Annotated in this window: 54 protein-coding genes and 3 pseudogenes (2 of these 57 cut by a window edge); 25 read left to right on the forward strand and 32 right to left on the reverse strand. The window is 69.8% G+C overall.

The window, feature by feature from the left end:
- From JN350_RS20330 to JN350_RS17030, 4 genes are all read left to right on the forward strand, one after another.
- Positions 1–488 carry the 3' portion of a glycoside hydrolase family protein gene (locus JN350_RS20330; RefSeq protein ID WP_275898047.1) on the forward strand. The gene continues 325 nt to the left of window position 1, outside the view, so the window shows 488 of its 813 coding nt (coding positions 326–813); the start codon falls outside the window, past its left edge; its stop codon occupies positions 486–488.
- Positions 488–1,795 (forward strand): ABC transporter substrate-binding protein, encoded by a 1,308-nt coding sequence (locus tag JN350_RS20335; RefSeq protein WP_205462930.1) that lies wholly within the window; start codon positions 488–490, stop codon positions 1,793–1,795. The genes JN350_RS20330 and JN350_RS20335 overlap by 1 nt, the downstream gene beginning before the upstream one ends.
- Before the next feature lie 70 nt (positions 1,796–1,865).
- The gene (locus tag JN350_RS17025; RefSeq protein ID WP_111086264.1) at positions 1,866–2,834 is read left to right on the forward strand and encodes a carbohydrate ABC transporter permease; all 969 of its coding nucleotides are present in this window, start codon (positions 1,866–1,868) and stop codon (positions 2,832–2,834) included.
- 3 nt (positions 2,835–2,837) lie between these two features.
- Positions 2,838–3,791 (forward strand): carbohydrate ABC transporter permease, encoded by a 954-nt coding sequence (locus JN350_RS17030; RefSeq protein ID WP_205462931.1) that lies wholly within the window; start codon positions 2,838–2,840, stop codon positions 3,789–3,791.
- 124 nt (positions 3,792–3,915) lie between these two features.
- On the opposite strand, the gene JN350_RS17035 is transcribed toward JN350_RS17030, so the two are convergent.
- Complete coding sequence (locus JN350_RS17035; protein WP_240347753.1) at positions 3,916–4,728, reverse strand: substrate-binding domain-containing protein; 813 nt, start codon at positions 4,726–4,728, stop codon at positions 3,916–3,918.
- Between the two features lie 59 nt (positions 4,729–4,787).
- Positions 4,788–4,964 (reverse strand): annotated as a pseudogene (locus JN350_RS20340) (LacI family DNA-binding transcriptional regulator); the annotation flags it as partial.
- Between the two features lie 181 nt (positions 4,965–5,145).
- Here JN350_RS20340 and chvE point away from each other — a divergent pair.
- From chvE to mmsB, 3 genes and pseudogenes are all read left to right on the forward strand, one after another.
- Entirely contained in the window at positions 5,146–6,276 is a 1,131-nt protein-coding gene (gene chvE, locus JN350_RS17045; protein WP_123672475.1) for a multiple monosaccharide ABC transporter substrate-binding protein, read from the forward strand.
- A gap of 102 nt (positions 6,277–6,378) precedes the next feature.
- Positions 6,379–7,930, forward strand: a pseudogene (gene mmsA, locus JN350_RS17050) (multiple monosaccharide ABC transporter ATP-binding protein).
- Positions 7,917–9,098, forward strand: coding sequence for a multiple monosaccharide ABC transporter permease (gene mmsB, locus JN350_RS17055; RefSeq protein WP_205462932.1), 1,182 nt, complete (start codon positions 7,917–7,919; stop codon positions 9,096–9,098). The pseudogene mmsA and the gene mmsB overlap by 14 nt, the downstream one beginning before the upstream one ends.
- A gap of 89 nt (positions 9,099–9,187) precedes the next feature.
- Here mmsB and JN350_RS19885 read toward each other — a convergent pair whose 3' ends face one another.
- Complete coding sequence (locus JN350_RS19885; protein WP_240347392.1) at positions 9,188–9,595, reverse strand: DUF3459 domain-containing protein; 408 nt, start codon at positions 9,593–9,595, stop codon at positions 9,188–9,190.
- Entirely contained in the window at positions 9,529–10,413 is an 885-nt protein-coding gene (locus tag JN350_RS17060; RefSeq protein WP_240347393.1) for an alpha-amylase family glycosyl hydrolase, read from the reverse strand. Before JN350_RS17060 ends, JN350_RS19885 begins: the two co-directional genes overlap by 67 nt.
- 338 nt (positions 10,414–10,751) lie before the next feature.
- Between JN350_RS17060 and JN350_RS19890 the strand changes: the two genes are divergently transcribed.
- Positions 10,752–11,003 carry a DUF3253 domain-containing protein gene (locus JN350_RS19890; protein WP_240347394.1) on the forward strand — a complete coding sequence of 84 codons (252 nt, stop codon included), beginning with the start codon at positions 10,752–10,754 and terminating at the stop codon, positions 11,001–11,003.
- A gap of 11 nt (positions 11,004–11,014) precedes the next feature.
- On the opposite strand, the gene JN350_RS17070 is transcribed toward JN350_RS19890, so the two are convergent.
- Complete coding sequence (locus JN350_RS17070) at positions 11,015–11,413, reverse strand: hypothetical protein (RefSeq protein ID WP_205462934.1); 399 nt, start codon at positions 11,411–11,413, stop codon at positions 11,015–11,017.
- Complete coding sequence (locus JN350_RS17075; RefSeq protein ID WP_205462935.1) at positions 11,413–11,922, reverse strand: nucleotidyltransferase domain-containing protein; 510 nt, start codon at positions 11,920–11,922, stop codon at positions 11,413–11,415. The genes JN350_RS17070 and JN350_RS17075 overlap by 1 nt, the downstream gene beginning before the upstream one ends.
- 203 nt (positions 11,923–12,125) lie before the next feature.
- On the opposite strand from JN350_RS17075, the gene JN350_RS17080 reads away from it, so the two are divergent.
- A complete protein-coding gene (locus JN350_RS17080; RefSeq protein ID WP_205462936.1) occupies positions 12,126–13,226 on the forward strand; it encodes an SDR family oxidoreductase in 1,101 nt (366 codons plus the stop codon).
- Positions 13,227–13,248: 22 nt separating this feature from the next.
- On the opposite strand, the gene JN350_RS17085 is transcribed toward JN350_RS17080, so the two are convergent.
- Positions 13,249–13,596, reverse strand: coding sequence for a DoxX family protein (locus JN350_RS17085; RefSeq protein ID WP_205462937.1), 348 nt, complete (start codon positions 13,594–13,596; stop codon positions 13,249–13,251).
- Positions 13,597–13,688: 92 nt separating this feature from the next.
- Here JN350_RS17085 and JN350_RS17090 point away from each other — a divergent pair, with 92 nt between their 5' ends.
- Positions 13,689–14,345 carry a TetR/AcrR family transcriptional regulator gene (locus tag JN350_RS17090; protein WP_205462938.1) on the forward strand — a complete coding sequence of 219 codons (657 nt, stop codon included), beginning with the start codon at positions 13,689–13,691 and terminating at the stop codon, positions 14,343–14,345.
- On the opposite strand, the gene JN350_RS17095 is transcribed toward JN350_RS17090, so the two are convergent.
- Positions 14,333–15,406, reverse strand: a complete 1,074-nt coding sequence (locus JN350_RS17095) for a spore photoproduct lyase family protein (RefSeq protein ID WP_205462939.1) — start codon at positions 15,404–15,406, stop codon at positions 14,333–14,335. The genes JN350_RS17090 and JN350_RS17095 overlap by 13 nt on opposite strands.
- 44 nt (positions 15,407–15,450) lie before the next feature.
- On the opposite strand from JN350_RS17095, the gene JN350_RS17100 reads away from it, so the two are divergent.
- The gene (locus tag JN350_RS17100) at positions 15,451–15,756 is read left to right on the forward strand and encodes a biopolymer transporter Tol (protein ID WP_205462940.1); all 306 of its coding nucleotides are present in this window, start codon (positions 15,451–15,453) and stop codon (positions 15,754–15,756) included.
- 100 nt (positions 15,757–15,856) lie between these two features.
- Here the strand turns inward: JN350_RS17100 and JN350_RS17105 are convergent, their stop codons facing one another.
- From JN350_RS17105 to JN350_RS17120, 4 genes are all read right to left on the reverse strand, one after another.
- Entirely contained in the window at positions 15,857–17,683 is a 1,827-nt protein-coding gene (locus JN350_RS17105; RefSeq protein ID WP_205462941.1) for a glycoside hydrolase family 35 protein, read from the reverse strand.
- Positions 17,684–17,753: 70 nt separating this feature from the next.
- The gene (locus tag JN350_RS17110) at positions 17,754–19,088 is read right to left on the reverse strand and encodes an ABC transporter substrate-binding protein (RefSeq protein ID WP_205462942.1); all 1,335 of its coding nucleotides are present in this window, start codon (positions 19,086–19,088) and stop codon (positions 17,754–17,756) included.
- A 99-nt stretch (positions 19,089–19,187) separates the two neighbouring features.
- The gene (locus JN350_RS17115) at positions 19,188–20,189 is read right to left on the reverse strand and encodes a carbohydrate ABC transporter permease (protein WP_200849170.1); all 1,002 of its coding nucleotides are present in this window, start codon (positions 20,187–20,189) and stop codon (positions 19,188–19,190) included.
- The gene (locus JN350_RS17120; RefSeq protein ID WP_240347395.1) at positions 20,186–21,010 is read right to left on the reverse strand and encodes a carbohydrate ABC transporter permease; all 825 of its coding nucleotides are present in this window, start codon (positions 21,008–21,010) and stop codon (positions 20,186–20,188) included. Before JN350_RS17120 ends, JN350_RS17115 begins: the two co-directional genes overlap by 4 nt.
- A gap of 352 nt (positions 21,011–21,362) precedes the next feature.
- On the opposite strand from JN350_RS17120, the gene JN350_RS17125 reads away from it, so the two are divergent.
- Positions 21,363–22,358: a LacI family DNA-binding transcriptional regulator gene (locus tag JN350_RS17125; protein ID WP_205462943.1), complete on the forward strand. Its 996-nt coding sequence runs from the start codon at positions 21,363–21,365 to the stop codon at positions 22,356–22,358.
- Positions 22,359–22,808: 450 nt separating this feature from the next.
- Here the strand turns inward: JN350_RS17125 and arfA are convergent, their stop codons facing one another.
- Complete coding sequence (arfA, locus tag JN350_RS17130) at positions 22,809–24,314, reverse strand: arabinosylfuranosidase ArfA (protein WP_111086246.1); 1,506 nt, start codon at positions 24,312–24,314, stop codon at positions 22,809–22,811.
- 486 nt (positions 24,315–24,800) lie between these two features.
- Between arfA and JN350_RS17135 the strand changes: the two genes are divergently transcribed.
- The 3 genes from JN350_RS17135 (at position 24,801) to JN350_RS17145 (ending at position 28,173) form a co-directional block, all read left to right on the forward strand.
- A complete protein-coding gene (locus tag JN350_RS17135) occupies positions 24,801–25,979 on the forward strand; it encodes an extracellular solute-binding protein (protein WP_240347396.1) in 1,179 nt (392 codons plus the stop codon).
- A gap of 75 nt (positions 25,980–26,054) precedes the next feature.
- Complete coding sequence (locus tag JN350_RS17140; RefSeq protein WP_111086244.1) at positions 26,055–27,026, forward strand: carbohydrate ABC transporter permease; 972 nt, start codon at positions 26,055–26,057, stop codon at positions 27,024–27,026.
- Between the two features lies 1 nt (position 27,027).
- Complete coding sequence (locus JN350_RS17145; protein ID WP_240347397.1) at positions 27,028–28,173, forward strand: carbohydrate ABC transporter permease; 1,146 nt, start codon at positions 27,028–27,030, stop codon at positions 28,171–28,173.
- Here the strand turns inward: JN350_RS17145 and JN350_RS17150 are convergent.
- Complete coding sequence (locus tag JN350_RS17150) at positions 28,121–28,960, reverse strand: siderophore-interacting protein (RefSeq protein WP_205462944.1); 840 nt, start codon at positions 28,958–28,960, stop codon at positions 28,121–28,123. The genes JN350_RS17145 and JN350_RS17150 overlap by 53 nt on opposite strands.
- Before the next feature lie 132 nt (positions 28,961–29,092).
- On the opposite strand from JN350_RS17150, the gene JN350_RS17155 reads away from it, so the two are divergent.
- From JN350_RS17155 to JN350_RS17170, 4 genes are all read left to right on the forward strand, one after another.
- Positions 29,093–30,067 carry an iron ABC transporter permease gene (locus JN350_RS17155; protein WP_240347398.1) on the forward strand — a complete coding sequence of 325 codons (975 nt, stop codon included), beginning with the start codon at positions 29,093–29,095 and terminating at the stop codon, positions 30,065–30,067.
- A gap of 29 nt (positions 30,068–30,096) precedes the next feature.
- The gene (locus JN350_RS17160) at positions 30,097–31,173 is read left to right on the forward strand and encodes an iron ABC transporter permease (protein ID WP_240347399.1); all 1,077 of its coding nucleotides are present in this window, start codon (positions 30,097–30,099) and stop codon (positions 31,171–31,173) included.
- Positions 31,174–31,288: 115 nt separating this feature from the next.
- Positions 31,289–32,101 (forward strand): ABC transporter ATP-binding protein, encoded by an 813-nt coding sequence (locus tag JN350_RS17165; protein ID WP_240347400.1) that lies wholly within the window; start codon positions 31,289–31,291, stop codon positions 32,099–32,101.
- Between the two features lie 11 nt (positions 32,102–32,112).
- A complete protein-coding gene (locus JN350_RS17170; RefSeq protein WP_205462945.1) occupies positions 32,113–33,123 on the forward strand; it encodes an ABC transporter substrate-binding protein in 1,011 nt (336 codons plus the stop codon).
- Between the two features lie 98 nt (positions 33,124–33,221).
- Here the strand turns inward: JN350_RS17170 and JN350_RS17175 are convergent, their stop codons facing one another.
- The 4 genes from JN350_RS17175 to JN350_RS17190 form a co-directional block, all read right to left on the reverse strand.
- Complete coding sequence (locus JN350_RS17175) at positions 33,222–35,237, reverse strand: transglycosylase domain-containing protein (protein ID WP_205462946.1); 2,016 nt, start codon at positions 35,235–35,237, stop codon at positions 33,222–33,224.
- An 807-nt stretch (positions 35,238–36,044) separates the two neighbouring features.
- Positions 36,045–36,245 (reverse strand): hypothetical protein, encoded by a 201-nt coding sequence (locus JN350_RS17180; RefSeq protein WP_205462947.1) that lies wholly within the window; start codon positions 36,243–36,245, stop codon positions 36,045–36,047.
- Between the two features lie 68 nt (positions 36,246–36,313).
- Positions 36,314–38,719, reverse strand: coding sequence for an autotransporter outer membrane beta-barrel domain-containing protein (locus JN350_RS17185; protein WP_205462948.1), 2,406 nt, complete (start codon positions 38,717–38,719; stop codon positions 36,314–36,316).
- A 244-nt stretch (positions 38,720–38,963) separates the two neighbouring features.
- Positions 38,964–40,424 (reverse strand): phosphotransferase, encoded by a 1,461-nt coding sequence (locus JN350_RS17190; protein WP_205462949.1) that lies wholly within the window; start codon positions 40,422–40,424, stop codon positions 38,964–38,966.
- A gap of 62 nt (positions 40,425–40,486) precedes the next feature.
- On the opposite strand from JN350_RS17190, the gene JN350_RS17195 reads away from it, so the two are divergent.
- Positions 40,487–40,726 carry a hypothetical protein gene (locus JN350_RS17195; protein ID WP_205462950.1) on the forward strand — a complete coding sequence of 80 codons (240 nt, stop codon included), beginning with the start codon at positions 40,487–40,489 and terminating at the stop codon, positions 40,724–40,726.
- A 4-nt stretch (positions 40,727–40,730) separates the two neighbouring features.
- On the opposite strand, the gene JN350_RS17200 is transcribed toward JN350_RS17195, so the two are convergent.
- Positions 40,731–40,979, reverse strand: coding sequence for a hypothetical protein (locus JN350_RS17200; RefSeq protein WP_205462951.1), 249 nt, complete (start codon positions 40,977–40,979; stop codon positions 40,731–40,733).
- On the reverse strand, positions 40,976–41,482 hold the full coding sequence (locus JN350_RS17205) for a MarR family winged helix-turn-helix transcriptional regulator (protein WP_205462952.1): 507 nt from the start codon (positions 41,480–41,482) through the stop codon (positions 40,976–40,978). The genes JN350_RS17200 and JN350_RS17205 overlap by 4 nt, the downstream gene beginning before the upstream one ends.
- Before the next feature lie 92 nt (positions 41,483–41,574).
- On the opposite strand from JN350_RS17205, the gene JN350_RS17210 reads away from it, so the two are divergent.
- Positions 41,575–42,504, forward strand: coding sequence for an NADP-dependent oxidoreductase (locus JN350_RS17210; RefSeq protein WP_205462953.1), 930 nt, complete (start codon positions 41,575–41,577; stop codon positions 42,502–42,504).
- Positions 42,505–42,510: 6 nt separating this feature from the next.
- Here JN350_RS17210 and JN350_RS17215 read toward each other — a convergent pair whose 3' ends face one another.
- From JN350_RS17215 to JN350_RS17240, 7 genes are read right to left on the reverse strand one after another with little or no spacing between them, the layout of a single operon-like run.
- Complete coding sequence (locus tag JN350_RS17215; RefSeq protein WP_205462954.1) at positions 42,511–43,137, reverse strand: pentapeptide repeat-containing protein; 627 nt, start codon at positions 43,135–43,137, stop codon at positions 42,511–42,513.
- Positions 43,138–43,195: 58 nt separating this feature from the next.
- A complete protein-coding gene (locus tag JN350_RS17220; RefSeq protein WP_205462955.1) occupies positions 43,196–44,401 on the reverse strand; it encodes an acyl-CoA dehydrogenase family protein in 1,206 nt (401 codons plus the stop codon).
- The gene (locus tag JN350_RS19895; RefSeq protein ID WP_240347754.1) at positions 44,398–45,051 is read right to left on the reverse strand and encodes an ATP-binding cassette domain-containing protein; all 654 of its coding nucleotides are present in this window, start codon (positions 45,049–45,051) and stop codon (positions 44,398–44,400) included. Before JN350_RS19895 ends, JN350_RS17220 begins: the two co-directional genes overlap by 4 nt.
- Positions 45,036–46,115 carry an ABC transporter ATP-binding protein gene (locus JN350_RS19900; RefSeq protein WP_240347401.1) on the reverse strand — a complete coding sequence of 360 codons (1,080 nt, stop codon included), beginning with the start codon at positions 46,113–46,115 and terminating at the stop codon, positions 45,036–45,038. The genes JN350_RS19895 and JN350_RS19900 overlap by 16 nt, the downstream gene beginning before the upstream one ends.
- Positions 46,112–47,020, reverse strand: coding sequence for an ABC transporter permease (locus JN350_RS17230; RefSeq protein ID WP_205462956.1), 909 nt, complete (start codon positions 47,018–47,020; stop codon positions 46,112–46,114). Before JN350_RS17230 ends, JN350_RS19900 begins: the two co-directional genes overlap by 4 nt.
- Positions 47,017–47,955 (reverse strand): ABC transporter permease, encoded by a 939-nt coding sequence (locus JN350_RS17235; protein WP_205462957.1) that lies wholly within the window; start codon positions 47,953–47,955, stop codon positions 47,017–47,019. Before JN350_RS17235 ends, JN350_RS17230 begins: the two co-directional genes overlap by 4 nt.
- Positions 47,955–49,616 (reverse strand): ABC transporter substrate-binding protein, encoded by a 1,662-nt coding sequence (locus JN350_RS17240; protein ID WP_205462958.1) that lies wholly within the window; start codon positions 49,614–49,616, stop codon positions 47,955–47,957. The genes JN350_RS17235 and JN350_RS17240 overlap by 1 nt, the downstream gene beginning before the upstream one ends.
- Positions 49,617–49,790: 174 nt before the next feature.
- On the opposite strand from JN350_RS17240, the gene JN350_RS17245 reads away from it, so the two are divergent.
- Together JN350_RS17245 and JN350_RS17250 are read left to right on the forward strand one after the other, a co-directional pair.
- Complete coding sequence (locus JN350_RS17245) at positions 49,791–51,161, forward strand: NtaA/DmoA family FMN-dependent monooxygenase (protein ID WP_205462959.1); 1,371 nt, start codon at positions 49,791–49,793, stop codon at positions 51,159–51,161.
- A gap of 56 nt (positions 51,162–51,217) precedes the next feature.
- Positions 51,218–51,409: a hypothetical protein gene (locus JN350_RS17250; protein WP_205462960.1), complete on the forward strand. Its 192-nt coding sequence runs from the start codon at positions 51,218–51,220 to the stop codon at positions 51,407–51,409.
- A 27-nt stretch (positions 51,410–51,436) separates the two neighbouring features.
- On the opposite strand, the gene JN350_RS17255 is transcribed toward JN350_RS17250, so the two are convergent.
- From JN350_RS17255 to JN350_RS17270, 4 genes are read right to left on the reverse strand one after another with little or no spacing between them, the layout of a single operon-like run.
- Positions 51,437–52,093 carry a response regulator gene (locus tag JN350_RS17255; protein WP_205462961.1) on the reverse strand — a complete coding sequence of 219 codons (657 nt, stop codon included), beginning with the start codon at positions 52,091–52,093 and terminating at the stop codon, positions 51,437–51,439.
- A complete protein-coding gene (locus JN350_RS17260) occupies positions 52,090–53,391 on the reverse strand; it encodes a sensor histidine kinase (RefSeq protein ID WP_205462962.1) in 1,302 nt (433 codons plus the stop codon). The genes JN350_RS17255 and JN350_RS17260 overlap by 4 nt, the downstream gene beginning before the upstream one ends.
- A complete protein-coding gene (locus tag JN350_RS17265; RefSeq protein ID WP_205462963.1) occupies positions 53,388–54,239 on the reverse strand; it encodes an ABC transporter permease subunit in 852 nt (283 codons plus the stop codon). The genes JN350_RS17260 and JN350_RS17265 overlap by 4 nt, the downstream gene beginning before the upstream one ends.
- The gene (locus JN350_RS17270) at positions 54,236–55,147 is read right to left on the reverse strand and encodes an ABC transporter ATP-binding protein (RefSeq protein ID WP_205462964.1); all 912 of its coding nucleotides are present in this window, start codon (positions 55,145–55,147) and stop codon (positions 54,236–54,238) included. The genes JN350_RS17265 and JN350_RS17270 overlap by 4 nt, the downstream gene beginning before the upstream one ends.
- Positions 55,148–55,260: 113 nt before the next feature.
- Here JN350_RS17270 and JN350_RS17275 point away from each other — a divergent pair, with 113 nt between their 5' ends.
- On the forward strand, positions 55,261–56,256 hold the full coding sequence (locus JN350_RS17275) for an alpha/beta hydrolase (RefSeq protein ID WP_205462965.1): 996 nt from the start codon (positions 55,261–55,263) through the stop codon (positions 56,254–56,256).
- 9 nt (positions 56,257–56,265) lie between these two features.
- Positions 56,266–56,831, forward strand: a pseudogene (locus JN350_RS17280) (GNAT family N-acetyltransferase).
- A 46-nt stretch (positions 56,832–56,877) separates the two neighbouring features.
- On the opposite strand, the gene JN350_RS17285 reads toward JN350_RS17280, so the two are convergent.
- Positions 56,878–57,133, reverse strand: partial view of a TetR/AcrR family transcriptional regulator gene (locus tag JN350_RS17285; protein ID WP_205462966.1) — the 3' end only. Its footprint extends 332 nt past the window's final position; the window shows 256 of its 588 coding nt (coding positions 333–588); its start codon lies beyond the right edge, outside the window; its stop codon occupies positions 56,878–56,880.

Below are 57,133 nucleotides of genomic sequence, written 5' to 3' on the forward strand. Positions count from 1 at the left end.
CCGACACCCGCATCGACGCCGCCCGCGGTCAGGTCGCCATCGAGCGTGGCCCCCTCGTGTACGCCGTGGAGCAGGCGGACCAGCAGGGCTTCACGGTCGACGACCTGACGGTCGACGCGGTCGCCCCGATCACCGAGGAACGTCGCGACGACCTGCTCGACGGCATCGTCACGCTGCGCGTGCCCGGACACGCCCCTGCCGGACACGAGCAGGCACCGTGGCCGTACCAGCGGATGGACGCAAACCGGTCTGGGCCCACGCGTGCCGGTTCCGACGCGTCGCGGAGCCTGCGGAGCGACGTGGCGGCCGAGCACGTGGGGAGGAACGGATCACGCCGTGGACGCGACCAGCGTCGACGACGCGGCCGGCTCGCAGGGCGCCACCACGGTCCTCCCGTCGGTCACCGCGACAGCGGTTCCCTACTACGCCTGGGCGAACCGGGGCGCGGCGCCGATGCGCGTGTGGCTCCCGCTGGCGCGGTGACCTGATGGACCGCAGAGCGTTCCTGGTCGGTGGGGTCGCCGGCGGCGCAGCACTCGCCCTGGCGGGGTGCTCCGGCACCCTGCCGAAGGTCGACGCGAAGGTGGCGAGCTTCGGGAAGGACGCGACCGGCACCGTGCACGTCTGGTGCCGGTCGGCGACCCAGGCCGGGCTGACGTCCGCGGTGGCCGGGTTCAACAAGGCGAACCCGAAGCTGCAGGTCGAGCTGACCCCGGTGCCCGACGGGCAGTACGTGACGAAACTCGCGACGGCCATCCGCGGTGGTGAGCCGCCGGACGTCGTGGACATCGACGACATCAACTCGCAGTTGTTCATCTTCCGCGAGGCGTTCGCCGACCTGACCGACGTCGTCAAGGGCCTGGACTACTTCGACGCGATCTCTCCGGGACACCTGCGGCTGCTCGAGTACCGCGACCGGTACTACGGGCTGCCCTACCTGGCGGACAACTCGCAGTTGTTCGTCAACACCGAGCTGTTCGACCGGGCGAGGCTCGACGTCGAGGACTCGACGAAGGACCTCGACTCCCTGCTGGCGGCGGCGAAGGCCATCCGGAAGACCGGCGACGACGTCTACGGGTGGTCGATCTCCGGCAACGCCGCCGGCATCATCGGCTTCGTCACCCAGCCGCACGTCTGGGCGACCGGTGTCGACATGATGTCCGGCGAGGTCGGCTCCCAGAAGGCGAACATCACCGGCAACGAGGCGCTGGAACGGATGCTCGAGTTCTACCGGCAGCTCTGGAAGGACGGCGCGCTGTCGAAGGCGACCTACTCGGATGCCGGCACCACCTGGGGCGCGGACTTCCGGGCTGGCAAGGTGGGGATCTTCCCGACCTCGTACGGCGCCACCGTGCCCGCGGCCACCAAGGCGATGCGGGCGAAGATGCAGACCGTGCTCATCCCCTCGTGGGACGGCAAGCGGTCGTTCTTCGACGGCGGCGACAACATGTGCATCCCGAACGGGGCGGCGAACCCGTCCGGCGGCTGGGCGTTCATGCAGTACGCGAACGGCCTGCAGCAACAGCAGGCACTGCCCGACGGCGGGTACTTCCCCACCCGCTCGGACGCCGCGACGCCCGAGTACCGGAAGCGGTTCCCGTTGGCGTTCGGCCCGCTCGACGCCATCGACGAGGGCTACGCGCCGCAGACCCTGGCGTACAACCTGCTCGTCAACCAGCCGTCGTCCCCGTACTTCGCGATGTTCCGCGAGGCCGTGTTCGGCTCGGGCACCGCTGCCGCGATGAAGACGGCGCAGGCGGACTACACCCGCATCCTCGACCAGGTCCAGGCCTGACCGTCGCTTGCTCGCCTGTTCGTTCGCTCGTTCGCTCGTTCGCTCGCTCGTTGCACAGAGAGGTGCACACATGACCACCATCTCCAACCGACGGACCGGCGCCGGCCGCCCCACCGTCGGCCGCGGCGCCGGCCGCCCGGTTCGCTCGGGCCGCCCGGGCCCGTCCCGCGGTTCGCTCACGCACCCGCCACGCGCCGGCGCCGTGCTCGTCACCCCGGCGATCGTCTTCGTCGCGGTGTTCGTCCTCGCCCCGCTCGTGTTCGCGCTCTACATCTCGTTCACGAACTGGCCCCTGATCGGTCCGTACCGGTTCATCGGGCTGCAGAACTACCTGACGCTGTTCCAGGACCCGACGTTCGTGCACGCCATCGGGTACACGCTGCTGTACACCGCGATCGTGACGGTGCCGATCCTGGTGCTCGGCTACTTCCTGGCGGTGCTCATCCGGGCACGGCGACGGGGCAGCACCCTGCTGCGGACGGTGTTCTTCCTGCCGTACGTCGTCGGCCTGACCACGCTGTCGTTCATGCTCGTGCTCGAGGCGCAGCCGAACTCCGGAGCCGTCAACATGGTGCTCCGCTGGCTCGGCATCACCGACGGCAGCACCGCCTGGCTCGTCAACGGCCCACTCGCCACGCTGCTCATCTGCGTGCTCGTGGTCTGGGCGGTGTCCGGCCTGACGATGGTGCTCCTGATGTCGGCCATGCAGGGCATCCCCGACGAGGTGTACGAGTCGGCCCAGCTCGAGGGCGCGTCCTGGTGGCAGACCGAACGGCTCATCACCCTGCCGATGATCCGGTCGACCATCGCCCTCAGCGCCATCATCTCGGTGATCGGCTCGCTGCTCGCGTTCAACCAGTTCTACATCCTGACCCAGGGCGGGCCGGGGACCGAGACCACGACGATCGTCAACGCGATCTACAACCGTGGCTTCGTCAACCTGCAGCTCGGCGCAGCGACCGCCGAGTCGATCGCCCTGGTCGTCGTCATCGCCGCCGTCACGGTGTTCCAGTTCTGGGCACTGCGAGAGAAGGACTGAGCCATGAGCACCACGACCTCCCGTGCCGGCCTCGCGGCGCCGGACCTGTCCACCCGCACGCTGACCACCACCGGCGACGGTCACCGCCGGCGCCACCACCAGGGCAGCGTCCGGCACCCCCGCGACACCGCCGTCAAGCGCACCCTGTACGTGATCGCCGGCGTCGGGTCGGTGCTCGTCTTCGGCGTGCCGCTGCTGTGGTCGATCCTGCGGGCGTTCCAGTCCGAGGCCGTCATCACGCAGGCCGCCGACCCCGCGACCTTCTTCCAGCTCGGCTGGCAGAACTTCGCCGCCGTCTTCAGCTCGTCGTCGCACCTGCTGACCGGCGTGTTCAACTCGTTGATCGTGTCGATCGCCACCGCCGTGCTGACCGCGGTGATCGCCACGATGGCCGGGTACGGGTTCGCCCGCTTCCGGTTCCGCGGGTCCGGCATCGTGTTCGGCCTGGTGCTGCTGACGATGATGGTGCCGTTCCAGGCGATCCTCACCCCGCTGTACCTCGAGATGAACGCCATGAAGCTCACCAACTCGCTGCTCGGGCTCGTGCTGTTCTACACGACGGTGAACCTGCCGTTCGGGGTGTTCGTGATGCGGAACGCGTTCGAGTCGATCCCGACCGAGCTCGAGGACTCGGCGTTCGTCGACGGGGCGTCCCGCTTCCGGGTCGTCGTGTCGGTGCTCCGCCCGCTCCTGCTCCCCGGCGCGGCCACCGCTGCGCTGTACGCGTTCCTGGCGTCGTGGACCGAGTTCCTCGGGGCGCTGACGTTCCTGACGAAGGACTCGCTCTACACGTTGCCGGTGGCACTGCTCAACCTGCAGACCGGGGCGTACGGGCAGGTGTCGTACGGCAACCTCGTCGCCGGGTCGGTGGTGGCGATGGTCCCGTGCATCGCGCTCTACGTCGGGCTGCAGCGGTTCTACGTCGCAGGCCTGTCGTCGGGTGCGCTGAAGGGCTGACGGTCGGGTCAGCCCCGCTCGGTGCGAGGTTGATCACTCGGTGCGGCGCTCTTTGCTCGCACCGAGTGGTCAACCTCGCACCACCCGCGCGAGCGACGCCGCGATCCGCGCGAGCGCGGCCGCGCTACGCGCTCCGGCGCACCACGAGCTCGGGGGCGAGCAGCGTCTCGTCGCGCGGCTCGCCCTCGACCAGGGCCCGCACGGTGTCGAGCACCCGCTCCCCCATCGCCCGGAAGTCCTGGCGCACGGTGGTCAGCGGCGGCGTGAAGTGCGCGGCCTCGGGGACGTCGTCGAACCCGACCACCGCGATGTCGTCGGGCACGCGCAGGCCCTCGTCGGCGAAGGCGTGGAGCACCCCGAGCGCCATCTGGTCGTTGCCGGCGAACACCGCGTCGACGGCCGTCACGTCGATGTGCCGTGCGGCCGCGAAGCCGCTCGCGGGCGTCCAGTCCCCGTCGAGGACGACGGGGTCGAGTCCGGCCTCGCGCATGATCCGCACGTAGGTCTCGCGACGCACCTCGGACTCCTGCGAGACGGGCGGGCCGGCGATGTGCACGATCCGCCGGTGGCCGCGCCCGAACAGGTGCTCCATCACGAGCGACGTCCCGGCGGCCTGGTCGATCGCGACCGCGGCGACGGTCGAGGCCGCCGGGGTCCGGACGGCGTCGCGCTGCACGGCGTTCGACACGACGACCGGCACGGTGACGGGCACGGTGAGCGACCCGAGGGCGTCGAGCACCCGGTTGTCCGCGGCGACGAGCACGATCGCGGCGACGTCCTGCGCGAGCAGCGTCGTGAGTGCACCGGACAGGTCGGTCGGCGTCGGGTCCTCGGGCAGGGTGGAGAGCAGGACGTGGTAGCCGGCCGACCGGGCCGCCCGTTCGAAGCCGATCGCGGTGCTCGACGGACCGTACAGCGCGTCACCGGCGGTGATGATGCCGAGTGCGCGGCTCCGCCCCCGGCGAGTGCGCGGGCAGCGGCGCGGGGCCGGTAGCCGAGGTCGTGGACGGCGTCGGTGACCTGCGTGCGGAAGGCGTCGCGGACCGTCGGGTCGCCGTTGATCACGCGCGAGACGGTCTGGTGGGAGACGCCCGCGCGCTCGGCGACGTCGAAGATCGTCGGAGCCTTCCGGCGTTTGCCGCCCGTGCCCCCTGGGGCGGTCGTGGTCGTCACGAGGCCAACCGTACCGCGCAGTCCGGCCCGCGCGGCAAGATCGCGAAACGGTCACGCCGAGTTGACACCCCGGTACGAAAGCCCCAGTATGTGAGCGCTCACACGAGCAAATCCCTCGGGGCACAGCAGCCCCGGCACCTGAGCGCGTCGAGGACGACGCGAGAGGAACAGAGGTACTTCGATGACGAAGCGCAGGATCATCGCGGGCGTTGCAGCCCTCGGCATCGCGATCGCACTCGCCGGCTGCTCGGCCGGTGGCCGCGCGTCCACCGACGGCGGCGGCAGCAGCAGCGACAACAAGGGCGCCCTCGTCGGCGTCGCCATGCCGACCAAGGTCTCGGAACGCTGGATCAAGGACGGCGACGCCGTCAAGAGCGACCTCGAGAAGGCCGGCTACAAGGTCGACCTCGAGTACGGCGACAACAAGGTCCAGCAGCAGGCCCAGCAGGTCAGCAACATGATCACGAAGGGCGCGAAGGTCCTCATCATCGCGTCGATCGACGGCGGAGCCCTCTCCGACCAGCTCGACGCCGCCGCGAAGGCCGGCATCAAGGTGATCTCCTACGACCGTCTGCTGACGGGCAACAAGAACGTCGACTACTACGTGTCGTTCGACAACGAGAAGGTCGGCGTCGACCAGGCGACGAGCCTGCTCACCGGCCTCGGCGTCCTCGACGACAAGGGCGAGAAGACCGGCGAGAAGGGCCCGTTCAACATCGAGGTCTTCGCCGGCTCGCTCGACGACAACAACGCCAGCTTCTTCTTCAACGGCGCCATGAAGACCCTCAAGCCCTACCTCGAGGACGGCACGCTGAAGATCCAGTCCGGTCAGGACCAGCTCTCGCAGGCCGCCACGCAGCAGTGGGACCCGGCGACCGCCAAGGCCCGCATGCAGAACCTGGTCGCGAAGTCGTACTCGGGCGGCACCACGCTCGACGGCGTGCTCTCGCCGTACGACGGCATCTCGATCGGCATCATCTCGGCGCTGCAGGGTGCCGGCTACGGCACCAGCGACCGTCCGCTGCCGATCGTGACGGGCCAGGACGCCGAGGCGGCCTCGGTCAAGTCGATCATCGCCGGTCAGCAGTACTCGACCATCTACAAGGACACCCGCAAGCTCGCCAAGCAGTCGGTCACCATGGCCGAGGACCTGCTCACCGGTGACAAGCCCGAGGTCAACGACACGAAGAGCTATGACAACAAGGTCAAGGTCGTCCCGACCTTCCTGTTCCAGCCGACGGTCGTCACCAAGGACAACTACAAGGAAGTCCTCGTCGACTCCGGCTACTACACCGAAGCCGACCTGAAGTAGTCGCAACCCACCTGTCGGACAGGAGGCACGGGTCGACCCCGCCCCGTGCCTCCCGTCCGCCCCATCTGCGCGCCACGGCGCGCACCACGGAAGGCGGTCGACGTGACGGACACGATCCTCGAGATGCGTGACATCACCAAGACGTTCCCCGGCGTGAAGGCCCTGCAGGGCGTCTCGATCGAGGTCGAGCGTGGACAGGTCCACGCCATCTGCGGCGAGAACGGCGCCGGCAAGTCGACCCTCATGAAGGTGTTGTCGGGCGTCTACCCGCACGGCTCCTTCGAGGGAGAGATCCTGCTCGACGGATCGCCCGTCGAGTTCCACGACATCAACGGCTCCGAAGCAGCCGGTGTCGTCATCATCCACCAGGAGCTCGCCCTGAGCCCGTTCCTGTCGATCGCCGAGAACATCTTCCTCGGCAACGAGCGGTCCAAGGGCGGCTTCATCGACTGGAACAAGACGAACCTGGCAGCCGCCGAGCTCCTGCAGCGCGTCGGCCTCAAGGACAACCCGGTCACGAAGATCGTGGACATCGGTGTCGGCAAGCAGCAGCTCGTCGAGATCGCGAAGGCGCTGTCGAAGCAGGTCAAGCTCCTCATCCTCGACGAACCCACCGCCGCCCTGAACGACGACGACTCCGCGCACCTGCTCGAGCTGATCCGCTCGCTGCAGGCCGAGGGCATGACGGCGATCATCATCAGCCACAAGCTCAACGAGATCAAGGCGATCGCCGACAAGGTCACGATCATCCGCGACGGCAAGACCATCGAGACGCTCGACATGCACGCCGACGACGTGTCCGAGGACCGCATCATCCGCGGGATGGTCGGCCGCGACCTGTCGAACCGGTACCCCGAGCACGAGCCGAAGATCGGCGAGGAGCTCCTGCGGATCGAGGACTGGACGGTCCACCACCCGCTCGACGGGTCGCGCGAGATCATCCACCAGGTCGACCTGAACGTGCGCGCCGGCGAGATCGTCGGCATCGCCGGGCTCATGGGCGCCGGGCGGACCGAACTCGCGATGAGCGTGTTCGGCCGGTCGTACGGATCCGGCATCAGCGGGACCGTCTACAAGCGCGGCGAGCCGATCAAGACCCACACGGTGTCGCAGGCGATCGACCACGGCATCGCGTACGTCACCGAGGACCGCAAGCGCTACGGCCTGAACCTGATCGACGACATCAAACGGAACATCTCCGGGTCGGCGCTCGGCAAGCCTCGCCAGCTGGGGCTTCGTGAACGCGTCCGAGGAGACCACGGTCGCCGGGCAGTTCCTGAAGAGCCTCAACATCAAGGCACCGAACGTGGACGTCGTCACCGGGAAGCTCTCCGGCGGCAACCAGCAGAAGGTCGTCCTGTCGAAGTGGATGTACACCGACCCGGACGTGCTCATCCTGGACGAGCCGACCCGCGGCATCGACGTCGGTGCGAAGTACGAGATCTACACGATCATCAACAGCCTCGCGGACCAGGGCAAGGGGGTCATCGTGATCTCCTCGGAGCTCCCGGAGCTCCTCGGCATCTGCGACCGCATCTACACACTCTCCGAGGGCACCATCACCGCCGATGTGCCCCGCTCCGAGGCCACCCCAGAGGTCCTCATGCAGTACATGACCCAGGAACGGGAGACCCCTGTCAATGAACGCGCTTAAGTCCGCCGCCGGCTACCTCACCGGGCAGCTCCGACAGATCGGCCTGTTCATCGCGCTGATCGTCATCGTCGTCTTCTTCCAGGTGACGACCAACGGCATCACCCTGGCCCCGATCAACGTCTCGAACCTGATCGTCCAGAACAGCTACATCCTCATCCTCGCCATCGGCATGGTGATGGTCATCATCGCCGGGCACATCGACCTGTCCGTCGGGTCGGTCGTCGCCTTCACCGGCGCGATGGCCGGTGTGATGATCACGCAGTGGCACGTCCCGTGGCCGATCGCCGTCGTGCTGTGCCTGGTCGTCGGTGCGCTCGTCGGTGCCTGGCAGGGGTTCTGGATCGCCTACTTCGGGATCCCGGCGTTCATCGTCACCCTGGCCGGCATGCTCGCCTTCCGCGGTGCGGCGCAGATCGTGCTGCACAACCAGCAGATCTCGCCGTTCCCGGACGGGTTCCGTGCCCTCGGCTCCGGCTTCCTGCCGTCGTTCGGCACCACCGGGTACGAGCCGCTCACGATGGTCCTCGGATTCGCCGCCGCGGCCGTCATGGCGGTCACGGCGTTCCGCGGCCGAGCCACCCGCCGCAAGTACCAGCTCGAGAGCGAACCGTTCGCCTGGTTCATCGTGAAGCTCGTCTTCGGCGTCGTGCTGGTCGTCTACGTGGCCCTGCTGCTCGCGAGCTACAACGGCACCCCGATCGTGCTCGTCATCCTCGGCGCGCTCGTGGTGATCTACTCGGTCATCATGCGGAGCGCGGTGTTCGGCCGCCACGTCTACGCCATCGGCGGCAACGCCCTGGCCGCGCAGCTGTCCGGCGTGAAGACCAAGCGCGTCACGTTCATGCTGTTCGTCAACATGGGTGTCATCTCGGCGCTGGCCGGCGTGGTCTTCACCGGCCAGCTCAACCTGGCGGCACCCGGTGCGGGCAACGGCTTCGAGCTCGACGCCATCGCCGCGGTGTTCATCGGTGGCGCAGCGGTCACCGGCGGCATCGGCACGGTCCCCGGCGCAATCGTCGGTGGTCTCATCATCGGTCTGCTCAACAACGGCATGTCGATCCTCGGCGTCGGCACCGAGTACCAGTCGCTCATCAAGGGCTTGGTCCTGCTCGCCGCCGTCGCGTTCGACGTGTTCAACAAGCGTCGGGCGGCCGCCGCGCGCAAGTAGCGCCTCCGCCGCTCCTCGAGACTCGGGCTGAGCGACACGACTCGCGTCACCAGGCGCGAGGACTGTCGCCCAGCCCGAGTCTCGTTGCGTCAGCGGGACAGGACCGCCCACCCCCTGGCCGGGAGGCGCAGGGTTCCGTCACGCAGGTCCGCGCCGCCCGCCTCCACCTGCGTCGCATCCGCCGCGGGCACCTCGACTGGATCGGCCGACAGGTTCAGGGCGGTCACCACGGCCGCGTCCGACGTCGCGGTCCGCAGGACGACCGCCGTGTTCGTCAGGTGCACGACGTCGGTGTGCGCCCGGTGCAGCCACGGGTTGCGGCGGCGCAACGCGATGAGGGCCTCGTACGCGTGCGTCAGGTCGCCCGCCGCGGGTGGCGTGTCCGGGAACTCCGGTCGAACCGCGTCGTCGCCGCCCTCGCGTTCCTCCTTCACCCCGGTCCAGCCGTACTCGTCGCCCGCGTAGACGATCGGGGTGCCGGCGACGGTGAACAGCACCGCGGCCGCGTGCCCGGCGAACTGCTCCCCACGGCGCTCGCGATGCGGGTGACGTCGTGGTTGCCGATGAAGGTCGTCGGGGCGAACGTCTCGAGCAGGGCGTCGTGCCGCTCGATCGCGTGCGCCAGTTCGTGGCCGTTGCCGTCCGCGATGCCGTGCCAGATGCCCTGCCACAGTTCGTACTGCGTCAACGAGTCCATGGTCGACTCCCGCGCGATCGCCGCTGCGTCGCCGTGGATCACCTCGCCGCTGAACCACGCGTCCGGGAACCGCTCGCGCACCCGCGGCAGCACCCTGGCCCAGAACGCCGGTGGCACCGCGTAGGCAGCATCGAGGCGCCAGCCGTCGATCCCGCGCTCCAGCCAGTGCGTCATCACCTGGACGACGAGGTCCTCGGTCGCCCGGCTGTCGTGGTGCAGCGCCACGAGGATGTCGTGCCCCTCGAACAGCCCGACGGGCACCGGCCGCCCCGGCGTCCACCCCGACCAGTCGATCGCGAACAGGTCGGCGGTCGCCGCGTCCGGCCCCTGTTCCTCGAGGGCCCGGAACGCCGGGTGTTCACGGCCGACGTGGTTGAAGACACCGTCGAGCAGGACCCGGATCCCCCGCTCGTGTGCCGCGGACACCAGACGGTCGAAGTCGGCGTCGTCGCCGAGCCGGGGGTCGATCCGGAAGTGGTCCACCGTGTCGTAGCCATGGGTGGAGCTCGCGAACACCGGCCCGAGTACCAGGCCGTTCAGGCCGAGGTCCACCACGTGGTCGAGCCAGGGTTCGATGCGACCGAGACGGTGCTCGACGGCGCGCTCCTCGACCGGCACCCCGGGCGGACGTCCGCCCCGACGAACCCGAGCGGGTACACGTGCCACCACATGACGTGCGGGACCCACGCGGGCTCGGGCGGACGGATCGGTGCGGTGTCGGTGCTCACCGCTCCGATGCTGCCAGCCGCGCCTGTGCTGGGCGCTCCCGTGCTGGGAACGGACAGGGACGGCAGGACGAGGATGTGGGCATGGGACGTGCGATCAGGACGGAAGCGGACGCTGCGGCGTCGGAGTCGGCACAGGCTGATCGGACCTGTGCGTCGTGCGGCCGTCGGATGCCGTCGTCGGCAGCGCCGGAAGCCAAGTGGTGTTCTCGCGCCTGCCGTCGCCACGGAGTGGACCAGACGGACCTGGCTCTCGAACAGCGCATCGACGAGCTGCTCGCCGCACGGGCACGCACCTCGAGCATCTGCCCGTCCGAGGTCGCGCGGTCGCTCGAACCGGACGACTGGCGCCCGCTCATGGAACCCGCCCGTCGGGCAGCCCAGCGCATGATGGCGCGCGGCGAGGTCGAGATCACCCAGGGCGGGTCCGTCGTGGACCCGTCGACGGCGAAGGGCCCGATCCGTATCCGCCGACCGCGGTGAGCCTCGGGCCCTCAGAGGCGCTCGTGCAGCGTGCGAACGAGCCGCTCGAGCGCGGTGACGAGTGCAAGCGTCTTCTCCTGCGTCACCCGTGACGACGAGTACTGGAAGTGCGTCTTCTCGTCTGTCAGACGCTTGAAGTGCAACCCCGGCCGTGTGTCCGGCGCGCAAGCTTCGTCGAGCAGCCGTCGCGCGGCCGCGTGGTCATCCCCGATGTGGTGGTACCCGAGTACCGCACCGCAGATCGCATCGGACGCTGCGATGCCTCCGAGTACGGCATTCGCTCCGGCGGTCTTCCAGTCAGCGTGACTGGCCGACTCGACGTACATCTGGGCGACTTCGAGGTAGGACGCCGCCTCGTCTCGTCGCATCTCGACGGCTCGCCGGTCAACTGCCCGCACTCGACGGGCCATCAGATGAGCGTCCTGATCTCCTCGCCGAAGACGGTCCGGGCCTCGTCACGCCACGAGCCGACCAGCGGGTCGCCCTCGGCGACGAATCGGCGGAGGTCTGCACGGGTGACGTCGAAGACCTGACACTCGTTCCCGGTCCATCGCCGGACCAGATCGCCGAGGCGGACGACCACTTCGGTGTCGACGGTGTCAGCGAACACGACGAGCAGATCGAGGTCGGATGCGGGGGTGGCGGTGCCGCGAGCGACGGAGCCGAAGATCGACACCGAGAGCGCCCCCGCACCTGCAGACTCGACGAACGCTGCGATCCGACGCTCGAGTTCGTCACCAGCATCGAGGCCGAGTTCGACCGCTGGCCAGAGCAGGTGCTCGCGGTTCACCCGGTACGCCGAGTGCTGCAGGCCGCGTTCCACGCAGACGAGGCCCGCTTGCTCCAGCTTGTCGAGTGCCCGCTTGATGCCGGTGTGCTGTGCGGCGCCGGCGACTCGCGCCACCTGGCGGCCGGTCATGCCGGAATCGGTCCGGGCGAGCACTCGGAGTGCGTCTGCCTGGGTGGGACCGAGGAGTGTGGCGAGTGGTTTCACGAGTTGCATGCTGGCCTCCGGAAGCAGTGTACCGATTTTGAGTCCATATGGGGCGGATTTGTGTACACCGCCCGGTCGCCGCCCGCGGTGAGGGAACACCTGTCGTGCACCGTCGGTTGCGGACGGGGATGACTGCAACCGGATCGACCGAACCGACCCCCGTCCAGCCCCGAGCCCTCGTCGTGGGAGCGAGTGGCATCACCGGGTCCGCCCTGGTGGGCCACCTGCTCGACCTCGGCTGGGACGTGACCGCGCTGTCCCGCCGACCGCTCCCCCAGCAGGACGTCCGGACCGTCGCCGCGGACCTCCGCGATCCTGACAGCCTCGGCGCCGCGCTGGCAGACGAACGCCCCACGCACGTGTTCTTCACCGCGTGGCAGCGCCAGGAGACCGAAGCCGAGAACATCCGCGTGAACGGGGGCATGGTCCGCGACCTGCTCGCCGCACTCGCGCACGCCCCGCTGGCGCACGTCGCGCTCGTGACCGGGCTGAAGCACTACCTCGGCCCGTTCGAGGCCTACGCCGCGGGTGAGATGCCGGACACGCCCTTCCACGAGGAAGAGCCCCGCCTGGACACCCCGAACTTCTACTACGCGCAGGAGGACGAGCTCTTCGCCGCCGCCGAGCGTCAGGGCTTCACGTGGTCGGTGCACCGCTCGCACACCGTGATCGGGCACGCCGTCGGCAACGCCATGAACATGGGCCTGACGATCGCGGTGCAGGCAACCCTCGCGAAGGAGCTCGACCTGGACTTCGTGTTCCCGGGCAGCGAGGCGCAGTGGAACGGCCTGACCGACATGACCGAGGCGGGGATCCTCGCCGAGCAGATGGTGTGGGCGGCGACCGCACCCGAGGGTGCCGACGAGGCGTTCAACATCGTGAACGGCGACGTCTTCCGGTGGCGCTGGATGTGGCCGCGCCTGGCTGCACACCTCGGCGTCGACCCGGCGCGTGTGGTCGGGTACCAGGACGAGCCGCGACCGCTCGAGCAGCAGATGGCGCCGTACGAGTCGGAGTGGGCCGGCATCGCCGAGCGACACGGTCTGGCGGAGGCGGACATCACGCGGCTCGCCTCGTGGTGGCACACCGACGCCGACCTCGGCCGCGCGATGGAGGTCGTCACCGACATGGGGAGGAGCCGCGAGGCCGGGTTCACGGCCTTCCGCCGGACCGAACGCGCGTTCGCCGACCTGTTCGCGCGCTACCGGGCCGACCGACTCATCCCCTGAGCCTCCGGCCCGGTACAGCGGGCTACAGCGCGAGCAGGAGCACCACGAGCGTCGCGACCGACAGCACCAGCAGGACGACGGCACCCTGCAGGTCGCGGTCGTGCGCTCGGAGGTGCGCCACCACGGCACCGACGAAGTAGACCACCGCGCCGATGGCTGCAGCGATGGCGAGCGGCACCCACCAGATGCCGATGACGAGCCCGGCGGCAGCGGCGACCTCGAGCACCCCGAGCACGGTCATCTGCGCGGGCGTGACGTGCACGGCCTGCATCGAGGCGACGATCTTCGGGTTGCGGACGAGTTTCATGACGCCCGAGCCGAGCAGGGCCACGGCGAGGACGAGGGACAGGACGACGGCAGCGATGTGCACGGGGAACTCCAAGTGGTGAAACGGATGGTTGTCCCCGTTTCAAACCGGAGACTGCTCTCCGTATTCCCGGCCACGCGATCTAGGCTCGGGGCATGACCCGCCGAGACGTCGCCCGGAACCGTCAGGCGCTCGTCGACGCGGCCCGGTCCGCGTTCACCGACCACGGCCTCCAGGCTGCACTGGAACCGATCGCGGTCGCAGCGGGACTCGGCAACGCGACCCTGTACCGGCACTTCCCGACCCGCGCGGCGCTGTGGGAAGCCGTCCTGGTCGAGCCGATGCACGAGGTGCTCGACCTCGTCGAGCACTGCCGCGAGCTGTCCGCCTCGGACCCGTGGGAGGGCTTCGCGACCTTCGTCCGCGAGACGGCGGCGATCGAGGCGCGCCGCACCGGGTTCAGCGAACTCATGACCACCGACTACCGCGACGCTCCGGAACTCCTCCGGCTCCGCATCGCCGTGCAGGACGGGATCGACGCACTCTTCACAGCCGGACGGGCGGCCGCGGTCATCCGCGCCGACGCCACCCTGGCCGACGTCGCACTCCTGCAGCTGTCGATCGCGGAGACGATCCGCACCTTCGGCCGGGTCGCGCCCGAGGCGTACCGACGCTGGGTGGACCTGGTGCTCGACGGGTTCCGGGCGGCGGACGTCCCGCGCGGCGTGCTGGCCGGACGCCCCCTGCGCGGCGACCAGGTCCGTCGGGCACTGGCGGAGCGCCACCAGCCCGCCGGCCGTCAGAAGGCGTAGCGGATTGGACAGGACGGCAGGTGCTCGGCGACGAGCTCGCGGAAGCGCTCGACGAGCTGCCCCTTCATCCCGGACCGGTAGCGGACGTTCACCGCGCCGTTCTGCGACACCTTCTGCTCCTGCAGGTCGGGGCGCCAGAGCAGGTCCTCGGCCTTCGGGTGCCAGCCGAGGTTGACCTCGTGCAGGGGTTGGTTGTGCGTGAGGAAGATCACCTCGGCCGCGATCTGTGCCTTGGCGGCCGGTGACAGTACGTCGTCGACCTGCCGCAGCAGCGTAGTCCAGTCGGACTCCCACGTCGGGGTGACGATGACGGGCGAGAAGTTCAGGTGGACCTCGTAGCCGGCGTCGACGAACTCGTTCACCGCAGCGATCCGCTCGGCGACGGGACTCGTCCGGATGTCGGTGACCTTCGCGGTGTCGTGCGGCATGAGCGAGAACCGGATGCGCGTGCGGCCCATCGGGTCCCAGTCGAGCAACTCGCGGTTGACGTACTTCGTCGCGAAGGACGCCTTCGCGGTCGGGGTCATCCGGAACAGGTCGCACAGGTCGCGGACGTTGTCGCTGATCATCGCGTCGACCGAGCAGTCGCTGTTCTCGCCGATGTCGTACACCCACGACTCGGGATCGCACTGGTTCGGCTCGGTCTTCGGCCCCTGCTTCGCGATGTTGCGAGCGACGTGCTTCGTGATCTGGTCGATGTTGGCGAACACCGTCACGGGGTTGCTGTAGCCCTTGCGCCGCGGCACGTAGCAGTAGGCGCACGCCATCGCGCAGCCGTTCGCGGTGGACGGCGCGATGAAGTCGGCGGAGCGGCCGTTCGGTCGCGTGAGCAACGACTTCTTCACGCCGAGCACCAGCGCCTCGGTCTTGATCCGGACCCAACGCTGCACGTTGCGCTCATCGCCGTGCACCTCGGGGATGTTCCAGTGGGACTCCACCGGCACGATCTCGGCGTCCGGCCAGCGCCCGATCACCTCTTGCCCGCGCTGCAGTTCGAGGGCAGCGGGCTCGGCGTAGATCCGGCGGACGTCGAGCATCGGGCGGGCGCGGTCGTTGCTCATCGACTCCTGTCTACCGGGGACCACTGACGGTGCAGACTCGGGGCATGACCGCCGAACCCGACGACCACTTCTTCGTCGTGGACGGCCGACGCTGGCGCCGCACCGACCCGGCCCTGCCCGAGGAACTCGCGGCCGCGCTCCGCTCCCACCTGGGGCGCGGGCGCAACGCGGTGAAGACCGCGAAACGCGCGGGCGACGATGCTGCGCTGGCCGCGGCACGGCACCGGAACGGGCTCGCGAAGCACGGGCTGGGCGAACGCGGCCCGGAGTGGTGGACGCGCCCCGAAGCCGATCGGATCGCCGACGCCGAGCAGGCCCTGGCCGACCTGGACGCTCTCGACGCCGACTGATTGTTCCCATGACGCCCGTGGTGGAAAGCGGAATCGGGCGTACCTGGTCGGAAGTTCCGACCAGGTACGCCCGATTCGACCAGGTACGCGGCCAGCCGCGTCAGCCCTCGGTGTGGCCTAAGTTCGGCTCGAGGAGCAAGTGGGCCGTGCGGGATGCCGACGCGTGCAGCTCGAGGACGACGAGGTCGTTCCGGCCCTGGCGCAGGACCGGCCCCGGGATCGCCAGGGTCTGCTGCGGGCCGCGCGACCAGTACCGACCGAGGCAGAACCCGTTCACCCAGGCGACACCCTTGCGGAAGCCGTCGAGCGCCAGGTAGCGGTCGTCCGCCGCGTCGAGGTCGAACGACCCGGCGGCGAAGGTCGGCCCCGCGAGCACCTCGCCGTCGGTCGGTTCGACGGCCGACAGCGCCTCGAGGGCGGACGGTGCGATCGGGTCGAGCGCCAACGGTGCCGCGGTCCAGCGCGAGAGCGGGACACCGTCGACGGCGACGCCGCCGATCAGGCCCTTCGGTTCGCCGATGCGCAGGCCGTAGTCGACCCGGCCCTGGTCCTCGACGAGCAGTTCGAGGGTGCCGGTCACCGGCGGCAGGACGATGGCACGGTCGTGGTGCTCGCGTTCCAGGACACCGATGACCACACCGTCGACGGACACGACCGCGCGGTCGCGGACCTCTTCCCCGACGGTCAGCACGCCGCCGGTGGGCAGGTCGACCTCGGCCCGGTACAGGACGAAGCCGCTGGCCGCACCGAGGGCGTCGAACGTCGGCGGCTCGTCGTGCGCCGACCACGTCGTCAGCGTGGGCAGCAGGGAGCGCAGTGACGCGACGCGGTCGAGACGGACGGCGAGGTCCGTGGCGGGGGCGACCCGGGCCTCCCGGTCGCCCGAACGGTCGTGGGATCCGAGGCGACCCGACCCACCCGGCTCCATGGATGCCGGAAGCGGCGGGACGGGCGCGTAGCGCTCGATGACCGCGCGGAAGGCGTGGAACTTCGACGTCGGCCGACCCGCCTCGTCGAGTGGGGCGTCGTAGTCGTACGACGTCGCGATCGGCCGGTACACGCCCTTGTCGTTCGCGCCGTTCGTGAAGCCGAAGTTCGTGCCGCCGTGGAACATGTAGATGTTGACCGAGCCGCCGGCGGCGAGCAGGACGTCGAGGTCCTCGGCACTGGCGGACGCCGGCGTGGTGTGGTGGTGCTCGCCCCAGCTGTCGAACCAGCCGTCCCAGAACTCGGAGCACATCAGGGGGCCGGTGGGCTGGGCCTGCCGCAGGCGTTCGAGGCGCGCGGCGGACCGCGAGCCGAACGAGCCGGTCTTGTGCAGCGACGGCAGCGAGCCGTCCTCGAGCATCGTGCCCATCGGCTGGTCGACGCTCGTGAACGGAACCGTCAGGCCGATCGCGCGGTGCATCCTCTCGAGCTTCTGCAGGTACACCGAGTCGGAGCCGTACGCGCCGTACTCGTTCTCGACCTGCACGAGCACGATCGGGCCACCGTTGTCGATCTGCCGGGGTACGAGGACCGGTGCGAGCTGCTCCAGGTACTGCGAGACCGCTGCCAGGAACCCGGGCTCGTCGCGCCGGACACCCACGGTGCCGTCGGCGAAGAGCCAGTACGGCAGGCCGCCGTTGGTCCACTCGGCGCAGATGTAGGGGCCGGGACGGACGATGGCGTGCATGCCCTCGGCCGCGACCAGGTCGAGGAACCGGCCGAGGTCGAGGCCGCCGGTCAGGTCGAAGACGTCGGGCGACGGAGCGTGCGCGTTCCAGGCGACGTAGGTCTCGATGGTGTTGAGGCCCATCAGCTTCGCCTTGCGGATCCGGTCGGCCCACAGGTCGGGGTGCACGCGGAAGTAGTGGATCGCACCGGACAGCACGCGGTGCGGCTCGCCGTCGAGCAGGAAGTCGGTGTCGCCGATGGCGAATCGCATGAGATGACTCTTTCAGACAGCGGGGTCGTGCGGACGACGTCCGCACGACCCCGGGGAGTTGGTGCCGGTGCTACTTGGTCGAGACCGTGAAGCCCTGGTCCTTGCCGTACTTGGCGAGGGCCTTCTGCCAGGCCTCGAGGCCCGCGTCGAGCGAGGTGCCGTTCTCGTACGCCTGACCGACGGTGTCGGCGTAGACGCTGTTCGCGTACACCTGGTACGGCAGGTAGGTGAAGTCGTTGTCCGAGGACTTCGACGCGTCGACGAGCACCTTGTTGATCTGCTGCCCACCGAAGTAGGACGGCTTCTCGTCGAGGAAGGCCGACGAGTCGAGGTCAGCGGTCGTCGAGGGGAACCCACCGGACTTCATGAAGACGTCGGTCGACTCCTTGGACGAGTTCAGCCACTTCAGGAAGCCCGCGGCGAGGGCCGGGTTCTTCGACTGCTTCATGACGACCTCGGCACTGCCGCCGTTGTTCGCGGTCTGGGCGGTGCCACCGTCGTAGGTCGGCATCGGAGCGACACGCCAGTCACCCGAGGCCTGGGCGACGCCGGACTCCAGGTTGCCGGGCATCCAGGCGCCGGTGATCATCGTGGCGATCTCACCGTTGCCGAGCTGCTTGTACCAGTCGTCGGTCCAACCGACCGTCTTCGACAGCAGGCCCTGCTCGACGAGCTCGTTCCAGGTGCTCGTCCACTTCTTGCTGCCGGCGTCCTGCAGGTTGATCGTGACCTTGTCGCCGTCGGTGGTGAACGGGGTGCCACCGGCCTGGGCGATCATGCTCGTGGTGAAGCCGGCGTCGCCGGAGTCGGCCGCGATGTAGGCGTTCGGGTCGGCCTCGTGCAGCTTCTTCGCGGCGGCGACGTACTCGTCCCACGTCTTCGGCACGGCGATGTCGTGCTTGTCGAAGACCGTCTTGTTGTAGAACAGCGCCATGGGGCCGGAGTCCTGCGGCAGGCCGTAGACCTTGTCGTCGATCGACACCGAGCTCCAGGTGCTCTTCGCGAACTTGTCCTCGAGCGAGTCGAAGCCGTAGCCGGACAGGTCGAGCAGCGAGTCGGACAGGGCGAACTGCGGCAGGGCGAAGTACTCGACCTGCGCGACGTCGGGGGCGCCCGAGCCGGCCTTCACGGTGTTCTGCAGCTTGGTGTACTGGTCGGCGCCGGTGCCGGCGTTGACGAGCTTGACCTTCACCTTGGGGTACTGCTTCTCGAACGCGGCGACCTGGGCCTTGGCGGAGGGGGTCCACGACCAGTAGGTCAGGGTGCCACCGTCCTTCAGCGCCTTGGTGATGTCGTCGGACGAGCCACTGGAGGACGAGCCGCCGGACGCGCAGGCGGCGAGGGCGATCGTGGCGGTGACGCCGATGGCGAGGGCGCTGAGCCCGCGCCGGAGACGCTTGTTCATGGGGGTGCCTTTCACTTCTTCGTGGAGAGGGGGTCGTGCTGCTGTGTGCCGGACCGGAGGTCGCGGGGCGGGGTCGCCACGGGCCTCCCGTCCGACGGATCAGGCCTTGACGGAGCCGGCCGCGAGGCCGGACTGCCAGAAGCGCTGGAGGAAGAGGAACGCGACCACGATCGGGATGATCGTGAGGAGCGATCCCGTGACGACGAGGTTGTAGATCGGCTGCGCACCGGAGCCGGTGGCCTGGGCGTTCCACTGGTTCAGGCCGACCGTCAGGGGGTACCACTTCGGGTCGCTCAGCATGATGAGCGGCAGGAAGTAGTTGTTCCAGGTGGCGACGACCGCGAAGAGCAGGACGGTGACGACACCGGGAGCGAGCAGGCGGAGCGCGATGGTGAAGAAGATCCGGAACTCGCCGGCGCCGTCCATGCGGGCGGCCTCGAGGAGTTCGGCGGGGATCGCGTCGACCGCGTAGGTCCAGATCAGGTACATGCCGAACGGGCTGATGAGCGACGGCAGGATGATCGACCACGGGGTGTTGGTCAGGCCGACCTGCGAGAAGAGCAGGAAGGTCGGGACCGCCAGGGCCGTACCGGGGACCGCGATGGCACCGAGCACGATGGCGAACACCGCCCGGCGTCCGGGGAACTGGAACTTCGCCATGCCGTAGCCCGCGACGGTCGCGAGCAGGGTGGCGCCACCGGCACCGACGACCACGTAGAGCAGCGTGTTGCCGAACCACTGCAGGAAGATGCCGTCGTTGTACGTGACGGTGTCGACGATGTTCTGCCAGAGGTTGAAGTCCCCGCCGAACCAGAGCCCGAACGTGGAGAGCAGCGACGCCTGCGTCTTCGTGCTGTTCACGAGCAGGTAGAACAGCGGCGCGAACGAGTAGACGACGAAGACGACCATGACCGCGGTCAGCAGGCCGGAACGCTTCGGCTTGCGTCCGTCGACGTGCTGCTCGGCCTTCCGCTCGGCCTTCCGCTCGGCCTTCCGGGAGGCGCGGGTCGAGCGGGTGCGCGGGTCGCGCTGCGTCGTGGTCGCCTCGGTGACCGTGGCCGGCCCGGCGGCGCCGGTCGCGGGGTGCTGGATGGTGCTCATCGGTTCTCCTGGCGGGTTCCGCGGACCTGGACGACGTAGGCGATCACCGCGGTGATCACGCCCATCACGATCGCGACGGTGGCGGAGTAGTTGAACTGCTGGCCGCTGAAGGACAGCGAGTAGGCGTACATGTTCGGGGTGAAGGCGCTGCCGATGACGTTCGGGGCCAGGGTCTTCAGCAGGTTCGGCTCGTTGAAGAGCTGGAAGCTGCCGATGATCGAGAAGATCGTGGCGATGACCATCGGGCCGCGCAGGGCCGGGAGCTTGATCGAGAAGACCGTGCGCAGGGGGCCGGCGCCGTCGAGCTCGGCGGCCTCGTACAGCTCACCGGGGACCGTGCGGAGTGCGGCGTAGAAGATCAGCATGTTGTAGCCGAGGAACTCCCACGTGACCACGTTGCCGATGGAGGTCAGCACCCAGCTGGGGCTGAACGGCTGCAGCAGGTCGATGCCGAGCGCGTCGTTCGCCGCACCGGTCAGGCCGAACTGGTTACCGTAGATGAAGCCCCAGATCAGGGCCGCGACGACACCGGGGACGGCGTAGGGCAGGAACACCGCGATGCGGAAGAAGCTCGTGCCCCAGAGCCGTGCGCTGTCGAGTGCGAGGGCGGCGACGAGTGCGAGCCCGAGCATGATCGGCACCTGGACGACCAGGAAGATCGCGACCCGACCGAAGCCGGACCAGAACTTGGCGTCCTGGAAGAGCTGGACGTAGTTGGCGAACCAGACGAACTGGTTGCCGCCGATGAGCTGGTCGCGGAACAGGCTGAGCCAGAGGGCGTAGCCGATCGGGACGATGAGCATGGCGATCAGGACGACCACGAAGGGCCCGACGAACAGCCAGCCGGTGTAGCGCCCCCGCGCCTTGGTCCGGCGACCTGCCGGGCGGGGGCTGCCGGCTGCGCTGCGGCTGCCTCGCCGGGCCGCGCTGCGAGCGTGCTCATGTGACTCCTTCGTCTGCTGCGTTCGGGTGGTCGATGTCGGCGTCGCAGCCCTGAACGGATCAGAGGTCCGGGGCGGTCACCGATGTTGACGTCAACATCGAACGTCGCGACGATAGCATGGCAACGTCAACATGCGCTAGCGTCCGGGAACGCAGACTGCGTGATCCCGCAACGGAAGGAGCTCGAGCCGATGACGACCGAGTCCCCGCCGGCACCCGCCGCTCCCCTCGATGGCCGCCGTCGCCGACGCCGCCGGGGTCTCGATGCAGACCGTCTCGCGCGTCGCCCGCGGGTTCGACAACGTCAGCCCGGACACCCGCGACCGGGTCCAGCGCGCGATGGACACCCTGGGTTACCGGCCGAACCGTGCCGCACGGGCCCTGCGATCGGGGCGCTTCCGCACCATCGGCGTGATCATGTTCACGCTCGCCTCCTTCGGCAACATGCGCACGCTCGAGGCGATCGCCGACGCCGCCGGTGCCGCCGACTTCACGATCACGCTGCTGCCGATGGCCTCGCGCACCGAAGAAGGCGTGCGCTCCGCGTTCTCCCGGCTGCACGAACAGGCGGTCGACGGCGTCGTCATCATCATCGAGTCGCACATCATCGACACGGCCGAGGTGGTGCTGCCCGACGGCGTGCCCATGGTCGTCATCGACTCCACCGGCAGCACCGACCACCCGGCGATCGACACCGACCAGACCGACGGTGCGCGCCAGGCCACCCAGCACCTGCTCGACCTCGGCCACGAGACCGTCTGGCACGTCGCCGGACCGACATCGTCGTACTCCGCCGCACGCCGGTTGGCCGCGTGGCAGGACACCCTGTCGCGCGCCGGGCGGCACGTCCCGCCGGTGTTCCACGGCGGGTGGACGACCGAGCACGGCTACTCGGCCGGGCTCGAGATCGCCGCGCGCCCGGACATCACCGCCGTGTTCGCCGCCAACGACCAGACCGCGCTCGGGGTGCTCCGCGCCGCGCACGAGTTCGGGCGGTCCGTACCGTCGTCGCTCAGCGTGGTGGGGTTCGACGACTCCCCCGAGTCCGACTCCTTCTGGCCGCCGCTCACCACCGTGCACCAGTCCTTCGACGAGGTCGGGCGCCGAGCCGTCGCGAACCTGCTCGCCCAGATCGACGGCGAGTCCGTGTCCTCCGCCCCCGACCTGGTGCCCGTGCGCCTGGTGGAGCGAGCGAGCACCGCGCCCCCGCCCGCGCCCGCGCGCTGACGCGCTGACGCGCTGACCCCGGTTCGTGCCCCGGCTCGTGCCCCGGTTCGCGAAAGCGACAATGTGCCGCCAACCATTCGCCGAGAACTGTCGCTTTCGCGGACCGGACGGCGCAGCCGGCCGCACATCTGTCGCTTTCGCGACCAACAGGCGGACGGGAGGCCCGGTGCCACCCCGCCACGGGCCTCCCGTCCGCCGCCCGGGGCACACCTGCGAAAGCGACAGTGTGCCGCCAACCATTCGCCGAGAACTGTCGCTTTCGCAGACCGGACGCCGCGGCATGCCGGGAGACTGTCGCTTTCGCGGACCGGACCGGACCGGACCGGATGAGACCAGACCGACACGCGACCCGCCGCACGCCAGCGCACGAACGAGCAGAGGACGTCGGGCGCGAGCGCCCGACGTCCTCTGTGCTCACTCGACGCCCGCCGCAGCGCACGCCGAGGCGTCTCAGCCGATCGACACGGCGGTCCAGGACACGGGCGGCAGCTCGATCGTGATGGTGTCGCCGTCGCGGCTCACCGTCTCGTTCGTGCGGAGCCCGACGCGCTCGGTGGACGACAGGTCGTTCACGGCGTGGATGTCGTCGTCCCAGACGCCCTCGGCGCGGACGTCGCCCGAGGCCGCCAGGCCCGCGAGGTCGATCGTGACGGTGGTCGACTCGGACGGGTGGCGGTTGATGAGGAAGACCGCCGCCTTGCCGTCCTCGGTCACGGTGGCGGCCGAGTCCACGACCGGCACCTCGCCGTACTTGCCGCCGTCGACGGTGTCACCCGAGGACTTGACCTGCAGCGACGTACCGTTCGCCAGGCGCGACGTCACCGAGAACGGGAAGAACGTCGTCTGGCGCCAGGCCGGGCCGCCGGGCTCGGTCATGATCGGGCCGATGACGTTGACGAGCTGCGCGAGCGAGGCCGAGGCGACCCGGTCCGCGTGGCGGAGCAGCGAGATGAGCAGTCCACCCACGACGACGGCGTCGGCGACGGTGTAGACGTCCTCGAGCAGACGCGGAGCGACGGGCCAGTCCTGGAGCGTGAACTCCTTCTGCATCTCGTTCCACTTGGTGATGGACCAGACGTTCCACTCGTCGAACGAGATGTCGATGCGCTTGTCGGACTTCTTCTGCGCCTGCACGTGGTCGGCGGCGGTGGTGACCGTCTTGATGAAGTGGTCCATGTTGACGCCGGCGGCGAGGAACGACGGCAGGTCGTCGCCCTCTTCGTAGTAGGCGTGCGCCGAGATGTAGTCCACGTCGTCGTAGGTGTGCTCGAGGACGGTGCGCTCCCACTCGCCGAACGTCGGCATCGACGCTCCGGACGAACCGCAGGCGACCAGCTCGAGGTCGGGCTGGATCTGGCGCATGGCCTTCGCGGTCATGGCGGCGAGCTTGCCGTAGTCCTCGGCGTTCTTGTGGCCGAGCTGCCACGGGCCGTCCATCTCGTTGCCGAGGCACCACATCTTGATGGCGAAGGGCTCCTGGCGGCCGTTGGACTTGCGGTACTCGGACAGTGCGGTGCCGGCGTCGATGTTCGCGTACTCGAGCAGCTCGATCGCCTCGGCGGTGCCACGCGTGCCGAGGTTCACGGCGAGCATGAGCTCCGAACCGACCTGGTCGAGCCAGTGCTGGAACTCGTGCAGGCCGACCTCGTTGGTCTCGGTCGAGTGCCAGGCCAGGTCGAGACGCTTCGGGCGCTGCTCGACGGGGCCGACGCCGTCCTCCCACTTGTAGCCGGAGACGAAGTTGCCGCCGGGGTAGCGGATGGCGGAGACGCCGAGTTCCTTGACGAGCTCGACGACGTCCTTGCGGAAGCCGTGCTCGTCGGCGGTCTCGTGCGCGGGCTCGTGGATGCCGTCGTAGACGTGGCGGCCGAGGTGCTCGACGAACCCGCCGAACAGGCGACGTCGCACCGGCCCCACGGTGAACGCGGCGTCGAGGACGAGGTGTGTGCGGGGCATGGATCTCCTTCGATCGTGCGAGAGCGGGTACTGCGGGTCGTGCGGTGTGCGTACTCGGTCCGGCGCCAGGGGTAGCGAAGCGGTCCGTCACGAAAGTGAGCGCTCACCTGACCGAAACGCTACCGGGTTCCACGGCGACGCGAAAGGGGTGGCGGATGATCTTCGCGAGCGCTAATGTGAGCGCTCACGGAGCACCGACCCACGGCTCTCGTGCACGGAGCAGCAGTGTTCCGCGAACGGAGCAGCGATGCTCCGGCGGGAGCACCGACCCTGCTCCCGAGCCCGGCCCATCCCGATGGAGTGATGCCATGCCGAACCGCCCAGCAACACCCGCGTCGCGCCTCTCGCGCCGCGGCTTCCTCGCCGCGGGAGCGGCGGCCGCGACGGTCCTGCCGCTCGCCGCGTGCTCGAGCCCGATCGCAGCCGGCCTGGCCGGCAGTGCACTCAACCCCGAGACGCTCGTCTTCTGGAACCTCTTCGGCGGCGGTGACGGCCTCCGCATGCAGGCGATGGAGGACGGCTACGCGAAGCAGCACGGCGGATCGAGCTCGCTGCAGGCCACCACGTTCGCGTGGGGCAACCCGTACTACTCGAGAGCTGACACTGGCCACCGTCGGGAACAAGCCGCCGGACGTCGCGGTCGCCCACCTGACCCGGGCGAAGCCGCTGTGGGACGGCGACCTGCTCGACCCGATCACGTCCGAGGACCTGGCGAGCGTCGGCCTCAGCGCCGCCGACTTCAACCAGAAGGCGTGGACGGCGCAGAAGACCGATGGCAACAACATCGCGATCCCGCTCGACACCCACCCCTTCGTGCTCTTCTACAACGTTGACGTGTGCAAGAAGGCGGGCCTGCTCGACAGCGACGGCAACCTCAAGGACCTGTCCGGCATGGACACGTTCGAGAGCGCCCTCGCCGCGGTCGCGAAGGTCACCGGCGGCACCGCGCTCAACGTCGCCAACGTCGTGCCGGAGACCGCCACCCCGTGGCGCTTCTTCTGGACGATGTACAACCAGATCAACGACGCGACCCCCTTCATCAGCGACGGCGGCGCGAAGCTCACCGTCAACGAGGACGCCTACAACGAGGTCACCAGCCGAACCCAGAAGTGGGTCAAGCAGGGCTGGATGAACAAGGCGCTCGACTACGCCACGGCGCAGTCCCTGATGTTCGACGGCAAGGCCGGCTTCTTCATGCAGGGTGAGTGGGAGATCAGCACGGCGCAGTCCATCAAGGGACTGAAGTTCGGCATGGCCCCGATCCCGCAGCTGTACGACAAGCCCGCGACGCAGGCGGACTCGCACACCTTCGTGCTGCCGAAGAAGGACCGCACGCCCGAGCAGCGCAAGCAGCACATGCTGTTCATCAAGCAGATGCTCGAGCAGAGCCTGACCTGGGCCGAGGGCGGGCACGTCCCCGCCTACATCCCGACCTTCGACAGCAGCGCCTACAAGGAGCTCAAGCCCCAGTCGAACTACGCGGCCGCAGCCGAGACCGCCGTGTTCGACGACCCCGCCTGGTACGGCGGCTCCGGTTCGACCTTCGAGGGCACCGTCGGCGCCCAGCTGGCACTCGTGCAGCAGGGCAGCTCGTCGCCCGCACAGGCGCTCAGTGCCATCAAGTCGCAGCTCGCGACCTACCTGAACACCCCGAGCCCCCTGTGACCGGGCACGCGACCACCGGGCATGCACCTGCCCGGCACGTGAACGCCGTGAACACCGCGCGAAAGGCACGATGACGTGACCACAGCACCTGTCCTCGACCGGCCCACGGATGCGGCCACCGCGTCGCGTCCGCGCCGGAACCGCACCTACGGCACCAGCCTCACCCGTGGCCAGGGCCGCAGCGGCTGGCTCTTCCTCGCCCCGTTCGGCCTGTTCTACGCGGCGTTCCTGCTCGGCCCGACGGTCTGGATGATCGTCTCGAGCTTCTTCAACACCTCGACCGTCCGCACGGGCCTCGGCAGCTTCGCCGGGTTCGCGAACTACGCCGAGATGCTCGGACGCTCCGACTTCTGGTCGTCGCTCTGGCACACGCTGCAGTTCACGCTGTACACGACGCCGCCGCTCGTCATCCTGGCGTTCGTCTTCGCCGTGCTGACGAACCGGATGAACCGCGGCCAGTGGTTCTTCCGACTGGCGTTCTTCCTGCCCTTCATCCTGCCGTCGGCGACGATCTCGCTCATCTGGGTGTTCATCTTCACGCCGGCGACCGGCCTGTGGGCGAGCATGCAGTCGGCCATCGGCCTCACCCCGGGCTCCGGCATGCTGTCCAGCCCGAACACCGCGATGATCGGTGTCGCGATCGCCACCGTCTGGTGGACCCTCGGCTTCAACTTCGTGCTCTACCTGGCCGGTCTGCAGGAGATCCCGCGCGAACTGTACGAAGCGGCCGCCGTCGACGGTGCGTCGAACTGGCAGCAGATCAAGTCGATCACGCTGCCGCTGCTCGGCCGCACCACGACGCTGGTCATCCTGTTGCAGATCATCGCGAGCCTGAAGATCTTCGACCAGGTGTACCTGATGACGAACGGCGGACCGGGCATCTCCACCCAGGTCTCGCTGCAGCTCATCACGGGCGTCGGCTTCACCGACAACCGACTCGGTGCCGCCTCGGCAGCGTCGGTGCTCCTGTTCATCGTGATCGTCGCGATCGCGGTCATCCGGCAGCTCGTCGAGCGCGCTGCCGCCAAGCGAGAGATCGGGGCCTGACATGACCGCCACCGAGAGCATCACCACCGGCCGCGCCAAGCTCCGCACCGGCGTCTCGGCCGCCGCCCCCGCGAACGCCGCCAAGATCGGCGTCTCCGGCAAGGGCTTCAACCTGGTCGCCGGGATCATCCTGATCGTCTTCGCGATCATCTGGCTCATCCCCAGCCTGTTCGCACTGAAGACGTCGCTGTCCGACAACGGCGTCGCCGCCCTCGGCGCGAACTCGATCCTGTCGAACTGGAACCCGACGCTGCACTCCTACGCGTCGCTGTTCCAGGCCGGCGACATCTGGAACTGGTACCTCGCCAGCGCCATCACGAGCGTCATCACGGCCGTCCTGACGGTCATGTTCGCCTCGATGGCGGCGTTCGCGCTGTCCCGCCTGGTGTTCCGCGGTCGGAACATCGCGTTCCTGCTCATCATCCTCGGGATCATGATCCCGACGCAGGTCCTGATCATCCCGATCTTCCAGGAGCTCAACGCCGTCGGCCTGCTGAACACCTACTGGTCGGTCATCTTCCCGCAGGTGCCCGCCGTGATCGCGGTGTTCATCTTCAAGCAGTTCTTCGACGGGATCCCGAAGGAGCTGGAGGAAGCGGCACGCATCGACGGTGCCAACATCTGGAAGATCTACTGGTCGGTCATCCTGCCGCTGTCGCGTCCGGTGATCGCCGCGGTGACGATCCTGACGTTCGTCGGTGTCTGGAACAACCTGCTGCTGCCGCTGTTCGTGCTGTCGAACCCGGACCTCATGACGATCCCGGTCGGGCTCGCCACGGTCCAGGGCAGCTTCTGGTCAGCGCTACGCGGACATCCAGGCCGGAGCGATCCTGGCGGCGCTGCCGCTGATCATCCTCTACCTGATCTTCCAGCGGCAGATCGTGGAGGGCGTGACGGGTTCCGGCCTCAAGGGCTGACGCCACCCCACAGCGGACGGGAGGCCCGGTGCCAGCTGGCACCGGGCCTCCCGTCCATCGTGGTGGTCGCGTCCCAGGCGTACCTGGCGGAAACGGGCGTACCTGGTGAGAAGTTCCGTGACGGTACGCCCGAAAGCACTAGGCATCGCACACGCCATGGGAAGGAACAGGCACCGCTCAGGCGGAGACGGACTCCTTGGCCTCGTGCTTCCAGAAGCCGGAGAACGTGATGCGCGCCTTCGGCAGACCCGCACGGTGCAGGTGCCGGCGGCCCTCGGTGGCGAGGGTCGACTCGCCGACCACGAAGGCGTAGCCGCGGTCGTCGACGGGCACGTGCCGCTGCAGTTCGGCGAGCGCGGCGCGGCCCGGGACGGCGTGGTGGTCGACCTCGTCGCGGACGATCCACGTGACCGTGACCCCGGCCGGCGCGTCGATCTCGCGGACGTCGCCGGCGGTGGGGACCTCTTGGATGATGCGGCCGACGGCGTTCCGGGGCAGCGATGCGGCGATGCCGAGCACGCCGGGCAGCCCGGTCTCCTCGGCCGCGATCACGATCTCGCTGGTGTCGTCCGGGCAGTCGAAGATGCAGCCCTGGTCGAGCATCGCCAACTGGTCGCCGGGGCGGGCACCGCAGGCCCAGATCGCGGCACGGCCCTCGGGCTCGCCGTCGGGGTCGGTGTGCACGACGAAGTCGATGTCCATCTCGGCGGTGCCGTCGGGCATCGGGCGGAACGCGGCGACGGTGTAGTTCGCGCAGTGCGGGCGGACGTCCTCGGGGATGGCCAGGAACGTCGGCCACCACTTCTTGCCGTCGAGGTCCGGCATCCGGAACGCGTCCTGGTCCGGACGCCCGGTGAACAGGCGGAACCAGTGGTCGAAGCCGAGGAAGGGGAACTCGTGCAGGTCGTCGCCGGTGACGGTGACACGCTGCATCGACGGCGTCGTGCGCTCGGTGCGCAGGACCCGAGCACGGAAGAGCCGGGGATTCTCGGGCAGGAGCCGCGGAGTCTTCGCCATGAGGCAAGGCTAACCTAAGATGTTCTCCGTGCCAGCCCCTCCCCTGCCCTGGCTTCCGTCTCGGAGGCCCGCGTCGCCGACGCGTCCGCCGCACTCGGCGTCCACCGCACCGCAGTCCGTCGCCGCGTCCTGGTGATCGCCGCACTGGTCGTCGTGCTGGTGCTGGTCGCGGTCGCGAGCATGCTCCTCGGCAGCAACCGGATCGGCGTCGACCGGGTGCTCGACGGCCTGTTCCGGACCGGGTCGACCACCGACGAGGCGATCGTCTGGGGCTCCCGGATCCCGCGCACGCTCATCGGTGCCGCGGTCGGTGCGGCCCTGGGGATCGCGGGCCTCCTGATGCAGGGGCACACGCGCAACCCGCTCGCCGACCCCGGACTGTTCGGGGTCTCGTCGGGTGCCGGGCTCGCCGTCGTCCTCGGCGTCTACGTGTTCGGGGTCACGAGCACCGGCGCGACGGTGTGGTTCGCACTCGGCGGCGCGCTGGTGGCGAGCGTCGTGGTGTTCTCGGTGACCATCGCAGGCAGCGGCACGGCCAGCCCGGTCCCCCTCGCCCTCGCCGGCGCTGCCGTCTCGGCCCTGTTGGGCGCGCTGACCTCGTTCGTCGTCCTGACCGACCAGGACTCGCTCGACGCGTACCGGCTGTGGGTCGTCGGTTCCCTCGCAGCACGGCAGCTCGACGTCCTCGGCGCGGTGTGGCCGTTCCTCGTCGCCGGGCTCGTGCTCGCGATCCTGAACGTCCGGGCCCTCGACGCGCTCGGGCTCGGCTCGGACCTGGCCAAGGGCCTGGGCGAGAACGTGCTCGTCGCGCGGCTCGTCGGGCTCGGGGCCATCACGTTGCTCGCAGCCGGAGCGACCGCCGCCGCCGGCCCGATCGGGTTCGTCGGCCTGACCGTGCCGCACGTCGCCCGGGCTCTCGTCGGCACCGGGCACCGGTGGACGCTGCCGGTCTCCGGGCTCGTCGGTGCGGCGCTCGTGCTGCTCGCCGACGTCGTCGGACGCCTGATCGGTGGGTTCTCCGAGGTCGAGGTCGGCATCGTCCTGGCCGTCATCGGCGGCCCCGTCTTCGTCGCCGTCGCCCGCCGCCGATCGCTGGTGTCCCTGTGACCGGCACGACCGAACGAGCATCCGCGTCCATGTCCGGCGCAGCCGTCCGAGCGCCCGGCCGGGCCGGTGTCCGCTTCGGTCCGATCGGCCTCGCCTGGCGCCCGCGGGTGTTCTGGTACACGGCCGCCTCGCTCGGTCTCGTCCTGGTGCTCGTCGTCCTCGGTGTCGCGATCGGCTCGACCTGGATCGCGCCCGGCACCGTGGTGCGCTCGTTGCTCGGACTCCAGAGCGGCCCGGACGCCTTCATCATCACCACGCTCCGGCTGCCCCGCGTCCTCACCGGAGCGCTCGTCGGACTGACCCTCGGCATCGCCGGTGCGCTGACCCAGACCTTCACACGGAACCCCCTCGGCACCCCGGACATCATCGGCGTGACCTCGGGTGCGAGCGTCGGCGCCGTGGCGGCCATCGTGCTCGGTGGGGGCACGTACTCGGTGTCCTCGATCGTGCTCAGCGGTGGGATCCCGGTGGCCGCGACGATCGGTGCGCTCGTCGCCGCCGCCGTCGTGTACGGGCTCGGCTGGCGCGGCGGGGTGCAGAGCTACCGGCTCATCCTGGTCGGCATCGGCGTGAGCGCGACCCTCGACGCCGTGACGAGCTACCTGCTCGTCCGCGCCAAGATCACCATCGCCACGGCTGCGTCGCAGTGGCTCGTCGGCAGCCTGTCGAGCACCTCGTGGTCGAGCGTCTGGCCCCTGCTGATCGTCGCCGCGGTCGCGGTGCCGATCGCCCTGGCGACGAGTGCGGCGCTCGGCATCGGACAGCTCGGTGACGAGGTCGCGACCGGAGTGGGGCTCGCCGTCCAGCGACACCGTCTGCTCGTGATCGCCCTGGCCGTCGTGCTCACCGCCGCCGCCGTCGCCGCCGCAGGACCGGTCGGCTTCGTCGCGTTCGTGGTCCCGCAGGTCGGACTCCGGCTGGCCGGGACGAACCGGCCACCGCTGCTGCTCGCCGGTCTGCTCGGCGCCGCGCTGGTCCTCGCTGCGGACCTGCTGTCCCGATCGGCGTTCCCGTGGCAGGTGCCCGTCGGCATCATCACGACCGTGATCGGCGCCCCGTACCTGATCTGGCTCCTCGTCCGTCACCGCAAGGAGATGTCCCGATGACTCCCCGTCCAGCACGACACCGTCCAGCACGACACCGTCCAGCACGACACCGTCCAGCACGACGGCGTCCACCATCCCGCCGTCCACCCCGGTCCTCGAAGCACGGGGCCTGTCCGTGGGCTACGACCGGCACCCGGTGCTGACCCACCTCGACCTGCGCATCGAACGCGGCACCGTGACGACGTTCCTCGGCGCGAACGGCTGCGGCAAGTCGACCCTGCTCAAGGCCTTCGGGCGGGTGCTGAAGCCGCAGTCCGGCGAGGTCCTGCTCGACGGTGCCCCGATCCGCAAGGAACCGAACCGCCAGGTCGCCCGGAAGCTCGCGATCCTGCCGCAGTCACCCGTCGCACCCGCCGGCACCAGCGTGCTCGACCTGGTGATGCGCGGCCGCAACCCGCACCAGTCGTGGGCGAAGCCGTGGACCGCGGACGACGCCGACGTCGCCGAGCGGGCCATCGCGGCGACCGGGCTGACCGACGTCGCCCACCGCGACGTCGCGAGCCTGTCGGGTGGCCAGCGACAGCGTGCGTGGATCGCCCTGGTGGTGGCGCAGCAGGCCGACACCTTGCTGCTCGACGAACCGACGACCTACCTGGACCTCGCACACCAGCTCGAGGTCCTCCGCCTGGTCCGTCGACTCAACCGCGAGCAGGGTTCCACCATCGTGATGGTCCTGCACGACCTGTCGCTCGCGGCTCGGTTCTCCGACCGGCTCGTCGTGCTGCACGACGGCGGCGTCGCTGCCGACGGCGCACCGCACGAAGTGCTGACCCCCGCGTTGCTCGAGCGCGCCTTCGGGCTGCACGCGCGCGTGTTCCCGGACCCCGTGACCGGCGCCCCGATGATCGTGCCCGAGGCCGACGAGCACGACCCGTCGGCGCACCGTGAACGCGACACCGTGCTGGCGGGCGCGACAGACTTAGGTTAGCCTCTCCTAACGTGAAGCTCTCCCGACGCGGCTCCCTCCGAGCCACCCTCCTGACCTCCGTGGCCGTCTCGGCCCTCCTCCTCGCCGGCTGCTCGAGCACCGACTCGAACGACTCCGACGGTGACACCTCGGCGTCGAAGGCCTGGTCCTACGAGGACGCCACCGGCACGACCGTCAAGGTCGACCACACGCCGAAGCGCGTCGTCGTGCTGAACGACATCGCGATCTCGTTCATCGAGTACGGCCTGAAGCCGGTCGGCACCTTCGGCCAGCTGACCATGGCGAAGGACGCCCGGTTCGACGACCTGGACACCGACGGCATCACGCAGCTCGGCACCGGGTACGGCGACATCGACCTCGAGAAGCTCGCAGCGCTGAAGCCCGACCTCGTCGTGACCTCGGTGTACCCGACCGACGCCAAGGGCACGCTCGACGACACGCAGCCCGGCTACGGCTTCAAGGACAACGAGCAGGAGAAGCAGATCGAGGCCATCGCGCCCGTCGTCCAGGTCAAGTGGGGCGGCAAGGGCGAGGACGTCATCGAGAAGATCGCCGATCTGTCCGAGTCGCTCGGCGCGAAGGAGTCGACGATCGAGGCCGCCGAGAAGCGCTTCGACACCGCCGGCGACGAGCTCGAGAAGGTCGCGAAGGAGAAGGACCTGTCGGTCGTCTCCATGTACGCCGACGGCGACGGCGCCTACGTCACCCGTCCGACCGACGAGCCGCTGCTGCAGATGTACTCGTCCTTCGGGGTCGACTTCGTGACCCCGAAGCCGAAGGGCTTCTACTGGGGCATCTACTCGTGGGAGAACGCGGGCCAGATCACCGGTGACGTGCTGCTGCTGTCGCAGCAGGGCTACCAGGTCGCGGACCTCGAGAAGCAGCCGACCTTCGCCGACAACGCAGCGCTCGAGGCCGGCCAGGTCCACAGCTGGACCTTCCCGGCGCTCGACTACGCCTCGCAGGCCGACTACATGAAGCAGCTCGCGGGCTGGCTCGAGGACAGCAAGAAGCTGTCCTAGAACGCAACCGACGATCAGACGGGAGGCCCGTTGCCAGCTGGCAACGGGCCTCCCGTCTGTTCGGTGTCGCGTCTCGTGCACGTGACCCGCTGCTGTCGTCAGCCCACCGGCAAGGCGGCGTTCACAGCGGTCTGCGCTTCGCGCCAGACCGCTGCGCGGGACCCCGCGTAGGTGCCGCCCTGACCGTTCGAGTAGTACCGCAGGTTGTGCTTCCCGCCGTCGGTGTTGCCCTGCCAGTACGCGGTCACCGCGCGCGAGCTCCCGCCGACCAACCACACCTGGTCGGCGGCGTCGGCCGTCCCGGTCTTGCCGAACAGCGTGGTGCCGTCCGGGGTCTGGCCGCCGCTCGCCGTACCGCCCCGGAAGGCGCCCTGCATGACCTCGAACGCGGTCGCCGCGGTCTGCGGCGAGACGGCCTGCGAGCAGGTGCGCGGCTGCCCGCCGAAATCCGTGCCGTCCGGTGCGATCACCTGGTCGATCACGACCGGCGCGCAGTACCGACCGCCGTTCGCGACGCCCGCGTACGCCGCCGCCATCGTCAGCGGCGCGATGCTCTCGGTGCCGAGCAGCGACGCTGGGTTCCACGGCAGCTCACCGCCGGCGGCCAGGTGCACACCGAGGCGCTTCGCGACGTCGCGGATGTCGCACAGGTCGAGCTGCGCGGCCATCGACTGGTAGGCGGCGTTCACGGACTGGGCCGTGGCGGAGCGCACCGAGTACGGCCCCTTCTGGCCCGGCGAGTCGTTCTTCGGCTGCCAGAAGGCCGTCGTCTGCTCGCCGCACGCCGTCCACGTGCTCTGCGGGTGCGGGGTTCCGTTCACGACTGTGTCCGGGCTGCGGCCGGCCTCGAGCCACGCCAGCAGCGTGAACATCTTGTACGTCGAGCCGGTCTGGAAGCCCGTCGAATCTCCGTCGGCCTGGTCGACGGCGTAGTTCAGCGACGTCGCCGTCGGTGGCGCCTGCTCCGACCGGTCGTAGTCGGTGTTCTGCGCCATCGTGAGCACCCGGCCGGTGCCCGCCTCGACGGTGTTCAGCGTCGCGCCCAACGCGAGACGAGTCTCGGTCTTCGGGTCGTACCGGTCGAGCAGTTCCTTCTGCTTCGCGTTCAGGTCGAGGTCGAGCGTCGTCTGGATGCGGTACCCACCCGTCCGCCAGGCATCGGCGCGCTGCTGCTTCGTCGCGCCGAGCTGCGGCAGCCGTGCGGCGACGCGCTCGGCGTAGTCGCAGAAGAACTCCGCCCCGGTCTCGACGGCCTCGCACCCCTGCTGCGGCGCGGTGATCCGGACGTAGTCGGCCAGCCGCGACAGCCGTGCCGTGCGGTACTCGTCGGTCGTCAGGTGCCCCTGCTCGTGCATCGAACGGAGGATCACGTTCCGCCGTGCGGCGTTGTCGCGGTAGTGGTCCGGCGTGGACAGGTCGCGGCGCTCCGGCCACTGCACGATCGCGATGAGCGACGCCGCCTCGGCCGGGGTCAGGTCGGTGGCGGACTTGCCGTAGTAGTGCTGCGCGGCCGACTGCACGCCGTAGGTCTGGTCGCCGAAGTAGGCGATGTTCAGGTACGCCGTCAGGATCTGCTCCTTGGTGTACTTCTTCGCCAGGCCGATCGCGAGCTTCATCTCGGCGAGCTTCCGCTGGGGCGACCGCTTCGTCGCCTCCTTGTAGCCGGCCTTCTGCTCCGCGAGCGTCGGCAGCTCGCTCGCCCGCTGGATCTTGATGTTGCGCACGAGCTGCATCGTGAGCGTCGAGCCACCCGATCCGCCCTCGCCCTGCGACGCGGCGACGCTCACCAGGGAGCGGACCATCGACGTCGCGTCCACACCACCGGTCTCGTAGAACCGCTTGTCCTCGCCGTCGACCGCAGCGTGCTTCAGCTGGTTGCTGATCTGGTCGAACGACAGCTCCTGCCGGTCCTGCGCCCACACGTTCGCCAGGTGCACCGGTTCGCCACCGCGGTACGCCCAGACCTGGTTGCGCTGCGGCAGGTCGCCGATCTCGATGTGCTCCGGCAGCGACTCGAACACCCCGATCGCCGACGTCGTGCTCACGCCGGCGACCGCGATCATCGGCGTCACGCCGACCCCGACCATCAACCCGGCGAGCACACTGCCGCCCACGAAGCCGAGCGCGGCTCCCCTGCACGTCTCATCGTCATCGCTCTGGATCCCCCGTGGTGCATCACCGCAACGATCTGGTGCGGTCGTTCGGGAGCGTCCCAGCCGATCTCGGGCGGTCGCCGGGACTTCGCCGCGGAACACCGCCGTGTCCGCTGGGAAAGCGCCCGTCGTGACGGGATCGTGACGTGAGTGGGGGCGATCTCGGCCTCCAGGACGATGACGGGCGGCTCCGAGAGCGCTCGCTCCTGCGCGTCTCGCCGCTGGGAATCCCGCGACCATTCCTCGTGACCAGCTGCAGAGTGGTGCGCGACTCGCGGTCGGGCGGATGTCCGCCGAGCTCCGGACGAGCGCCCGAATGCCGTACGGGAGACAACAGCCCCGGTGCACCTCGATCGAAAGGTCGGTCGTCGCTGCCGGACGCTCAGGCGAGCGAGCTCCGGTCTACGTCGACGCGCTTGTCTCGCAAGCCACTGTGATGACGCCATCACCGGTGACCCTTGCGAGACATGGTTGTGAGAACCGCCGCGCCCCAGGATTCCACGAGTCGGGGACGCCGCGGCCGTGCTACCGACGCGACGTCTCGCAACCGTAGGGATGTACGACAGCGCACAGAGGAATCCGGCCGCGCCACGAACCGTCCACTAGGCCGAGTTTGGCCATGAGTACCGGCGGGGCCCCTTGCGACAACGACGGTCTCGGACAGTGTCCGGCGGCTGTGGGAGCACGTCGGTGTCGTGCCTTCGTTGAAAGGCAACTGCCCCTGACTCGCCGCAAGGACGGACAAGTCAGGGGCAGTGGATGGTCGAGTTAGTGGACCTCGCCGCCGAGAACCGGCGGTGTGACGAACAGTGTGAGCAGTTGGTAGACGGTCAGCAGGATGCCGAGCCCAAGGCAGGCCCATCGAATCCACCCGTGCTTGCGGAACGTTGTCAGCAGAGCCGTTGCCGACACGATTGTCGGTGCGAAGAGCAGGCCGCTGCTCGCGATGGTGAGCAGGACGATGACCACGAAGGCGATCTTCGACGTCGTCCCTGCCGCGAACCGCGGTCGACGCTTCGGCCTCGAGCTGATCTGGGTCATCCGGTGATTCCGTTCCCGTAGAGCGCTTCGCCGCTGGGTCGCACGTGGATGTGGATGGTGTGGTTGGTCGTGATGCCCTTGCCCTTGTAGCCGATGTTGAAGCTCCAGGACATGTAGGAGTAGTCGTTGCCCTTGGTGCGGTAGTCGCCGCACGCGGTGACCTTCGTGCTTGCCGGCCAGACAACCCAGCTGCCGTTCTTCCCGCACTGGTGCCAGCCGACCTTGCCCCGCATCTTGGTGGTCGACCACGCATTTGCACCGTCGTAGAAGAACTTGGCGCGGTGCTCAATGTAGTACGACCCGCCCGGCGCGCCACTCCACAGCGTCTTCGTGCGAACGGTGCCGGCGGCTTTCATCTGCGTCTTCACGGTGGACTGCGTGGAGGACTCGTCGGACGACAGGTACGTCGGGCTTTCCGAGTCCGATGTCACAGTGCAGTTGTCGATGTATTCCTGCGCGGTCGGAACAGCAGACTGCTCTTGTGCGAGCCCGTACAGCGCGCTTGCACAGGCGGAGTCGACCTTGTCGGGAGACGCAATGAAGGAGTACATCGGACTGGTCCGGGTGATCGTGGCCCCGGTTGCGTTGGTCGTACCAGTGACGTCGGAGTGCCAGAAGTAGGTCTGGCCGTCGACGAGGAGTCCTGCGGGGATGGGCGACGCGTCGGTGTCCCAACCAGACTGGTACAGCGGTGCAGCGTCGGGATCCGCGGACGACGAGATAGTGAGGCGCTGCTGCACGTCGGACGGGAACGCCTCGCCGTGCGGGCTGACCTGCAAATATCCCTCGTCGTACACCTCGGCTCCGGATGCCGTCGACGGATCCAGCACCGCGTTGTTCCAAGCGCCGCCGAGGAAGAAGCTGTAGGTGCTGGCGTTCAGGACTGTGCCATCACCTGCAAGAAGGGCTGCGTCGATGGTGTGCGCACCTGCGGTGGCAGGAACGGTCGCGGCTGCCATGGTCGCAGCGGTGGAAGCAGCAGCCGTGTTGACCGCGGCCCCACCGTCGATGGAGACCGCGAGTACCTGATCCGAGCTGGCAGCCGCGGCCACCTTCGCCGTGCACTTGATGTCGTTCGCCGGAATCGTTGCGACCGTCGCGTCGGCGGCGTAAGGCGCCGGGCAGCTAATAATCGGCACGTTCGGCGTGCTGTACCAGCCCTGCACGTCGATGACGTAGTTCGTTGCCTCGGCGACGTTGTTGAGGTTGATTTTGCCGTTCGCGCCGAGGGCGACGGTGACGGTGTTGGTGCGGATCTCGTCGGTCTGGAAGTTGATCGAGGTCGTGTCCGGCTGCGTGGTCCCGTTGGCCCACACGGATGCGCGGCCGTCGCTGCCGCCGTGCGAGGCGGTCAGCGTCAGGACGACCGCGGTGATGCCGGAGCCCATGACCGGGACACCAGCCTGGCCGGCGACCGAAATTGCGCGGGTCTCGTTCTTCGCGAGGATCGTGTTCCCCGTCGCGCGGGAGTCGAAGACCCGCCCAACACCGGGAGTGAAGGTCGCGCCAGTGGTGCCGCCGGCGGTGAAGTACCCCTGCAGGTCGATGACGAGGTTGATGGTCGACGAGCCGTTGTAGATCGTCATCTTCCCGCTCGAGGACAGCTGCACCTGCGCCTGGATCGACGTGTTCACCGACGGGGCGTAGTGCAGGGCGTTGTCGGGACGCGTGGTCCCGGTCGCGTACGGGGTGAGGTAGCCATCGGAGGCAGTGGAGTTGATCGGCAGGAGGTTCACGACCGCGCCGGACGCGCCGGACGGAACGCCGTTGGCGCCGGTGACCTGGATGTCGACGCTCTTCCCCGGTGCCAGGAGCGCCTTCGCGGCACCGAGCCCGGAACGGGTGTCGACGATGCGCTTGCCCGCCACGGGGACGAACCCGCCGGCGTCGGTGCCGTCAGTGTTGGCGGTGTAGTACCCCTGCACGTCGAGGATCAATCGTGCGGCCGTCTCGGTCGAAACCTGGATGGTGCCAGCAGCACTCACCGCGACGATCGCGGTGTTGGAGACGTACTCCCCCGCGTTGGCGTTGTAGATCAGCATCGTCGTGCGCGACGTGTCGGCATCCGGCCGGCCGAACAGCGTGCCCGCCGACGGGGTGCCACTGACGGTCGCGTTCAACGAAACGGCGCCGATGGTGCCGTCGTCGGGGATCCCGGCAACGCCGGCGATCTTGATGGTCCGGTATTTGCCCGCCTCCATCGGAGTGCTGAAGCCGCCGGTACCAGCCTTGGTGTCCAGGACACGGCCGGACGCGGGCACGAACACGCCACCGGTGCCGGTGTCGTTGATTGCCTGCGCCGGTATGGCGACGAGGAGTGATCCGACAAGTGCGAGCGCGCCGAGTGCAGCAGCAGCGATGCTGTGCTTCCTCGTGCGCGGAGCGTGCAGCAGTGTGCGCACGAAACCCCCTAGATGATCGACAGCACGTGTTGCTGTCAGCGTCCGCAGCATATGAGGAAGCTGAGTGTCTGTACCCGGCCCCCGTACGGGGGTAGAACGCAAAAGCCCCGGTCAGAGCGGGTCGTTCCGGATCGGTCTTAATGGATGCTCAGACAAGGGTTATGCCGACGTGATCTTCGATCGCGAGAGGCAGCTTCCGGGTGAGTCCTGGTGAAGGTCGGCGTCAGGCGCCGACCTAGCCGCATCAGCTGACCGAGGAGTCCATCGGGTGAGTGTCCGCGAGCAGGTCGAGCACGCCGTCCGGGAACACCGGGACGTCCGTGTCGACGGGTACCCAGCGCACCGGGCTGCCCTCGTCCAGCACCACGAGTTCGGCGTCGAGCGGCACCGCGTCCAGGTCGGCCGACCGGACGGCGAACACGTGGACGTACTCGTGTCCGGGCTGCCCCTCGTACTCGAACAGGTTCTCGAGGACACCGAGCAGCCGGACCTCGTCGAGGGCGACGTCGAGCTCTTCGCGGAACTCCCGCCGGAGCGCCTGGACCGCGGTCTCGCCGAACTCGATGCCGCCGCCAACGGCACGGTGGAAGCGGAGGTCCCGCACGCCGTCGAACGACTCGGACATCAGCACGTGATCGTCCTTGACCAGCAGCCCGACCGCGATGTTCCGGATGCTCCCCATCACGCCACTCTGCCACCCGTGCGGGATCGCTGCGCTCGTGACAGACGCCGTGCAGGGCGTCGTCCGCTCACCGGCGAGCGCCCCGGCGGCAGCGCCCCACCCGGTGGGGTCATCCCCCGGCGGGACGAACAGCATCGTGTTCCACAGCACGAGCGCATCCCACCAAGCGAGCTCGTCGGCGGTGAGCGCGCTCACCGAGCGGTAGCCGTCGAGCAGCTGCCGGTGGACGGCCGCGGGGACCGGGCCCCAGTCGTGGAAGAGCGTCCCGAGCAGGACGGCCGACCGCGCCAGTTCGACGATGCGGTGGTCGCGGCGCAGGTCCTCGAAGTCGATGACGGCGACGACGTCCGCGTCAGCGCACAGGACGTTCGCCGCCCGGTAGTCCCCGTGCACGATCTGGACCGGCAGGTCGTCGGACGGCGCGGCCGTCAGCAACCGTCGCAGCGCCACCCGGGCACGGTCCGGCACGTGCGTCGTCGCACCGTCGAGCCAGTCCTCGACCTGCTGCACGAGCGGGGTCGGCGGCGGGCGCACGCCGGCCGCGCGCGCCCGATCGGGGCTGTCGCGCAGGGCGTCATGGAAGCGGGCCAGCGTCGCGCCGGCTGCGTGGGCCTGTGCCGGATCACGAACGTCCAGCAGCGTTCCGCCGATGACGTACTGGAGCCCCATCGAGACCCCGTCGTCCTCGACCTGTACCCGTCCGTCGAGCGTCGGCACCGGGGCCGAGACGGGCAGGCCGCGCTCCGCGAGCCACGTCGTGAGGTCCGCCGCGAACGCCAAGCGCTCGAACCCCTCCGGTGCGATGGACCACTTCAGGAGCATCCGGCCGTCAGCGGTCGAGACCCAGGCGAGCGCGTTGTGGTCGCTCATCACGATGCGCTCGCACACGACGACGTGCACGTTCCACCACCGCTCGAGCGTCCGGATGACCCAGTCCTCGGCAGCGGCGGCGTCCGTGAACCCGAAACGGCTCCGCAGCACCTCGGTGGGATCAGCTCGTTCCCAGAGCATCTCGAGCGTCATCGGTCCACCCTCGCAGGTCGCGCTACCATCCGGTACCGGTCCACCCACGGAAGCGAGTCGCCATGACCGCCCAGAGCACGCGGGTCCTGCACGTGATGTGCACGGTGTTCCTGTTGGGTGCTTTCCTGTCGGTCGGGATCGGTGGGTGGTCGCTCGCGAACGACACCGGGGGCGGTGCGAACATCGGCGGCGGCATCCTGATGCTGTTCGGCTACCTGCTCGGTCTGATCGGGATCGCACTCGGGGTCGCCACGATCGTCGTCGACACCGTGTCGCGGCGACGGTCACGCACGCGCAGCTGACTCCTCAGCGGCGGCGGGTGCGGAGCCGCTGCACGCCCACCCATCCGGCGACCGCGAAGCAGCCGAGCGCGAGGACGTACGAGACGAGCAGGTCGGCCCATGCGCGCGGGTTGATCGATCCGTCGGGCAACCGCTCCCGGAGTTGGAACGACGTCGGGAACAGCCAGTAGGACGTCGCGTAGACGGTCAGCGCCAGTCCGAAGACGACCGAGCCGACGATGATCCACCGAGCGGTGCGCGCTCCGACGGTCACGCGGACGCCCCCTTCACGGATCGTCGCGACGCCGACCGCGGTGGGTTCGCTCGCAGGTGTTCGCCGATGCGTCCGAGGATCCGGGCGAGGTCACTCGCGTCGTCGTCCGTGATCGGTGCGAACAGGAGTCCGTGCACGGTGCCGATGTGGCCGGGGAACACGTCGGCGAGGACTTCGCGCCCCGCGTCGGTGATCGCGACGACGGTGCTGCGTTCGTCGTTCGGCGATGGGGACCTCGTGACGAGGCCGCGCTGTTCGAGTAGTTGCGCCTGGTAGGTCAGCCCGCTGCGGCTGTAGACGACACCGTCGGCCAGGTCCGTCATACGCAGGTGCCCGTCCGGAGTATCCCCCAGCCGCGCCAGGAGCTGGAACTGCACGTAGCTCAACCCGCCGACGTCGCGGAGCTGCTTCTCGACCGCGGGGCGCAGGAGCGCACTCACCTCGGTCAGCGCGAAGTAGGCGCCGAGCTGCGTCGGGGTCAGCGCGGTGGGGGTGTCGCTCATGTGACCATCGTACCTGTTGCTTCGAGTTCGAAGCAGTGCTAGCGTCTCGGGCAAGCGCTTCGAATTCGAAGCAAACAGGAGAGGGCATCACCATGAAGGCAGTGCAGTTCCACGAAGTCGGCGGACCCGAGATCCTCCAGTACGGCGAGGTCGAGCAGCCGACCCCGGCAGCCGGTCAGGTGCGACTGCGCGTCGCGGCGTCCGCGTACAACGCCGCAGACAACGGCATGCGGGCCGGCTTCCTGCCGATCCCGATCCAGCTCCCGCACGTCCCCGGCTACGACGTCTCCGGCACGGTCGACGCGATCGGCGAGGGCGTGACCGGTCTGAGCGTGGGCGACGCGGTCATCGCGTTCCTGCCGATGGAGCGCGACGGCGGCGCAGCCGAGTACGTCATCGCACCGGCGGACGCCGTGGTCGCAGCACCGACGAGCATCCCGCTGGCCGACGCGGCCGCGCTGCCGTCCGTCGCACTGACGGCCTGGCAGGCCCTGTTCGACGACGGCCGGCTCACCGCCGGGCAGCGCCTGCTCGTCGTGGGTGCCGGCGGGGTCGTCGGCAAGTACGCCGTCCAGCTCGCCAAGCGCGCCGGAGCACACGTCATCGCGACCGCCAGCCCACGCAGTGCCGACGCCGTGCGCGCGGCCGGTGCCGACCAGGTCATCGACCACACCGACACCGACCTGCTCGACGCCCTCGACGGTCAGGTCGACGTGCTGCTCAACCTGGCGCCGATCGAGCCCGAGCAGTTCGCGGCGGATGTGGCGGCGGTCCGTGACGGCGGAGTCGTCGTGAGCACGACGGCGTTCATGGCCACGCCGGGTGACGAGTCCCGAGGCGTTCGTGCAGCGACCGTGTTCGTCCTGCCGAACCGCGAACGCCTGACGGAGCTCGTCGCGCTGGTCGACGACGGTGCCCTGACGGTCGAGGTCACGCGACGCATCCCGCTCGCCGAGCTGCCCGCACTGCACGCCGAGGGCGCAGCCGGTCGGATCGCCGGCAAGGTCATCATCCTGCCCTGACCCGGATCACTGGAGCGACCAGTGTCCTGGACGGTCGAGGTCGTCGGGCAGCACCGTGGACGCATCGCCCTGCGCAGCGTTCACCTGGGGTTGGGTCAGGAACAGTGCGTTCGACAGGTCCGCTCCCCTGAGCCGGGCATCGCGCAGGTCCGCGCCGAGCAGGTCGACACCCGACGGGTCGCATCCCCGCAGGTCCGCGGCAATCAGGACGGCACCGCGGAGATCGGCGCCGACCAGGACGCGAGATCGCAGGTCGCTGCCGGCCAGGTCAGCCGACGGGTGCAGGTCGCCGGCCGCCTCGCCGGCGGCGGGGTACCCGCCCCGAGCCTCGGCACTGACGTCGACCAGGACGGAACGGACCTCGGACCGGAGCGACTCGACGTCCACCGCGAGGAGGCCGGACAGCTCGCCGTCGAGGATCTGCTGGACACGGTGCCGGAGCGCGGTCGGTGATTCTGCCGACCCCAGAGTCGTCGAGCGGGACACCGTCTCAGCCAGGTACCAGAGCACCTCGTGGAGCTGCCGGGCGACGGCGAAGGCCCGGAACACCTGCGGCTTCGAGTCCGGCCGGTCGACCGAACTCGTGCCGTCGAAGCAATCGGTGGTGGTGCCCCCGCGGAGGCGGTGCAGCACAGGACGGAGCAGTCACCGCAGGCAGCGCGGAGCACCGAGCGGTCGCCGGTCGACGTGATCACCCGGTCTCGCCCGTGGCCCAGAAGTAGGTCAGCGGGGAACCGTTGATCAGGTGGTCGCCGATCACCCGTTGCTGGAACACCACCGGGTTGTGCGACGACAGGGTCCGGGCGTTCCGCCAGTGCCGATCGAGGGATTTGTCCCGGTCGGTGGCGCTGGCCCCGCCGACCTCGAAGAGCGTGGTCGCCGCCCGGAGCACGATCTCGACCACCACTCCCTGGAGGGCGATCGTCCGCAGTTCGGCCGCATCGATCAGCGCGTCGGCTCCGTCATCACCGGACTCGATCGCGCCGTGCGCAGCGTCGATGGCCGCGGCGGCGTCCAGGACGAGGGCCTCGGCGGCGATCGCGTCCGATGCGACGCGGCCGACGACGGACTGCACGAGCGGGTCCGTGGCCGCGGTCGCCCCGACTCCGTGCTGGTAGTGCCGGGTCCGTGACCGTACGAACGAAGCGGCGTCGCGGGCGGCCGCGGCGCCGACCCCGGCGAGCGACGCCAGCAGCACGGTCTGCAGGAACGCCGGCAGCACGGTTCGCCGCTCCGCACGCTCGGGTCGGAGTTGCCAGAGCTCCACGCGGACGCCGTCGAACTTCGTCGTGCCGCTGCCGGTCAGCCGCTGCCCGAAGCCGTTCCAGTCGTCGCGGACCTCCACACCGGGGTCGTCGACCCGCACGGTGACCCCGACGGTGTGCCCGTCCGGTGTGCGCGCGGAGACGGTCGTCCAGTCGGCGAAGATCGTGCCGGTGCTGTAGTGCTTCTCACCGTGCAGGCGCCAGCCGTCGCCGTCGGGCACGATGTGCGTCGACAGGGATCCGACCGCGGCAGTCGAGCGCTCGTGGCTGGCGTTGCCGAAGACCTCGCCCGCGGCGATGCGGGTGAACCACTCGTCACGGCGGACGACGTCGGGTTCGAGCAGCAGTTCCTCGACGAACGCGAAGTGCGCGCGGAGGAGCTGCGGGATGTTCGAGTCGGCCTCTGCGAGACGGATGAGCAGCGCGAAGAGGTCGGTCGCCGACGCACCCGCGCCGCCGGAGGACGTCGGCACCGTCACGGCTGTGAAGCCCGAATCCGCCAGCCACCTGACCGGTTCGTGCGGCAGGGAACGGCTCTGCTCGCGCTCCACCGCCCCGGCCGCGATCCGCTCGAACACCGGCGCGAAGCGCTCCAGCAGGGAGGTGGGGGTGGGCAGTGTCGTGGTGGTCATGATTCCTCCTGGAACTTCCGGTGGGCGCTGACGCCCGGGATCGCGTCGAGCAGCCCCTGCGTGTACGGGTCGCGCGGCGAGCGGAACACCTGGTCGGCCGTTCCCTCCTCGACGACACGACCGTCGCACAGCACGAGCACGCGATCGCTGACGTGGTGGATCACACCGAGGTCGTGCGAGATGAAGAGCGCCGCGGTTCCGTACTCCTGTCGGATGTCGGCGAGCAGGTCGAGCACCTGCGCCTGGACGGACACGTCGAGCGCGCTGACGGCCTCGTCGAGGACGAGCACGTCGGGATCGGTGGCGAGCGCGCGGGCGATGGCGACGCGCTGTCGCTGTCCGCCGGACAGCGTCGACGGGTGCCGGCGGGCGATGGACGGGTCGAGTCCGACGCCGGTGAGCAGCTCCTCCGTGCGAGCGGTGTCGGAACGACCGTCCTCGGGTGTGCCACGGGCGGCTCGCGCCCCGGTGAGCGCCGAACGGATCAGCTCACCCACGCTGCGGCGCGGGTCGAACGACGACAGGGGGTCCTGCGACACCGTTGCGATCCGCGGTCGATCACCGCGACGAGCACGCTCCGACAGTGCCGACCAGGGCCGTCCCTCCAACGTGACGGAGCCCGAGGACGGCGGGGTCAGCGCGAGGGCGATGGCAGCCGTCGTGGACTTCCCGGAGCCGGACTCCCCACGATCCCGAGCGTCTCCCCTGCGCGCAGGTCGAACGACACGTCGTCGACCACGGTCCGGACGACCCGGTCGGGGCCGCGGTAGCGCTTGCTGACGTGCGAGACGGAGAGCACCACCGATCCGGCGACGGGCACCGGCCGCGAGGCCGGCCGCGGCGCGAGGGTGGCACGGGGAGCGTCGGACAACCGTGTGCCCGGCGCGTGCGCTGCGGGGATCGCCGAGAGCAGCCGCTTCGTGTACGGGTCCTGCGGGTCGCCGAGAACGGCGCCGACCGGCCCCTGCTCGACGACGACACCGTGCTGCATCACCACGACGTCGTCCGCGAGCCGTTCGACGACGCCGAGGTCGTGGCTGATGAGCACGAGCCCGGTCCCGCCTGCACGGAGCTCGTCGAGGAGCGCGAGGATCTGCGCCTGCACGGTGGTGTCGAGCGCCGTCGTCGGCTCGTCGGCGATGAGCACCGCGGGGTCGAGGGCGATCGCCGCGGCGATGAGCGCGCGCTGCCGGAGCCCGCCGGACAGTTCCGAGGGCAGCTGCCGCGCACGCAACGACGGCGACGGGATCCCGACGCGCTCGAGCAGCGAGAGCACCTGCCGTTCGCGCTCCGCCCGCGGTCCGACGCCGTGCACCCGGAGCGCGTCGGCGACGGACGCCCCGACCTTCCGGAGCGGATCGAGCGAGACGAGGGCGTCCTGCAGCACGTACCCGGCCTCCTTCCCGCGCACCTTCCGCCACGAGCTGTCGGACAGGTCGCGCAGGTCGCGTCCGCCGAGCGACAGCGTCGAGGCCGTGGTCGTCGACGTCGGACCGTTCAGCCCGAGCAGCGACCGGGCCGTGACGCTCTTGCCGGAGCCGGACTCACCGACGATCGCCACGCAGCGTCCGGCCTCGAGCGTGAAGGAGACGTCCTGCACGACGGTGCGGCCGCCGAAGGCGACGGAGAGACCCCGGACGTCGACGACGGGATCGTCGCCACCACGGAACGGGACGGACGCCGTGGCGGAGGTGAGCTGCGATGCGGTGGTCACCGGGGGCCTCCAGGCTGGGTCAGGGTCTGCAGGGCGCGACCGACGGCGGTCAGTGACAGCGCGAGCAGGACGATCACGACGCCCGGCCAGAAATCGAGCCACCACGCCTGCTGCAGGTAGTTCCGGCCGGCGTTGAGCATCGCGCCCCACTCCGGGGCGGGCGGCTGCACGCCCATGCCGAGGAACCCGAGCGCGGACGCCCAGACGATCGCCTGTCCGATGCCGAGCGTGACGAGCACGGTGAGCGGCCGGAAGGCGTTGGGCAGCAGCGTCCGGAACAGCACGTGCGCCGAGGAGTGCCCGAGCGCGCGTTCGGCCTGCACGTACGCGGCCCCGCGGACCGCGAGCACCTGCCCACGCACCATCCGGGCGTACCCCGGGATCGTCGCGATGCCGACGGCCAGGATCTGTGTCCCGGCGCTCGACCCGAAGACGGCGATCAGGATGAGCGCGAGCAGGATGCCCGGGAACGCGTAGAGCACCTCGATAACACGCGTCACCACGGCGTCGACCGCTCGGCCGCCGAGTCCGCCGAGGACGCCGAGGAGGACGGCCCCGGCGAGGCCGAGCGCGGTCGCGCCGACCCCGATCAGGACCGACTGGCCGGCCCCGTGCACGACACGCGAGTAGACGTCCCGGCCGGACTGGTCGGTCCCGAAGACGTGCTGCGCGCTGGGTGCGTCGAAGCTCTTGCCCAGGTCGATGGCGAGCGGGTCCTGTGGTGCGAGCAGGGACGGCCAGAGGGCCGCCATCGCGACGAGCGCGATGAAGGCGGCGGCCACCCAGAACGAGACGCGGCGCAACGGATGGGAGGCTCTGCGCACCTTGCGGACGCCGGCCTCGGCTGGTGCCGGGTCGGGCTGCAGGGCACGGGGTTCGCTGTGTGCGATCGTTGCGATGGTCATGCTGCGGCTCCACTCGTGCGGCGCAGTCGTGGGTCGATGACGACGTACGCGATGTCGGTGAGGATGTTCGCCACGACGTAGACGAGTGCCACGACGAAGGTGATGCCGATGACGAGCGGCAGGTCCTGCGCGCTCACGGCCGTGACCAGGACCTGCCCGATGCCCTGGCGGGCGAACACGACCTCGGCGATGACGGCTCCCGAGACCAACGATCCGAGCCCCCAGCCGGACAGCGTGACTCCGGGGAGCGCCGCGTGCCGGAGTACGCACTTCCCGCGGATCGCACGGTCGGACAGACCACGGCTGCGGGCGGAGAGGACGAACGGCTGCTGCTGCTTGTCCTCGAACTCGTCGCGGGTGACCTGCCCGAGGAACCCGGCGAGCGGGATCGCCAGCGTCAGGGCGGGCAGGACGATGCCGAGCGCCCCGGAGCCGATCACCGGGAACCAGTGCAGCTGCACGGCAAACACGAGCAGCAGCACGAGGCCGAGCCAGAACTGCGGGAGCCCCGCGGCGACGGTCTCGACGACCGAGCCGAGGCGTCCGACGATTCCAGGACGTCCGGCAGTGAGGAGCGTCGAGGCGATGGAGAGCAACCACGCGATGACGAGCGCGGACACCGTCAGCGCCAGGGTCGGGCCGATCTGTCCCGCGACGACGGTCGTGACGGACTGCTTCAGGGTGTAGGACTCCCCGAAGTCGAGCCGGAACAGCCCGCCGAGGAAGTCGCCGTACTGCGCGATGAGCGGCCGGTCGAAACCGTACTGCTCCGTGACGGCGGCGATGGCTTCCTTCGTGGGGTGAGCAGCGGCACCACCGAGGATCGCGACCGCCGGGTCACCGGGCACCGCGTGTTCGAGGAAGAACACGATGGTGCCGACGGCGAGGAGCAGGACCACCGCCTCCACGATGCGCCGTGTGACTCGGACGACCATCACTTGCCTCCGTCGATCAGGTAGGCGTCGGAGAGGACGGGTTCGCCCTCGCTGGGTTCGATCCACACGCCGCCGACGCGTTCGGAGATGCCGAGGCGGGTCTGGATCGGGTAGAGCGGCAGCGTCCAGGCCTTCGACGACAGCCGCTCCTGGGCCGCGGCGTAGTACTTCGCTTGCGCAGCCGGGTCGGTGGTCGCCGTGCCCGCGACGAGCAGCCGGTCGAGCTCGTCGTCGTACGCGAACGCCGAGTTCTGTCCGTTGTCGACGTCATAGGTCGCCTTCGAGTACTTGATGTACATGACGTGCGGGGTCGGGCTGTTCCAGTAGTTCCCGAGCAGGTCGTACGCCTTCGGGTTGCCCCACACCGCGTTCATCGACGACGAGTCGAGCGCATGCAGCACGACCTTGACCCCGACGCGCTTCTCCATCGCCTGGATGTCCTGCAGGATCGTGACGTCGGCCGGCGGGGTCTCCGCGGAGTCCGCGTTGTACGGCAGCTTCACCGTCAGCGTCTCGCCGTCCTTCGTCCGGTAGCCGTCCGCGTCGCGTCCGGTCCAGCCGGCCTTGTCGAGGAGCCGCTTCGCCTCGGCCGGGTCGTAGGGGAAGGGCTCGTGGTACGCCGCGTCGTAGTGCGGCGTCCCCGAGGAGACGTTGTTGCCCTCGTAGGGGAACACGCCGTTGTAGGCGCTCTCCACGGCTTCCTTCGCGTCCGACGCGTGCACGAACGCCTTCCGCACCCGGACGTCGCTGAACACCGTGCTCTTCGTGTTGATGTCGAGGCTGAACGGTGCCCCCGAGTGCACGAACGACCGCAGCTCGATCGAGGGGTCCGACTTCGCCAGGCCCTCGCTCTCCGGCGGCACGTTGAAGATCACGTCCGCCTCGCCCGAACTGAGCGCGCCGTACCGGGTGGTGTTGTCCTTGAGGAACTTCCACGTGATGCCGTCCAGGTACGCGGGTCCCTGGTGCTTCGCGTCCGCCGGAGCACTGTTGTACGCGCCGTTCCGGACGAGTTCGACGTCCCGCTCGTGGTTCCACTCCGCCACCTTGAACGGCCCCGTCCCGACCGGCGACTCGCAGTTGGCGGCGAGCCCCCGTGCCATGGCCTTCGGTGACTCCATGCCGAAGAACGCCTGCGACAACGCGGCGAGGAGCGGGGAGTACGGCCGCTCCAGGGACACCCGGACGACGTGGTCGCTGATCGCGGTGGCCTTGTCGAAGTACCCCGTCAGGTACAGCAGATCGGTCGAGGACTGGGTCGCCGGGTCGAGGATCTGGGTGAAGTTGTCCACCACGGCCTGGGCGTCGAACGGGGTGCCGTCGGTGAACTCCACGCCCTGCTTCAGGGTGAAGTCGTACTGCCTGCCGTTGTCCGAGATCGTCCAGCTGGACGCGAGCCACGGCTGCACGCTGCCGTCCTCCTGCAGCGACACGAGCGAGTCCAGGTACTGCCTGGCGATGTAGGTCTGCGGCATGTCCCCGGAGTTGTGCGGGTCGAGGCAGGTCGGTTCGCGGTCGGTGGCGTACACGAGCGTGCCGCCGCGGACCGGGCCCCGGTCGCGGCCCGCGCCGGTCGACCCGTCGGCGCAGCCGGCGAGCAGCGTCACGACGGCGACGACCGAGGCCGCGACCACGAACGGTCGGAGTGAGAGACGAACCATGGGGAAGGACGGTACGGCCGGCGTCCGTCGGCCGCGAGCGTCGGGCAACACTCCGCAACGGACGGACATCCGGCGTCACACCTGGTCCGCTCTGTGCCGTCGGATGACGTCGCCGCGCACGTAGCACTCCGTCACGAACACCGGGGATCCGGCGTCGGTTCCTACGCTCGGGGGATGCCGAAACGTCTGCTCCTCAACGTGTTCGAGATGAACTGCGTCGGCCACATCACCCACGGGCTGTGGCGCCTGCCCGCCAACAACCGGCACCGCTACACGGACATCCGCTACTGGACCGAGCTGGCGCGCACCGCCGAGGCCGGGCAGTTCGACGCGGTGTTCATCGCCGACGTCCTCGGGGCCTACGACGTGTACGGCGGCTCCGCGGCACCGGCGCTGCGCGAGGGCTTGCAGATCCCGAACAACGACCCGATGCTCGTGGTCCCGGCGATGGCGGCCGTGACGGAGCACCTCGGCTTCGGCATCACCTTCTCGACCAGCTATGAGCCACCGTTCGCGTTCGCGCGACGGATGTCGACACTCGATCACCTGACCAACGGCCGCGTCGGCTGGAACGTCGTCACGAGCTACCTCCCGAACGCGGCCCGCAACTTCGGCCTGGCGACCGAGATCCCGCACGACACCCGGTACGAGATCGCTGACGAGTACCTCGAGGTGCTGTACCAGCTGTGGGAGGGCTCCTGGGAGGACGGCGCCGTCCTGCGGGACGCCGAACGCGGGATGTACACCGACCCCGCGAAGGTCCACCCGATCGACCACGTCGGTGCGCACTTCCGGGTCGCCGGGCCGCACCTGTCCGAGCCGTCGCCGCAGCGCACCCCGACCCTGTTCCTGGCGACCGGTTCGCCGGCCGGCATCGCCCGCGCGGGCCGGCACGCCGAGGTCGTCTTCACCGGCGGGCACGGCGTCGAGCGCACCGCTGACGCCGTCCGGGCCGCCGCCGAGTCAGCGGGCCGTGAGCGTGACGACGTCAAGTTCGTGACGCAGGCCGCCGTGATCACCGCGCCGACGCAGCGCGACGTGGACGACAAGGTCGCCCAGTACCGCGCGTTCCAGAGCGAGGAAGGCCCCCTCATCCACGGGAGCGTGCCCTTCGATGCCCTCGCGCACCCGCGTGGCCGCACCGTCCGGGACGCACTCGAGGCCGAAGGGGTGGAGGGCGGCGAGCGGCTGGTCGGCCGCGTTGCCCTGGACCAGACCGTGGGAGAGCTCCTGGACCGGGTGAACGAGGCATGGCACGGCGCCTTCTGGGCCGCCGGTGTCCCCGAGGCCGTCACCGAACAGATCGAAGGCTGGCTGGACGACGACGGGATCGACGGCATCAACCTGCGGCAGTACCACTCGTTCGACACCGTGCGCGACTTCGCGACCCACGTCACCCCATTGCTGCGGGAACGCGGCCGACTGCCCGAGCGGTACACCGACGGCGAGACGCTTCGCCAGCGCGTTCAGGGCGGCGGGCCGTCACGACTGCCGAGCCGCCACCCTGCGGCACGGCACCGCCGCGGAGTCGACGCCCGAGCCTGATCGCCGGGCGCATCGGCGTTCCGCCCGTCCGCAGTCCCGACGCGTACGGTGCACATGTGACCAGAACCCACCCGGCAAGACCGCACCGCCTCGTGCTGATCGCCGCCGCCGGCGTGCTGGTGATCGGCGTCGTGCTCCTGTTCACCCCGTGGGACGGGCTGGTCCCCGTGCTCGCCTGGGTGCTGATCGTGGCGTCCATCGCCCTCGGCGCGATCACCCTGTTCTTCTCGCGCGCACCCCGCAGCTGACCGCGCCGCCACGCGATCGGCGCCCCGTCAGGACCGCGGCACGAGACCGTGCTCGTAGGCGAAGATCACCGCGTGCACCCGGTCACGCAGCCCGAGCTTGCCGAGCACCCGCCCGACGTGCGTCTTGACCGTGGACTCGCTCGTCACCAGGTGTGCGGCGATCTCGGGGTTCGACAGCCCGCGGGCCATCGCGAGCAGCACGTCGCGCTCCCGCGGGGTCAGGGGCTCCAGCGGGTCCGGACCAGCCGGCCGGTCGTCGGGGAGCACGGAACCGAACAGCTCGAGCATCCGCTGCGTGACCCGCGGTGAGACCGCGGCCTCGCCCGCTGCCACGGACCGGACGGCGTCGAGGAGCTGCGCGGCACTGACGTCCTTGAGCAGGAACCCGCTCGCCCCTGCACGCAGGCCGCCGAACGCGTACTCGTCCAGGTCGAAGGTCGTCAGCACGAGCACCCGGGTCTCGGGGACCTGTTCGACGATCGCGGCCGTCGCCGTGACGCCGTCGACGTGGGGCATCCGGACGTCCATCAGCACGACGTCCGGACGCAGGGCACGGACGAGCCGCACGCCCGCACCGCCGTCGCCGGCCTCACCGACGACCTCGATGTCGGGTTGTGCCTCGAGCAGCAGCCGGAACCCGGTCCGGATGAGTTGCTGGTCGTCGACGATCGCGACGCGGATCATCGGTCCTCCGTCCTGACCGGGATCGTCGCCCGGATCTGCCAACCGTCGGTGCCGTCGCGGGAGCCCGCGCGCACCTGCCCACCCAGCGCGCGGATGCGCTCCTCGATCCCGATGAGCCCTCGACCCGACCCCGTCGTGGCGTGCGCCGACCCGTCGGGCCGAGTCGGGCCTCCTGTCCGTCCGTCGTCGGTGACGACCACGGTGACCTCGGTGGCGGACGCGGCCACCTGTACGTCCACCGATCGGACGTGCTGCGCGTGCCGGGCGGTGTTGGTGAGGCCCTCCTGCACGACCCGGTACACGGCGAGCTGCAGGGCATCGTCGTCGGGGACGACGCCGACGCGTTCGAGGGCGACGGGCGTGCCCAGCGCACGGAACCGGTCGACGAGCTGCGGGACGTCGTGGACGCCCGGCTGCGGCGCGAGCGCGGGTTCACCGTCGCCGCCGAGCACCCCGAGCATGCGGCGCATGTCGCCCATCGCGCCACGGCCGACGTCGGCGACTCCGCGCATGGCCGCGGTCGCTGCGGACTCGCCCCCACCGGACGACGCCCCGGCGGGAGACCCAGCGGACGCCCCGGCCGCCGCGCCCTCGGCCAGCCGCACCATCACCGTGAGCGAGTGCGACACGATGTCGTGCATCTCCCGCGCGATCCGGGCCCGCTCCGCGGCGGTGGCGAGCTGCGCCTGCTGGTCGCGCTCCCGGGCCAGCTGGTGCGCGCGGTCGATCAGCGCCTGCGTGTAGCGACGGCGGTTCGACACGTTGACGCCGATCAGGACCGCTGCCAGCAGGAACGTCGTGGGCTGCGGGTACAGGACGTCCGCGAGTCCTCCGGACCCCGGCGCGACCACGAAGACGCGCAGCGCCGTCGCCCCCGCGGCCAGCACGACGGCGACCGCGGCCGTCCACCACCCGGCGGCACGCGACCACCACACGGTCGCGGCGTAGACCGTGAACAGCGCCGGGGAGTAGCCCGCTTCCGTCCAGGTCATGGCGACGACGGACGCGAGCCCGAGCACCGCCGTCGCCGCGGGGTGCGTGCGCCGGAGCGGGATGCCGGAGACCGCGATCAGCACGAGGACGACGACGGTGACCCGCGCAGCGGTGCTGCCGTCGACCTGCCACGTGCTCCGCAGCGCGACGGCCACCTCGATCGCACCCCAGAAGACGATGAGCAACGCGTCGGTCAGGATCGGGTTGCGCGCCCAGAACCGCCGGAGCCGGCCGGGTGCATCGGGCAGGGCGATGCCCCCGGCACCGTCCTGGACGGCACCGGGGGCGAGGTCGGCAGGGGTCACGCGTCCCGCTTCTCGACCAGGGCGAGCGCCGTCACCGAGGCGACGACCACCCAGGCCAGCAGCACCGCGAATCCGCTCCATCCCCCCAAGGCTAGGACGCCGTCGTGCCACCCCGACGTCACCTCGGTGCCGAACTGCATGAGCGGCTGCCCGGCGTTCTGCGGCAGCAGGTTGGTCAGCGTGCCGAGCCAGTCCGCTCCGGTGAACGACTGCACCAGCTGCACGATGACCGGGGCGACCAGCGTCAGGCCGAGGACCCCGGCGATCGCGCCGGCTGTGGAACGCAGGACCACACCGACCGCGAAGGCGAGCAGGGCGATGAGCGTCAGGTAGACGGAGGCGCCGAGCAACGGCATCGCGACGCTCGCGTCCAGCGACGCCTCGACGTTCCGCCCCGCGGCGATGGGCAGCGTGATGAACGCAGTGGCCCAGACGCTCACGGCACTCGTGGCGAAGACGGCCACGGCGAGGACGATCGCCTTCGCCGCCAGTGCGACCGACCGCCGTGGGACCGCCGCGAACGAGGAGCGGATCATGCCGGTGCCGTACTCGCCGGTGACGACGAGGGCACCGATCACCGCGACGATCAGCGACGAGAGCATCGTGCCGCTCGTGCTGTAGAGGACGAGCGCGTTCCGAGCCGCGTCACCGGTGAGCCCCTGACCGCCGGTGTCCGCGAAGGCCGCCAGGAGCACGCCGATACCGATCGGCAGGACGAGCACCAGCAGGAAGCTCCACGCCGTCGACCGCAGCGAGCGGAGCTTGATCCACTCCGAGCGCAGGACGCCGGAGAAGTGGATGCCCGACGCTTCGTGCCGAGGCACGGCGTTGCTCGTGACCGCGCTCATCGGGCCACCTCCGATCGGTACTCGACCTGGTCGTGCGTGAGTTCGAGGTAGGCCTGCTCCAGGCTCGCCTCGGTGGTGGCCAGCTGGTGCAGGACGATCCCCGCGGCACCGGCTGCCTCGCCGATCTGCTCGGCACCGAGGCCACGGACCTGCAGCGCGCCGTCGCCCTCGTAGCCGATCGTGACGTCCGGGCCGGCGATCGCGTCGAGGAGCCGCTCGGGCTCCGGCGTCCGCACGGTGACCGACCGCTCCGTGGCGGCGGCGACCAGGTCCGCGATGTCCATGTCCGCGAGCACCCGGCCGCGACCCATCACGACGATGCGGTCGGCGGTCAGCGCCATCTCGCTCATCAGGTGGCTCGAGATGAAGACCGCACGCCCCTCGGCCGCCAGGCTGCGGGCGAGCCGACGCACCCACACGACGCCCTCGGGGTCGAGGCCGTTGACCGGCTCGTCGAGGATCAGCGTCTGCGGGTCTCCCAGCAGGGCCGCCGCGATCCCGAGCCGCTGCCCCATGCCGAGCGAGAACCCGCCGACGCGCTTCTTCGCGACGTTCTCGAGGCCGGTCATCCCGATGACCTCGTGCACACGGGCCGTCGGGATCCGGTGCGTCGCGGCGAGCGCCGACAGGTGGTCGAAGGCGCTGCGTCCCTTGTGGACCGCCTTCGCCTCGAGCAGTGCGCCGACGCGACGCAGCGGGTCGCGCAGCTCGCGGTAGGGGCGTCCGTCGACGTGGGCGGTGCCCGAGGTCGGCTGGTCCAGTCCGACGACGGCGCGCATCGTGGTGGACTTGCCCGCGCCGTTCGGACCGAGGAAGCCGGTGACGACGCCGGGGCGCACCGTGAAGGACACGTCGTCGACGGCGACCTTCTCGCCGTAGCGCTTGGAGAGGTTCTGGATCTCGATCATGCGGCAACGGTACGGAGACGACCGGGTCCGCCACATCGCCGTCGCAGACGATGTCCGCGGAGCGCCCGTGGTACCCCGGTACCACCCGCAGCGGTGCCGGATACGGTGGGGTCATGGTCGTCCAGCGGTGGCACGAGGACGTCCTCGGGGCGCCCTACGAGCGACTCGAACTGCCGCTCGGCACCGACTCCGAGGGGCCGGTCGTCGCCACCCTCGTCCGTCGTCGGCACACCCCGACGGACCTGCTGCTGCACGGGCGCGGACCGCTGCACGGCGCTGACGTGCTGTACGTGCACGGGTGGTCGGACTACTTCTTCCAGACCGAGCTGGCGGAGCGGGTCGAACGGCTCGGGGCCCGCTTCCACGCGCTGGACCTGCGGAAGTACGGCCGGAGCCTCCGCCCCCACCAGACCCCGGGCAACGTCGACGACCTGGCGGTGTACGACGAGGACATCGCCGCGGCGCTCGACGCGGTGTCCGCCGAGCACCCCGGCCCCGGCGAGCGGCGGCTCGTGCTGATGGGGCACTCCACCGGCGGTCTGACCCTGTCGCTGTGGGCTGCGCGCCACCCCGAACTCGTCGACGGCATCGTCCTGAACAGTCCGTGGCTCGAGTTCCAGGCGACTGCCGTCGGCCGGGCGATCGTCGCACCCGTCATCAAGCTCGGCGCCAAGCGGAACCCCCTCGCCCCGATGCCCGCCGTCGACCCTGGCTTCTACACGCGCACCGTGTCGGCCGCGGGCGAGGGCTCGTGGACGTACGACCAGCAGTGGCGGCCGGACCGCGGGTTCCCCCTGCACCCCGGTTGGCTCGCGGCGGTCTTCACGGGGCAGGAGACGGTCGAGCACGGGCTCGACATCCAGGTCCCCGTCCTGGTCATGCTCAGCGACAAGAGCATGTTGCAGCCCCGGTGGGACCCCGGGATGGCACACGCGGACGTCGCGTTGAACGTCGACACGGTGGCCCATCGCGCCCTGTCGCTCGGCAACGAGGTGACGGTCCGGCGGTTGCCCGGAGCCGTGCACGACGTGGTGCTGTCCGCGCCCGACGTGCGCGAGCAGGCGTACGACACGATCGGACGCTGGGCCACCACGCTGCGGCCCCGCTAGCGTGACGGCATGACCGAGCGCTCCGTCCGGCTGACCCGGCTCGACCCGATCGGGGTCGACCACGACGCCCTCGTCGACTTCCTGTCGACCGAGGACTTCCCGTTCCACGTGCGGCGGACGTGGAACCGGTCGGAGGCCGTCCAGGCTGTGGACTCCGGCTCCTACCGCGACGACGAGCACGACTCGTACTGGGTCGACCACACGGAGCACGGCCGCATCGGGTTCGTCCGGCTCGAGGACCTGGAGGACCCGGTCCCGCTGTTCGACCTGCGCATCGCCGGCGCGTTCCGCGGTCGCGGACTCGGCGTCCCGACACTGCGTGCGGTCACCGACCACGTCTTCGGCACCCTGCCGTCGGTGACCCGCTTCGAGGGCCAGACCCGCGAGGACAACACGGCCATGCGCCGGGTCTTCGTGCGTGCCGGGTGGGTCAAGGAGGCGCACTACCGCGAGGGTGGCCGGTCGAAGGCGGCCGCGCGGTCGCTTCGGTCGGGTACGGGATCCTGCGCCACGACTGGGAGACGGGCGAGACGACGCCGGTGCCGTGGGACGACGACGTGCTCCCTGACAGCTGAGCGGACGGGAGGCGCGGGTCACGCCCGCCACGAGCCTCCCGCATCGTCAGTGGACGCGTCCAGGGCATGACGTGCGATCAGCCGCCGGTGGCCGTCCGCAGCGCGGCGCACGTGCGTCGGAACGCCGCGCCGAGCGATCCCCCGCGCCGCGTTCCGCCCACTCGTCGAACGCGGCACGCAGCGCCAGCAGGGCCAACGGCACCGCGAACCGATCGGCGCCGCCCCACGCACGGTGCAGCTCCAGCGTCTGCGCAGCGTCCCGTTCGAGGACCGCGGACAGCAGCACCGGATCGGCGACGAGC

Origin of the sequence: Curtobacterium sp. 24E2 (genome assembly GCF_016925595.1) — a bacterium.
Lineage (GTDB): Bacteria > Actinomycetota > Actinomycetes > Actinomycetales > Microbacteriaceae > Curtobacterium.

Coding starts and splice junctions, on each gene's coding strand:
- JN350_RS20335 (WP_205462930.1), top strand. CDS start 488: ATGGACCGCAGAGCGTTCCTGGTCGGTGGGGTCGCCGGCGGCGCAGCA.
- JN350_RS17025 (WP_111086264.1), top strand. CDS start 1,866: ATGACCACCATCTCCAACCGACGGACCGGCGCCGGCCGCCCCACCGTC.
- JN350_RS17030 (WP_205462931.1), top strand. CDS start 2,838: ATGAGCACCACGACCTCCCGTGCCGGCCTCGCGGCGCCGGACCTGTCC.
- chvE (WP_123672475.1), top strand. CDS start 5,146: ATGACGAAGCGCAGGATCATCGCGGGCGTTGCAGCCCTCGGCATCGCG.
- mmsB (WP_205462932.1), top strand. CDS start 7,917: ATGAACGCGCTTAAGTCCGCCGCCGGCTACCTCACCGGGCAGCTCCGA.
- JN350_RS17070 (WP_205462934.1), bottom strand. CDS start 11,413: ATGGCCCGTCGAGTGCGGGCAGTTGACCGGCGAGCCGTCGAGATGCGA.
- JN350_RS17075 (WP_205462935.1), bottom strand. CDS start 11,922: ATGACCGGCCGCCAGGTGGCGCGAGTCGCCGGCGCCGCACAGCACACC.
- JN350_RS17080 (WP_205462936.1), top strand. CDS start 12,126: ATGACTGCAACCGGATCGACCGAACCGACCCCCGTCCAGCCCCGAGCC.
- JN350_RS17090 (WP_205462938.1), top strand. CDS start 13,689: ATGACCCGCCGAGACGTCGCCCGGAACCGTCAGGCGCTCGTCGACGCG.
- JN350_RS17095 (WP_205462939.1), bottom strand. CDS start 15,406: ATGAGCAACGACCGCGCCCGCCCGATGCTCGACGTCCGCCGGATCTAC.
- JN350_RS17100 (WP_205462940.1), top strand. CDS start 15,451: ATGACCGCCGAACCCGACGACCACTTCTTCGTCGTGGACGGCCGACGC.
- JN350_RS17105 (WP_205462941.1), bottom strand. CDS start 17,683: ATGCGATTCGCCATCGGCGACACCGACTTCCTGCTCGACGGCGAGCCG.
- JN350_RS17110 (WP_205462942.1), bottom strand. CDS start 19,088: ATGAACAAGCGTCTCCGGCGCGGGCTCAGCGCCCTCGCCATCGGCGTC.
- JN350_RS17115 (WP_200849170.1), bottom strand. CDS start 20,189: ATGAGCACCATCCAGCACCCCGCGACCGGCGCCGCCGGGCCGGCCACG.
- JN350_RS17125 (WP_205462943.1), top strand. CDS start 21,363: ATGGCCGCCGTCGCCGACGCCGCCGGGGTCTCGATGCAGACCGTCTCG.
- arfA (WP_111086246.1), bottom strand. CDS start 24,314: ATGCCCCGCACACACCTCGTCCTCGACGCCGCGTTCACCGTGGGGCCG.
- JN350_RS17145 (WP_240347397.1), top strand. CDS start 27,028: ATGACCGCCACCGAGAGCATCACCACCGGCCGCGCCAAGCTCCGCACC.
- JN350_RS17150 (WP_205462944.1), bottom strand. CDS start 28,960: ATGGCGAAGACTCCGCGGCTCCTGCCCGAGAATCCCCGGCTCTTCCGT.
- JN350_RS17160 (WP_240347399.1), top strand. CDS start 30,097: ATGTCCGGCGCAGCCGTCCGAGCGCCCGGCCGGGCCGGTGTCCGCTTC.
- JN350_RS17190 (WP_205462949.1), bottom strand. CDS start 40,424: ATGACGCTCGAGATGCTCTGGGAACGAGCTGATCCCACCGAGGTGCTG.
- JN350_RS17195 (WP_205462950.1), top strand. CDS start 40,487: ATGACCGCCCAGAGCACGCGGGTCCTGCACGTGATGTGCACGGTGTTC.
- JN350_RS17205 (WP_205462952.1), bottom strand. CDS start 41,482: ATGAGCGACACCCCCACCGCGCTGACCCCGACGCAGCTCGGCGCCTAC.
- JN350_RS17210 (WP_205462953.1), top strand. CDS start 41,575: ATGAAGGCAGTGCAGTTCCACGAAGTCGGCGGACCCGAGATCCTCCAG.
- JN350_RS17220 (WP_205462955.1), bottom strand. CDS start 44,401: ATGACCACCACGACACTGCCCACCCCCACCTCCCTGCTGGAGCGCTTC.
- JN350_RS17230 (WP_205462956.1), bottom strand. CDS start 47,020: ATGACCATCGCAACGATCGCACACAGCGAACCCCGTGCCCTGCAGCCC.
- JN350_RS17235 (WP_205462957.1), bottom strand. CDS start 47,955: ATGGTCGTCCGAGTCACACGGCGCATCGTGGAGGCGGTGGTCCTGCTC.
- JN350_RS17240 (WP_205462958.1), bottom strand. CDS start 49,616: ATGGTTCGTCTCTCACTCCGACCGTTCGTGGTCGCGGCCTCGGTCGTC.
- JN350_RS17245 (WP_205462959.1), top strand. CDS start 49,791: ATGCCGAAACGTCTGCTCCTCAACGTGTTCGAGATGAACTGCGTCGGC.
- JN350_RS17255 (WP_205462961.1), bottom strand. CDS start 52,093: ATGATCCGCGTCGCGATCGTCGACGACCAGCAACTCATCCGGACCGGG.
- JN350_RS17265 (WP_205462963.1), bottom strand. CDS start 54,239: ATGAGCGCGGTCACGAGCAACGCCGTGCCTCGGCACGAAGCGTCGGGC.
- JN350_RS17270 (WP_205462964.1), bottom strand. CDS start 55,147: ATGATCGAGATCCAGAACCTCTCCAAGCGCTACGGCGAGAAGGTCGCC.
- JN350_RS17275 (WP_205462965.1), top strand. CDS start 55,261: ATGGTCGTCCAGCGGTGGCACGAGGACGTCCTCGGGGCGCCCTACGAG.